Genomic DNA, 56,775 nt, shown 5'->3' with positions numbered 1-56,775 from the left:
TATCAGCGCGGCGTCCACGTCGGCCATGGCGTCGCCGGCGACTTCGGCTTTCAGCCCGGCCTCGTCGAGCATCGCGTCGTAGAAGTCGATCACGTCGCGCGCCTGCGCCGCGAGGCTGACGACGGCCCTCGAACGCGTCGAGGTGCCGCGGTCGGCCTTCGAGAGAAACAGCATGTCGGTGACGATGCCCGAGAGCCGGCCGATCTCTTCCAGGTTGGAGGTCAGCACACCCTGCAGTTCCTCGTTCGAACGCTGGCGCGTGAGGGCCAGCTCGGTGGAGCCGATCAGGTTGGCAAGCGGCGTGCGCAACTCGTGCGCCACGTCGGCATTGAAGGATTCGAGCTGCACGTAGGCACGCTGCACCCGCAGCAGCAGCGCGTTGAACTGCATGATCCAGGGGCGCAGCTCTTCGGCGAAGGCCATCGCATCGATGGGCTGGTTGGCCCTGTCGGGCGCCATCGCCGCGGTCTGGTCGGCCAGCGTCTTCAGCGGCCGCAGGCCGCGCCGCACCAACCACATGCCCGTGAGCGACACCAGCGCCGTGCCCAGCAGCACGGCGCCGAGCAGCGTCCAGGCGAGCCGTTCGAGCAGCCGGGCTTCCTGCGCCACGTTCACGCCGATCTGCACCTGCAGCTGCGTCGTCGCGTCGCCTTGCTGCCAGGGCACCACCAGGTCGCGCCGCATCCAGCGGCCGCCGGCCGCGGGCCGGGATTCAAAGAGCGGTTTGCCCGCATGCGAGATCGACAGGCTCACGTCGTCCTGCATCGAGAAGAAATCGTCGAGCTTGTGCCGCAGGAAGACGAGGTCGCCCCCTTTCTCGGCCTCTGCCAGCAGGTGCTGCACCAGCACCGACTTGTGGTCGAGCGCGTCCTCCTGTTTCTCGCCGAAGTTCCAGGCCGTCACGAGGTAGATGGCCAGGCAGATCACGCTGAGTCCGAACAGCGTCTGCGCGGCGAACCAGAGCGACAGCCGGCTCTGTAGCGAATGCGGCCTTGGGCTCATGCCCAGGACCGGTCTTCCAGCACGTAGCCCATGCCGCGAACGGTATGGAGCAGCTTTACCTCGAACGGATCGTCGATCTTGCTGCGCAGGCGCCGGATGGCCACTTCCACCACGTTGGTGTCGCTGTCGAAATTCATGTCCCACACCTGCTCGGCGAGCGTGGTGCGCGAGAGGATCTGGCCGCGCCGGCGCAGCAGCACCACGAGCAGGGTGAATTCCTTGGCCGTGAGGTCGAGCCGCACGCGGTTGCGAAAGACCTTGCGGCTCGCCATGTCGAGCTCGAGGTCGGCCAGCCGGAGCACGGTCGAATCCTGTGCCTGGCCGCGCCGCAACAGGGCCTGCACCCGCGCCAGCAACTCGGAGAAGGAGAAGGGCTTGACGAGGTAGTCGTCGGCGCCTTGCTGCAGGCCCTGCACGCGGTCTTCGACCTTGTCGCGTGCGGTGAGCACCAGCACGGGCATGTTCTTCGTGCGGCGGATGGCCTGCAGCACGGCAAAGCCGTCGACGCCGGGCAGCATCACGTCGAGCAGGATCAGCGCGTAGTCTCCCTCGGTGGCGAGGTAGCGTCCTTCGATGCCATCGCGGGCGATGTCGACGACGTAGCCGTTTTCCTCCAGCCCCTTTTTCAGGTAGTCGCCCAGCTTGGGTTCATCTTCAATGACAAGAATTCGCATTCGCAGATGGTACCCAAGCGCTTTCGAGGCGGTGGTTACGATTTAGTAATCCTATTGACAGACAATGCGCCGCCCTCGCGTCGTACAGTGCGCCGGGCCTTCGAAGCGCAGGGCCTTTACCGGGCGGCGTGCCACAGGCCGCCGATATACTTTTTGGACTCATGCGTCGCTGGCTTCTGATTTTTCTGCTGTTCCTGCTTCCGTTCCAGCTCAGCTGGGCGGCGTCGGCGGCGTACTGCGAGCATGAACGCGACACGCAGCCCGGGCACTGGGGCCACCACGAGGACGAGCCCCGCGGCACGGACCGCACGCACACCGGCGACGGCGCCAAGAAGAACACGACCACGCAGCCGAACGGCGCGGTCGGCCATTGCATCGTCAGCCATTCCGGCTGCGCGCAGCATGCGGACGTGGCGGCCGGCGACACCGCAGGCACGCCGCAGTTGTCCCAGGTTCTGCACACCCTCCCGGAGGCGCGTTTCATTTCGCACATCTCCGACGTTCCGGTGCGTCCCGCACGGTCTCTCGCCCTCTGATTCGGCGAGAGAACACCACCCACCACTGATCCCACCCATCAGCTGAGCTCTCGCCGAATTCGTCCGTCCGTTGTTTCGCAACCCAGGAGAATTCGATGCGCACGCTCTTCGTGCCGCTGGCCGTGTTGGCCTTGGCGGTACCTCCGGCCTATTCACAGCCACAGGCTGTTGCCGGCTCCCTGTCTTCCTCGTCCCGTCCGGCCGCCAGAACGCTGGAGGCCGCGGGTCCGCTGACCCTTCGCAGCGCCATCGCGCTGGTGCAGCAGTCCAACCCCAGTCTGTCCGCGGCCTCGCGCGAGCAGGAGGCCACCGAGGGCGCCATCGCCCAGGCCGGCGCCTGGCCGAACCCGGTGCTCGGCGCCCAGCTGGAAGACCTGCGCCGCGACAACCGCACCACCACGGTCCAGCTGAGCCAGCCGATCGAGCTGGGTGGCAAGCGTGCGGCGCGGGTCACGGCGGCGGAGCGCGCGCGCGACCAGGCCGCATCGGCGCTCGCCGCGCGCCGTTCCGAGCTTCGCGCATCGACCGTCACGCTGTTCTTCGAAGTGCTGACGGCGCAGGAGCGTTTGCGCCTTGCACAGGATGCCGTCGGGCTCGCGCAGGCCGCGACCCGGGCGGCCGCCAACCGCGTGGCGGCCGGCAAGGTTTCTCCGCTGGAGGAAACCCGCTCGCGCGTGGCCGAGGCGGGCGTCCGCGTGGAACTGCTGCAGGCCGAAGGCACGCTGCGTTCGGCGCGGCAACAGCTGGCCGCGTTGTGGGGCAACCCGAATCCGCGCTTCACGCAGGTGGACGGCGCGGTCGACCAGCTGCCGGTGGCCGCCCCGGCGCAGGACGTGGAGCGCCGGCTCTTCGCAGCGCCCGTGCTGCAGCAGGCCCGGCTCGAGGTCGAGCGGCGCGAGGCACTGTCCAGCCTGGAGCAGGCCAAGCGCATTCCCGACATCACCGTGTCGCTGGGCGCCAAGCGCGTGCCTGCGTCCACCGACGATGCAAGCGCGAGCCGCCGCAACCAGGTCGTCGTCGGCCTCTCGGTGCCGCTGCCGATCTTCGACACCAACCGCGGCAACGTCGCCGAGGCGCTGAGCCGCGAGGAGAAAGCGCGCGACGACCTCGCCGCCGCAGAACTGCAACTGGGCGCCGACGTCGCGCAGGCCACCGAGCGCCTGCGTTCGGCGCGCGCCACCGCCGAGACGCTGCAGCGCGATGCGCTGCCTGGCGCAGAGACCGCCTACAAGGCCGCGACCAAGGGCTTCGAGCTCGGCAAGTTCAGCTTTCTCGAGGCGCTCGATGCGCAGCGCACGCTGTTCCAGGTGCGCAACCAGTACCTGCTCTCGCTGGCCGATGCGCACCGCGCGGCCGGCGAGCTCGACCGGCTGCTCGGCACCGAAGGCGACGACAACCTGCACGCGACGCCCGTCGTGCGCTGACAAGGACTCCACAAGATCATGAACACAGAAGAACGCAAGACTTTCGCCGAGCGCGTCGGCAAGAAGCAGTGGATGGCCATCGCGGTCGTCCTGGTCGTGGGCTTTGCGGCCGGCGCGATGATCCTGCGCACCGCACCGGCCAAGCCCGGGGCGGCCGGCCATTCGGAAGCCGGAGGCCATGCCGATGGCGAGCACCACGAGGAAGGCAAGGAAGAGGGCAAGGACCACGGCCACGGTCATGTCGAAGCCAAGGGCCATGACGACAAGGAGCACCACGGCGAAGAGCCCAAGGAGAAGGGCGCTTCCGGCGAAGCGAAGGCCGGGTCAAAGGAACACAAGGAGGACGAGGAAACGATCGCCTTCACTGACGAACAGATCAAGGCCGCGGGCATGGCCATCGAAAGCGCCGGCCCCGCGCGCATCAAGACCTCGCTGCAACTGCCCGGCGAGATCAAGTTCAACGAAGACCGCACCGCCCACGTGGTGCCGCGCGTGGCGGGCGTGGTCGACAGCGTGTCGGCCAACCTCGGCCAGGAAGTGAAGCGCGGCCAGGTGCTCGCGGTGCTGTCGAGCCCGGGGCTCTCGGAGCAGCGCAGCGCCTTGCAGTCGGCGCAGCGCCGGCTGGAACTGGCCCGTTCCACCTACGAGCGCGAAAAGAAACTCTGGGAAGAAAAGATCTCGCCCCAGCAGGACTACCTGCAGGCCCAGCAGGCGATGCAGGAGGCGCAGATCGCCGTGGCCAACGCCAACCAGAAGCTGCTGGCCCTGGGCGCGACGCCGGGCTCCGCCGCGCTCGGCCGCTACGAGCTGCGCGCACCCTTCGACGGCATGGTGGTCGAGAAGCACATCTCGCTCGGCGAGTCGGTGGGCGAGAGCGTCAACGTCTTCACCATCTCCGACCTCTCGACCGTGTGGGCCGAGATCAGCGTGGCCGCCAGCAACCTCAACCTGGTGCGCATCGGCGAGCCGGTGACCATCCGCTCCGGCGCCTTCGACCAGGCGGCCAGCGGCACGGTGTCGTACGTGGGCTCGCTGATCGGCGCGCAGACGCGCACGGCCACGGCGCGCGTGACGCTGACCAATCCGCAGCGTGTCTGGCGGCCCGGGCTGTTCGTGAATGTCGAGCTGGTTTCCTCCGAGGCGGAGGCGCCCGTCACGGTGTCTGCCGATGCCGTACAGACCGTGGAAGAAAAGCCCACCGTCTTCCTCAAGGTGCCCGGCGGCTTCCTGCCGCAGCATGTGCAGACCGGCCGCAGCGACGGCCGGCGCATCGAGATCGTGAGCGGCCTGAAGCCCGGCACGGCCTACGCCGCGAGCGGCAGCTTCGTCGTGAAGTCGCAGCAGGGCAAGAGCGCTGCGACGCACACCCACTGAGGACCGCCGCATGTTCGAACGAGTCATTGGGTTCTCCATTGCGCAGCGCTGGCTGGTCCTGCTCGCCGTGCTCGGCATGGCCGCGCTCGGCGTCTTCAGCTACCAGAAGCTGCCGATCGACGCCGTGCCCGACATCACCAACGTGCAGGTGCAGATCAACACCGCCGCGCCCGGCTATTCGCCGCTCGAGGCCGAGCAGCGCGTGACCTATCCCATCGAGACGGTGATGGCCGGCCTGCCGGGCCTGCAGCAGACCCGCTCGCTCTCGCGCTACGGCCTCTCGCAAGTGACGGTGATCTTCGAGGACGGCACCGACATCTACTTCGCGCGGCAGCTGGTGAACGAGCGCATCCAGTCGGCGCGCGAAAGCATGCCCAGCGGCATCTCGCCGGTGATCGGGCCGATCTCGACCGGCCTCGGCGAGATCTACCTCTGGACCGTGGAAGCGGAAGAGGGCGCGAAGAAGGCCGACGGCAAGCCCTACACGCCGACCGACCTGCGCGAGATCCAGGACTGGATCATCAAGCCGCAGCTGCGCAACGTGGCGGGCGTGACCGAGATCAATTCCATCGGTGGCCATGCCAAGGAGTTCCAGATCGCACCCGACCCCGCCAAGCTGCTGGCCCACGGCCTCACGATGGCCGACCTGGTCACCGCGCTGGAGCGCAACAACGCCAACGTGGGCGCGGGCTACATCGAGAAGCGCGGCGAGCAGTACCTGATCCGCGCGCCGGGGCAGGTGAAGTCGGTGGAGGACATCGGCAATGTGATCCTCGGCAACACAGGCGGCATTCCGCTGCGCGTGCAGGACGTGGCCGAGGTCGGCATCGGCCAGGAGCTGCGCACCGGCGCGGCCACCGACAACGGCCGCGAGGTGGTGCTGGGCACCGTCTTCATGCTGATCGGCGAGAACAGCCGCACCGTCTCGCAGGCGGTCGACAAGAAGATGCAGGAGATCAACCGCACGCTGCCCGCAGGCGTGAAGGCCGTGACGGTGTATGACCGCACGGTGCTGGTCGACAAGGCCATCGCCACGGTGAAGAAGAACCTCTTCGAGGGCGCGGTGCTGGTGATTGCGGTGCTGTTCCTGTTCCTCGGGAACATCCGCGCAGCGCTGATCACCGCATTGGTGATTCCGCTGTCGATGCTCTTCACCTTCACCGGCATGGTGAACCAGAAGGTCAGCGCCAACCTCATGAGCCTGGGCGCGCTGGACTTCGGCATCATCATCGACGGGGCGGTGGTGATCGTGGAGAACTGCGTTCGGCGCCTCGCCCATGCACAGGCGAAGCACGGGCGGCCGCTCACGCGCAGCGAGCGCTTCCATGAAGTGTTCGCCGCCTCGCAGGAGGCGCGGCGCCCGCTGCTGTTCGGCCAGCTGATCATCATGATCGTGTACCTGCCGATCTTTGCGCTCACGGGTGTCGAGGGCAAGCTGTTCCACCCGATGGCCTTCACCGTGGTGATCGCGCTGCTGGGCGCGATGATCCTGTCGATCACCTTCATTCCCGCGGCCGTGGCACTGTTCATCGGCAACAAGGTCAGCGAGAAGGAAAACCGGTTGATGGTGTGGGCCAAGCGCGGCTATGCGCCGCTGCTGGCACGCGTCATGACGGCCAAGCCGCTGGTCATCACCACGGCCGTGGTGGCGGTGCTGCTCTCGGGCCTCTTGGCCACGCGGCTGGGCACGGAGTTCGTGCCCAGCCTGAGCGAGGGCGACTTCGCGATCCAGGCGCTGCGCATTCCGGGCACCAGCCTCACCCAGTCGGTCGAGATGCAGAAGCAGCTCGAGCGCACGCTGAAGGCGAAGTTCCCGGAGATCGAGCGCGTGTTCGCGCGCACCGGCACGGCCGAGATCGCATCGGACCCGATGCCGCCGAACATCTCCGACGGCTACATCATGCTGAAGCCCGAAGACCAGTGGCCCACACCGCGCCGCACGCGTGCCGAGATCCTCGCGGCGGTGCAGGAAGAGGTGGAGAAGCTGCCCGGCAACAACTACGAGTTCTCGCAGCCGATCCAGCTGCGCTTCAACGAGCTGATCTCGGGCGTGCGCAGCGACGTGGCGGTGAAGATCTTCGGCGACGACATGGACGTGCTCGACAAGACGGCGGCCGAAGTGTCGGGGGTGCTGGGCAAGATCGCCGGTGCGGCCGAAGTGAAGGTCGAGCAGACCACGGGCCTGCCGATGCTCACGGTGAACATCGACCGCGGCAAGACCGCGCGCTACGGCCTCAACGTGGGCGATGTGCAGGATGCGATCTCCATCGCGGTCGGTGGCCGCGAGGCGGGGACGCTGTTCGACGGCGACCGGCGCTTCGACATCATCGTGCGCCTGCCCGAGAGCCTGCGCACCGACCTGGAGGCGATCAGGCGCCTGCCGGTGGCCTTGCCCAAGGGGGCCGGCACAGAGGCGCAGCGCACCAGCTTCATCCCGCTCGGCGAAGTCGCCACGCTGGAGCTCGCGCCCGGCCCGAACCAGGTCAGCCGCGAGAACGGCAAGCGCCGCATCGTGGTGAGCGCCAATGTGCGCGGCCGCGACCTCGGCTCCTTCGTGGCCGAGGCCGAAGAGGCGATGCGCAAAGTCGCCATTCCTGCGGGCTACTGGACCGTCTGGGGCGGCCAGTACGAGAACCTCGCCTCGGCCACGCAGCGGCTGCAGGTGGTGGTGCCGGTGTCGTTGCTGCTGGTGTTCACGCTGCTGTTCGCGATGTTCGGCAACCTGAAGGACGGGCTGCTGGTGTTCACCGGCATTCCGTTCGCGCTCACCGGCGGCATTGTGGCGCTGTGGCTGCGCGGCATTCCGCTGTCGATCTCGGCGGCGGTGGGCTTCATCGCGCTCTCCGGCGTGGCGGTGCTCAACGGGCTGGTGATGATCTCGTTCATCCGCAACCTGCGCGAGGGCGGCCTGCCGCTCGATGCAGCGATCCGCGAGGGCGCGCTCACCCGGCTGCGGCCGGTGCTGATGACCGCGCTGGTGGCATCGCTGGGCTTCGTGCCGATGGCGATCGCCACCGGCACTGGCGCCGAGGTGCAGCGGCCGCTGGCCACGGTGGTGATCGGCGGCATCCTTTCCTCGACCGCGCTGACGCTGCTGGTGCTGCCGCTGCTCTACCGCATCGCCCATCGGCGCGACGAGGGCGAAGAGGAAGAAGTCCGCGAGCAGCGCCATGGCGCGCCGCTCGACCCTGCGCAAGGATCGATCCATGGCACGTGAACAGGCCCGCGCGGCGGGCGCGACGAGAAGGCGCTGCGCCGGGCTTTACTGACGGGCCGATTCCAAGTAGTTTTTGATCTTGGTGTCACAAACCATCCCCACCGGACGTCTTGGTTGCATGGGCGTCCACGGGGGGCGTTCTCTGGACTCCCTTTCACGAGGAAATCGACCATGAAGATCGTCATCATCGGAGGCTCCGGCCTCATCGGCTCGAAGCTCGCCGCGCGGCTGCGCCACGCCGGCCACGAGGTCATCGCCGCCTCGCCCTCCACGGGCGTCAATACGCTCACGGGCGAAGGCCTGAAGGAGGCCCTGGCGGGGGCCAGGGTCGTCGTCGACGTGGCGAACTCGCCGTCGTTCGAAGACGAGGCCGTGCTGCGCTTCTTCCAGACCTCGGGGCGCAACCTGCTCGCGGCCGAGGCCGAAGCCGGCGTGGCCCACCACATCGCGCTGTCGGTCGTCGGCACCGACCGGCTGCTGGCCAGCGGCTATTTCCGCGCCAAGCAGGCCCAGGAAGACCTGATCGAGGCCTCGCCCGTGCCCTACACGATCGTGCAGGCCACGCAGTTCTTCGAGTTCCTGGGCGGCATTGCCAACGCAGGTGCTGCCGGCGGTGCGATCCGCCTGTCGAACGCCCTGGTGCAGCCGATTGCGGCGGAGGACGTTGCCGCGGCGCTGGCCGAGATCGTGACCGAGCCGCCGTCAGGTGGCAGGGTGGAGATCGCCGGGCCGGAGGCGGTGCCGCTCGACGACCTGGTGCGCCGTTTTCTCGCTGCGACGGGCGACGCCCGGGAGGTCGTCACCGATGCCGAGGCGGCTTACTTCGGCGTGCGGCTCGATGATCGTTCGCTGACGCCAGCGGCCGGTGCGCGCCTGGCGCCGACCGGCTTCGAAGCCTGGGTCCGGCAGCGCGCGACCGCGTAGTTCCATCCCTTCCGATTGCCTTGAGCAATCCCTGGGCATTCCAGCGGGCCTTCAGACGCAGCCGCGTTCCTTGAGCAAGGCCCATCGCTCGGGCGCGATGCCGGCCTTCATGGCCCTGAGCGGATCGACCTCGCCGGTGTTGTCCGCATACGCGACCACGAAATCGTCGGTCGCAGGCAGCGATGCGTGCGCGGCCGGCGCGTTGAAATGCAATGCCAGGTTCTTCAGCACGCGCCTGGCCGATGCGGTGCTCTGCTGGATGTCCATGAACTGGCTGTGCAGCAAGCAGCTTTCCTGCAGGCTCGCGTTGTCGAACCATCGCTCGTGCGCGTCTCCCTGGACTTCGCGTATTTCGTCCGGTGCCCAGAGGTAGTAGGGCACTTCCTCGCCCTTCTGCAGCACCGAGCGGCGGTAGGACTCCCGGCCCCACACGAGGAACGGGGGCCAGGCGGCGGCGAAGTCTTCTTCCGTGTAGCAGATCAGCAGGCAGTAGATCTTTTCGTCCCTGGGAATCAGGGCGAGCGCTTCGGTGATCTGCGCGATGAGCAGGGCCTCGACCTTCGCGGCCACGGAGGCCAGCGTTTCGCCCTTGCGCGGCCGGCGGTACGTCAGGCGGCGCTGGCCGTCCGGCCGGCCGTCTTCGTCGAGGTATTCCAGCGTGATGGTGTCGAGCAGCGCCGCATCGTCGTAGCGGTACACGTCCTGGCAGAGCCAGGTCTTTTCGCCCTGGGCCCAGTTGGCGGTGACGGCGCGCTGGAGCTGGCCGTTCTCCCACAGGAAGCGCTGGTCGAAACCCTTGTGGCCGTGGCTGACGTGGTGCGACGCGAGCAGGCCACCGGCATCGCGGTACTGCGTCACGACGCCGATATGGGCTTCGTCTTCATGCAGGGAGAACTGCACGCCGGTGCGCCGGCCGGCCTCGTGGAGCCAGGCGGTTTCGCGGCCGCTGCTGTCGCGTTGAAGCACCAGCCGCCCGGCGGCATCGAAACCATGGTGAACATGGCGGGCTGCATCCGCCTTGTCGTCGGCGATCCACCGGGTCTTCGGCCCGCCGTATTTCTCCTGCAGGAACGGAACCTCCTCGGCCATCGATTCGGAGGCCCAGCGCCAGCTGACCGCTTGCGCCGCACTGTCGGCCAGCAGTTGCCTGGCGGCGGCGGGGTCCGAGTAGAGGCGGTAGATGTCTTTCAGCATCGTCCGGCCAGCCTTCAGCGGCTGGGCTGCCGGATCGCCGACTTGGGCCGGAACGCCTTGCAGACCGCGTCGTCGGTCTCGAGGTACGGCCCGCCGATCAGGTCGATGCAATAGGGCACCGCCGCAAAGATGCCCGGAACCAGTTGCGTGCCCTCGGCATCCTTCAGCCCTTCGAGCGTTTCCGCAATCGACTTCGGCTGCCCCGGCAGGTTGATGATCAGGCTCTTGTCGCGGATCACCGCCACCTGGCGCGAGAGGATCGCGGTCGGCACGAAGCGCAGGCTGATCTGGCGCATCTGCTCGCCGAAGCCAGGCATTTCCTTGTGGGCCACGGCGAGGGTGGCTTCGGGTGTTACGTCCCGCATGGCGGGGCCGGTGCCGCCCGTGGTCAGCACCAGCGAGCAGCCGGCGTCGACCAGCTCGATCAGCGTGGCGCTGATTTGCGCCGCCTCATCGGGAATCAGCCGTGCCTCGAACTCGATCGGGTTCTTCAACGCGCGGCCGAGCCATTCCTTCAGTGAGGGCAGCCCTTTGTCCTCGTAGGTGCCGCTGGAGGCGCGGTCGCTGACCGAGACGATGCCGATGCGGACAGCGTCAGGTGCGCTCATGGTGTTGCTCCTTCCCTCTTTGGGGGAAGGTTGGGATGGGGGCGGGCAGGGCGCTCGATGGAGACGCCGCGTGCCCCCACCCCGGCCCTCCCCCGGAAGGGGAGGGAGAAATACGGGGAGCTCATGCGTCCTCTTCCCGGTCCTGCGCGGCCGCCGCTGCGGCATGGTCCGCACCGCCGTGCACCGCCAGCTGCTCGCGCACCAGCTGGAAGATCTCGCGGTAGGCCTTGCCCTGGCGCGGCGCCTCGCCGGCCGGGCCGGTCTTCATGTCCTTGCGGGCCTGGCGCACCAGGGCGCGCAGCTGCTGGGAATCGGTCGCGGGGTGGGTTTCGATCCAGCCGCCGAGCGCGTCGTCGTCGGCAATCAGGCGGTCGCGCCAGCGTTCGGCCTCGTGCAGGGCGGCGGTTTCGGCCGCCGGCACGCTGTTCTGCTCGGTCAGGGCGAGCTTCACGGCCTCCAGCACCTCGGGGTCGAGCTTGCGCATCAGCTTGCCGATGAACTGCATCTGGCGGCGCTTGCCCTCGAAATTGGTGATGCGCTTGGCCTCGGCGACGGCGTCGACCAGCTTTTCGTCCAGCGGAAGCGCGTCGAACAAACCGGCGCGCAGGCCGAGCAACTCGGTACCGAGCTTTTGCAGTTCGTCGCTTTCGCGCTTGAGATCGGTGCGGCTGGCTTCGTCGGTGCCCTTGAGCTCGCGCTTGAGCTCCAGGTCGAGTTCGCTGCCTTCGGCGACGAACTGGCCACGGACGAAATAGCCTTTTTTGGGTTTGCGGGACATGAGGTGGATTCTGGGCCGCACCGTGCGGCGTTGCAACGCGTGCAATGCGCGGTGGGAAGCTGAAGGGAAAACGGGAAATAGGGGGCGCAAGTATCATAGCCACCACATGACGACATCCTCCTCGCGCGCCGATTCCGGCTTCGCCTACAGCCGCTCCTTCTTCGAAAACCTGGTCGACACGGCCTTGGCGCATGCCAGGAAGCTCGGGGCGACCGATGCCGGGGCCGAGGCCTCCGAGGGCTGCGGCCTCAGCGTCTCCGTCCGCAAGGGCGAACTCGAGAACGTCGAGCGCAACCGCGACAAGTCGCTGGGCATCACCGTCTACGTGGGCCACCGCCGCGGCAATGCCAGCACCTCCGACTTTTCCGAGGGCGCGATCCAGCAGACCGTGCAGGCCGCCTACGACATCGCCCGCTTCACGGCCGAAGACCCGGTCAGCGGCCTTCCCGACGAGGAAGACATCGTCAAGGAACAACCCGAACTCGACCTGTTCCACCCCTGGGACGTGACGAGCGAGCAGGCCGCCGAGCTGGCGCTGGCGTGCGAAGAAGCCGCCCTGTCGACCGACAAGCGCATCACCAACAGCGAAGGCGCCGGCGTCTCGGCCCAGCAGAGCCACTTCTTCAGCGCCCACACGCACGGTTTCCGCGGCGGCTATGCCAGCTCGCGGCACTCGATTTCGGTGGCGCCCATCGCCGGCAAGGGCGACGACATGCAGCGCGACGCCTGGTACAGCTCCATGCGCGCCGCCGACGAACTGGCCAGCCCGCAGGCCGTGGGCCGCTACGCCGCCGAACGGGCGCTGAGCCGCCTCAAGTCGCGCAAGATCAAGACCACCGAATGCCCGGTGCTGTTCGAGTCGCCGCTGGCCGTGGGCCTGCTGGGCGGGCTGGTGCAGGCCGTGAGCGGCGGGGCGCTCTACCGCAAGAGCACCTTCCTGCTCGATTCGCTCGGCAAGCCGGTGCTGCCCAAGCATGTCGACGTGGCCGAAGACCCGCACGTCCTGCGCGGCAAGGGCAGCTCGCCCTTCGACGACGAAGGCGTGACCACCCGGGCGCGCAAGGTGGTGGATGCCGGCCGGCTCGAAGGCTACTTTCTCTCCACCTACTCGGCGCGCAAGCTGGGCATGAAAACCACCGGCAACGCCGGCGGCTCGCACAACCTGACGCTGAGTTCGCGCCTGACAAAGCACGGCGACGACCTCGACGCCATGCTGGCCAAGCTCGGCACCGGCCTCTTCGTGATCGAGCTGATGGGGCAGGGCGTGAACTACGTCACCGGCGACTACTCGCGCGGTGCCAGCGGCTTCTGGGTCGAGAAGGGCCGAATCGCCTTCCCGGTGCAGGAGATCACCATCGCCGGCAACCTCAAGGACATGCTGATGGGCATCGAAGCCATCGGGGCGGATGCCTACACTTTCGGCGCCAAGACGACGGGGTCGGTTCTGGTCAACCGCATGAAGGTGGCCGGCGCCTGAGACAGCGCCACCGGCCGCAACCCGTGGCTGTGCGAATGCCAAGCTGCCGTTGATCTGCGGCCGCAGGCACTGACGAATCGAAAGTACCTCCGGGGCCGCCGGGATGTCGGTCCCTCCCATTGTGGTGTAAGTCCTAAGTCCTACATGCGCTCGCCGCGCGCAGACTCGCTCCTGCCAGCCTCGCGGCCGGCAATGCACAAGGAGCGGCATGACCACGCTGGATCGGATCGCTTGCCATCGCTGCGGCCGCGTTCGCCTGCACGCCGATGCGCCGTGTCCGGCCTGCGGTGCAACGCCGAGAGCGAGCGTGGCGGTGGCGGGCGCGACCGAACCCTTCGTCGGCCGTCGCGGCGAGCTGCAGCTGGCGCACGATGCCCTCAGCGGGGCGCTGGCGGGGCGCGGCCGCGCCGTCATGGTCAGCGGCGAGGCTGGCATCGGCAAGACGCGGCTGGCCCAGGAGGTGGCAACGCTGGCCCTGCGGCGCGGCATGCTGACCTTGTGGGGGCGTTGCCTCGAGGAGCCCGGCGCACCGCCCTTCCTGCCCTGGACGCGCGCGATGCAGGCCTGCCTGCAGGCCTGCCGCGACGAGCGCCTGCCTGCGCTGCTCGGGAGCGGGGCCGCCGCGGCGGTCGAGATCGTCCCCGAACTCGCCGAACGACTGCCCCCCGGCACCGTGGTGCCGGCGACCGGTGAAGGCGACCAGGCGCGCTTCCGGCTGTTCGCTGCGGTCGCGCATTTCTGGCGCCAGGTGGCGACACTGCGCCCGCTGCTGCTGATCCTCGACAACCTGCACTGGGCCGATGCGTCGTCGCTGCGGCTGCTGGCCTTCATCGTACAAGACCTCGGCGAGTGCCGCATCCTGCTGCTCGGCGCCTGCCGCGAGGCGGACCTGTCGCGCCAGCACCCGCTGGCGGCGACCCTCGCCGAGCTGTTGAACACGCGGCAGTTCTGCCGCCTGCCGCTGAAAGGCCTGAGCCTCGACGAAACCGAGCGGATGGTCGCCGCGGCCAGCGCCGTGACCCCGCCTCTCGCGGTCATCGCGACCATGCACCGTCGCACCGAGGGCAATCCGCTGTACCTCGTGGAGACGTTGCGCTTCCTGCGCCAGGGGCCGTACGGCGACGATCCGCACGCCGCCGCGGCGCTGGTCGAGACCGTGCCGAGCGGCATCCGCGCGGTGATCGGCCAGCGGCTCAACCAGCTCTCGGCGTCGTGCTGCGCGCTGCTCGCGATTGCCGCGTGCATCGGCCGCGACTTCGACCTGCCGCTGCTGGCCGAACTGGCCGGCGCCGGCAGCGAAGCCGCGTTGCTGGGCACGCTCGACGAGGCGCTGGCGCAGCGTGTCATCGAGGTACTGCCGCCCGGGCCGCAGTACCAGTTCAGCCACGCGCTGATCCGCGAGGTGCTCTACGACGAGCTGCCCGCGGCGCGTCGCGTCGCGCTGCACGGGCGCATCGCCGAGTCGCTCGAGGCGCACCACGCCGGCGACCTCGATGCGGTGTTGGCGCAGCTCGCCTACCACGCGGCCGCGGCGTTGCCCGCGGGCAGCCCGGCGCGCGCACTGGACATCGCGCAGCGCGCCGCCGCGCGGGCCGTCGCGCTGATGGCGTACGAAGAGGCATTGCGCTGCTACCGGCTCGCGCTGCAGCTCCAGGAGCGCTGGCTGCCGGCCGAGCGCGTGCGGCATGGCGCACTGCTGCTGGCGCTCGGCGCCGTGCAGACGCACGCCGGCGAGAACGACGCCAGCGCCACCACCTTTCTCGAGGCGGCGACGCTGGCTCGCACGCTCGGCGACGCGGACCTGTTCGCGCAGGCGGCGCTCGGCTTCGAGAACAACGGCTGGCGCATCAGCCGCCCGGGCGAGCAGGCGGCGGCATTGCTCGAAGAGGCGCTGGCGGCCCCGGATCGCTTCGATGCCGCGCTGCGGGTCGATCTGCTCGCCGCGCTGTGCCGCGCCTTCATCTTCTGTGGCCGCCAGCCGCAGGCCAACGCGGCGCAGCGCCGCGCGGTGGCGCTGGCGCGCGAGCTGGCGATGCCGCAGCCGCTGTTCAAGGCGCTGGCCGCGATCGTGCCGGCGCGCGACGACCCCGCCCGGCTCGACGAGCGCCTGCGCTGCGCGCGCGAGGCCTTCGAGGTGGCCGAGCGTGCCGGCCACATGGAATGGGTCGACGCGCTGACCGGCTGGTACTTCGGCGACCTGGTCGAGAAGGGAGAACTCGACGCGGCGCGCCCGCTGGCGCAGGTTCACGCGCGGGTGGCGGACGCGATCCGCCAGCCCTTCATGCAGGCGATGGGCCTGGCCAGCCTCACCCTGCTTGCCGCCTACGAGGGCCGCTTCGCCGATGCCGAACGGCTGGCCGGCGAGACCTTCACGATCGGGCAGCGCTTCCTGCCTGGCAACGCGCAGGGCGCGTACAGCCTGCAGATCTTCGTGCTGCGGCGCCAGCAGGGCCGCCTCGGCGAGGTGCTGCCGGTGCTGCGCGGCCTGGTCGGCAGCGTGCCGCGCGACAGCCTGTGGCAGCCCGGACTCGCGTTGATCTGCGCCGAGCTCGAGCTGCACGAACCGGCCCGCGAGGCCTACGAGGCGCTGGCGGCCGACGGCTTCGCGGGCATTGCGCGCGACGGCATGTGGCTCACCAACGTCGTTTTTGCCGCCGAGGTCTGCGCCCGCCTCGGCGACCGGCCGCGCGCAGCGACGCTGTACCGGCTGCTCGCTCCCTATGCCGGACGCAACGTGGTGACCGGCACCAACATCGCCTGTTTCGGTGCCGTGGACCGCTACCGGGGCATGCTGGCTGCGCTGGCCGGCGACGATGCGAGCGCCGCGGCGCATTTCGCGGCCGCGGTCGCGCTCGACGAGCGCGGCGGCGGCCGGCCCTGGCTGGCGCACAGCCGCTTCGAGTGGGCGCGCTGGTTGGCCAGGCGCGGCGACGCAGCCGGCGCGAGGGCGCAGCTCGAGGCGGCGCTCGCGCTCGGCCGCGCGCTGGGCATGGCCGGCCTGGCGCGACGCTGCGAGGCGCTGCAGCGCGAACTCGAGGGCGGCACGGCCGCACCACCTGCGGCACCCGACGGCCTGAGCCGGCGCGAGCTCGAGGTGCTGCGGCTGCTCAGTGCCGGCCACAGCAACCAGGCGATTGCCGAGAGCCTGTTCATCAGCCCGCACACGGTGGCACACCATGTGCGCCACATCCTGTCCAAGACCGACTGCCGCAGCCGCACCGAAGCCGCGGCCTGGGCGCACCGCCATCGCGCCGCGGCCGAAGGCTAGGGCCTGGTCTGTCGGCGCGCCCGGCCGAAATGGTCAATTCGGGCGATGCGCGGCCGCGCGGCGAGGCCTATGTTCGGGCACGGGACTGGCGCCGCCGGACCCCCGACCCAAAAGGAGTGCTCCACATGCCCGCAACCCTCTACGAGCGACTTGGTGGTGAGGAGCGCATCCAGCGGCTCGTCACCGACGTCATCGATAACCACTGCAACAACCCGCTCATCCGCAGCCGCTTCGCGAACAGCAACCGCGCCGAGTTCGAGCGCCACGTCGTCGAGTTCCTCTGTGCCGGCAGCGGCGGCCCGCAGTCCTACACCGGCAAGGACCTGGTGTCGGCGCACAAGGGCATGAACATCAGCGAGCAGGAACTGGTCGCTGCGATCGACGACATCCTCGCGGCGATGACCAAGAACGGCTACGACCAGGCCGAAAAGAACGAAGTGGTCGCGATTCTCTACTCGTTGAAGGGCGACGTGGTCCGGCTGTAGAGACAGCGGCCCTCTCGCACACGCCCCGGCGGCGTTTCGCCGGTGACTCGGAAAGGAACCTGACCATGACACGCCAACCATTCGTTGCCTGGGCGATCGGCGCAACCCTGATCGCGGGCATCGCGACGAGCTGGGCCCAGTCCGGCGACCATCGGATGATTTCGCCCGCCGACCTGAAATGGGCCGATGTTCCGTCGCTGCCGCCCGGCGCAAAGCTCGCGGTGATCGAAGGCCCCATGAGCGAAGCCGTGCCCTTCACGGTGCGCATCAAGGTGCCGGCCAACTACCGGATTCCGTCGCACTGGCATCCGGCCGTCGAGCGGGTGACCGTGCTCTCGGGCACCTTCCACATGGGCCTGGGCGACAAGCTCGACATGCAGAAATCGATGCCGGTGGTCGCGGGCGGCATGATGATCCTGCAGCCCAAGACGCCGCACTTCGCCTGGACACAGGAGGAAACCGTGGTGCAGCTTCACGGCACCGGGCCCTGGGGCGTCACCTACGTCAACCCGGCGGACGACCCGCGGGCGAAATAAACAGAGAGGAACGCCGCGCGCCGCTGGTTCAGGCCGCCACGGCGTCGGCCGGCAGCGCCGGCGGGCGAAGTTCGTCGACCTCGATCACGACATCGGCCGGCAGCCCGTTGCGCCGCGCCGCCTCGCGGATCAGCTCGACGCCGGGTGCCTCGTACAGGCAGTACGTCTTCTTCTTGTCGGCGCTGAGAAACGAATACAGCCAGCGGACGCCGACGTCGTCGTTGACGCGGATGATGCCGGCCGCAGCATCGGGCGAAACCTCGAGTTGATCTGCAAAACTGCGCTCGATCAGATAGAGAGGCATGGCAACTCCTTCATCGCGATGGTGTGCCATGGTAGTCCAGGCAGGTGCCAAACGGTCTCGTACTCGAGTTCCCGAGATATCGGCGACCTGACCCTGCTTCACTTCTTGGCCGCGGGCATCGCCTTGCGGATGACCTGTCCCCCGGTGAAGACCCATACGAAGCTCGGATCGGCCAGCGCAATGGTGCGTCCACTCAGGCTGGAGACAGCCTTGAAGAACGGGAAGCAATCGTCCGGGCACATCGGTCGCGTGACGCCGACGGTGGCCACCGCTTTCTTGGTCGCACCGTCGATCTCCTTCTCCAGCCGCGCCAGCGCCGCGATGAACGCCTGCTTCTCCGCATGCGACTTGAAGTAGGCGCCCTGCGCGTACTTGGGATCGAAGATGAAGGACTTGGTCGAGTATCCGAACTTCGCCAGGCCGGCACCGTACTTGACCACGTAGCTGTGCACTTCGGCGGTCTGCTGCGTCACGGTCAGCCCCTTGCCCTGTGCCAGCGCCGCGAGCGTGCCGTCGAGTGCACCCCAGCCGCTGATGGTGATTTCGTCGACCAGTGCCAACGTCTTGGTGGGCTTGACGATGCCGCCCGCAGTGGCCGTGTCGTAGATTTGTTGCACCGCCTTCTGTTTGTCGGCGGCCGCCTTGACCGCGGCTCTCACGTCGGACTTTGCGCCGGCCGGTATCTTGGCCAGCAGTTCGTCCAGGTTCGCTGCGGTGAAGATATCGCCGGTGTAGATCGGGTTGATCTCTCCGACCAGGTGGTGCTTGGGGCCGCTGTCGTCGGCAACGTCCAGCTTCACCAGCTTGTACTTGTTCTTGATCGCGCCCAGCTTCGAGCGGATGGCACCCAGATCGTCGCCATGGGCCTTGGCGATCGCGGTGCCTTCGGCTACCGCCGCCTTCAGGTCGCGCTTCTTCTGGTCGTCGGTGCGCGCATCGGGCTTGCCGTCCTTGCCCTTCTTGCCCAGCAGCGCATCCAGGAATTTCTTCGCCATCCGCTTGATCCACGCCACCATCGAATCCAACGCCTTGTCCACCGGCGCGCGGACCTTCTGCAGGATGCCGTTGATCTTGGCGGCGATCTTGCCCAGGCCCGCGAAGCCTGCAAGGAAGTTGATGGCGAGCGACAGCGCCCCGGCCAGCACCGCCTCCACCTTGCCCGCCGCCGCGCCGATGGCGCCGCCGGCAATGGCCGTGATCGAGCCCACGAAGGCGCTGACCACCGCGGCGATCTCGGAGATCTTGTTCACGAAGACCATCACCATGTCGTAGATCGAGACGATGGCCGAGATGAAGCCCGCGCCGGGGATGAACATCGCGACCAGCTTCGGAATCGCCTTGGTCACCACCGCCTCGATGATCATGCCCTTGATGCCTTCGATCACCTGGTCTTTGAGCGCGGCGAGCTCGGCCTTTACCTGCTCCCAGGCCGCGGCCGGCCCCTTGGTCACCAGCGTCTTGACGAGGCCGAAGCCTTTTTCCAGCGCCACCACCGCGGTCTCGCCGATGGCCTTGACCAGCTTGCCGCGCAGGTTGGCCCAGCTCAGGCCGAGCACCGAGAACGCGAACTTCACGATCTCGGGCAGCGACAGCGCGGTGGGAATGTAGACACCCGAGAGCGAACCGGTCAGCCACTTGATCAGCCCGTTCTGCAGGTGCGTGAGGAAGTTGCCCGAGAAGTTCTGGAAGCCGAGCTTGGCCGCCTTGCCCAGGTTGCTGACGAAGGGCAGGGGATTCTTGATGATGCTCTTGAGCGCGCTGCCGGTCTGCTGGATCGTTCCCCAGGCGCCGGGGCTCACCACCTCGAAGACGATCTCGGCGAGCTTCATCGCGGCATCCACGCCCCAGCTGATGAAGCTCGCGATGAAGTTGCCGAACACCGCGCCGACCTTGGCGAAGGCGCGGGTCAGCACCACGATGTCCATCAGCTCCAGCGACTTGAAGGCCGCCACGGCCAGCGCCGGAACCTGCTTGACGAAGCCGACGAGCGCCTTCTTCGAATCGTTGAACCAGGCCACCACGCGGCCGATGGCACCGGTCGATTGCACCCGGCCCCAGACCTCGCCCTGGCCGGCCAGCGTCATGATGCCGCCGAGGATCGCCTGCGCATCGCCCGGGGATTCCTCTCCGGTCACCGGGTCCTTGCCGAGCACCGCCTTCAGCAGCGGATAGGCCGGCGTGGTTGCTGCCAGCGCGGCCAGCGGCTTGAGCACGGCGTCCTTGATGAGATTCAGGATGTCGCTCGCCAGGCCGGCCACGAAGGTCTTGATCTGCTCCCACGGCGACGTGAAGATGCGCACGGCGCGGTCCCACGCGCCGCCCAGGTCGAGCAGGGCGCCGGGGCCGAGCGAGTCGGCGTAGTCGAACACCGCCTGCTTGAAGGTGGCGCCCACCATCCCCAGGCTGTCGACCTGCTGCGAGAACCAGTTGGCGATCTTGTCGAACACGCCGTAGGTGTCGAGCGCCTTCACGATCAGGTCGCCGCCGGGAACGAAGCGCACCAGCGCGCGAAACACGTTGGCCGGGGAACGGTCCACCGCGCGCCCGTTGATCGGGTTCATGCCCAGCACCAGCGCGAACATGCTGAAGCCGGGAATGCTGTCGGCCTTGCCCGCGAAATAGTCGAGCGCGTCCTGCACGCCCAGCCGCTGCACCTGCGGCGCGCTGCGCTCGCGCACGGTGGTGTCGACGCTGCGGTGTGCCGTGCCGGGCTGTGCGGCGCCGCCCTGCTGGATGGTGTGCGTGAGTTCGTGCGCGATCAGGCTGCGGCCTTCGACGCTGCCGGGCGCGAAACGGCCGCGGCCGAAGAACACCTCGTGGCCGACCGTGAAGGCGGCGGCATTGAGGCGCCGGCTGGCGCGCGCGGCCGAGTCGCCGGTGTGCACGCGCACGGCCGAGAAGTCGGCGCCGAAGCGCGGCTCCATGTCGTGTTTCAGGCCGCGCGGCAGCGGCTGGCCCACCGACGAGCCCACGCCCAGCGCCGAGGGCAGCAGGCTGCGGGCGGAGCCGCGCGCCGGCACGGCCTTCGCGAAGCGCCGCGCCTGCGGCGTCGCGGCGGCCGGCGCCATGGCCAGCACGCGTTGCGAGATGCGCACCGCCTCGCGTTCGGCCGGGTCCGAGGGYTGGGACACGCGCACCGGCGCGACAGGCGCAGCGGGCTTCGAGGTGGCCGGTGGCGCCCGCCGCGGCGGTGCCCTGCGCACATCGGGCACGCGCAGCGCGCTGCGCGTGGGGGAGGCCTGGGCGGTGTCGGACATGGCGGCCTGGCCTGTTCTCTTGCGCGCGGTGCCGCGCTACAGCGCGCGGCCTTCCTTCAGCAGCTCGCGCCGAACGCCTTCGTCGACGTCCTCAGCGCGCAGCACGCCGTCGCCGCGCGCCAGCGAGCGCAGGCAGGCGTAGCGCAGCACGTTGACGATGGTGCCGCCCGAGAGCTCGTGCTGCTGCGCCAGGCGCGTCAGGTCGAGCGCCGGGTCGGGGCGCACTGCGTCGGGAATGCCTTCGCGCCACAGGCGCAGCCGCTCGGGCGGGCGCGGCAGCGGGAACTGCACCACCGACTGGAAGCGGCGCAGGAAGGCGTCGTCGATGTTGTGGCGCAGGTTGGTGGCGAGGATCACCACGCCGTCGAAACCCTCGATGCGCTGCAGCAGGTAGCTCACCTCCTGGTTCGCGTAGCGGTCGTGCGCATCGCTCACGCTGGTGCGCTTGCCGAAGAGCGCGTCGGCCTCGTCGAAGAACAGGATCCAGCCCTCGCGCTCGGCGGCATCGAACAGGCGCGAGAGATTTTTCTCGGTTTCGCCGATGTACTTGGAGACCACCAGCGACAGGTCCACGCGGTGCACCTCGCGGCCGCAGCGCTCGCCGATGAGGCAGGCCGACAGGGTCTTGCCGGTGCCCGAGGGGCCGTGGAACAGGCTCACATGGCCGCGCCCGGTGCGGCGCCCGAAACCCCAGTCGTTCAGCAGGCGCTGGCCGTGGCTGAGCCAGAGGTGGATGTCCTCGAGCTGCGCGAGCGTGGTGGCGGGCAGCACGAGGTCTTCCCAGCGCAGGCCGGTCAGCACGCGCGAGGCGAGTGCGCTGCGTTCGACGGGGGCCGGCAGCGCGGGGCCGGGCAGCGCCTCCGCCAGGAACGCGGGCGAGGGGGCGAGCAGCGACTGCAGCAGGCCGGTGGCCGCGGTATCGGGCGCGGAAACCGTCTGGGCATGAAGCAGGTCGTCGCGCGCAAGGCGCTGCTGCGGGGACATGCGTTGCAGCGCCTCGAAGCGCCGCGCGAGGTCGTCGCCCGCGAGCAGGAAGCAACCGGTCTCGACCGTGGGCAGCATCGCGCCCCCCGGGCCCGCATGCGCGCCGAACTCGGTGTAGGGGCGCTGCGTGATGCCGTTCTGCGTCGCCAGCACATCGAGCAGCTGCGGGCGCAGCTGGGGTGCGAGCGCCAGGATCACCAGCAGCCGTTCGGCGGCATCGAGGCCGTGCCGCTGCAGCGCGGCTGCATACGGTCCTGCCGCGGGCTGCAGCCCGGGCGGCGGTGCCAGCGTGCCGGGCAGGGCCGGCGAGGCCGGCGTCTTCTCGTGGAAGTAGTGGTGCAGGCGCAGCTCGATCACATGCGCGAGCCATTCGAGCTCGGCCTCGAGCGTGCCGGCATCGACACGGGCGTTGACGGGCGGCATGTCGGTGGGCTTCATGGCGTGGGCCACTCCACGATCAGCAGCTTCGGCATCCAGGGCAGGCGCACCTGCTCGATGCGCCAGGGCAGCATGCCCATCAGCAGGTCGAAGGCCTCGGACTGCATGCGCAAGTGCCAGGCGTCGTCGCCGCGCGAGAGCAACCCGCGGCGCTGCAGGAAGCTCAGGCGCAGGCCGTCGATGCCCGTGCCGCGCAGTGCGCTCCAGTGCTCGCGCACGGCGGCGAGCAGGGCGTCGACTTCTTCGCGATCGCCGGGGGAGAGGGCGGGCAGTGCGGCCGTCAGCGGCTCGTCGGGCGGGCGGCCGAGCAGCAGCTTGACCAGCGGCAACTGGTGCTCGGCGATGGAGGTGTCGCCGCAGGCCAACGCATGCAGCAGCGAACAGGCGTGCGGCAGCTCGGCGGGAATGACCTGCTTGCCGCTCTCGTCGAGCACGCCGCGGGCGGCGAGCATGCGGGGCAGCCAGGGGTGGAGCAGGACCAGGCCGGCCAGCGGCACGAGCAGCGGCTCCGCGGTGGTGGCGTCGTCGGGCTCTGCCTGTCGTGCCGATGGCGCAAGGGGTTTTTGCGGCTCTCGGGTTGGTGTGGTTGCCGCTTTCTTGTTCTCCGCTGCCGGCGGGACCGGGCGGCCGGTTCTGCGGCCCTCTTTCCTTTCCTCGAGCGCTTCGCGAAGCGCGGGCAGGAAAGGCGGTGCGGCACCGACGGCGCAGTGCCGTGTCACGAGGTCGCGCAGTGTCGCGAGGTCGGCCGGTGCGGCCAGCCAGAGGGCTTGCCATTCGATGCGGTCGGAGGCGTCGTCGTCGATCCAGGCGCGCCATGCTTCCACGGGCTCGCGGCTCGGCGGCAGTGTTGGCCGATGCGCAGCCAGCAGGCGGCGGCGCAAGGTCGCCGGCAGCAAGGGCAGCCAGCGCAGCAGCGCGCCGATGGCCGCGCGCGTGCCGGACGCGTCGGGCAACAGCAGGTTCAGCGTCTCTGCACCACTCGTCACCGATTCGGCGGCCCGCATGGCCGCCTCGGCCAGCACACGCTGCGCCTGTTCGGGGGCGAGGCCGGCGAGCGTCCACGGCAGCAGACCGGTCGCCATGTAGTGTTTCAAGGCCTGCCGGCCTTCAGTGGCGGTCGAGCGGCGGGGCGATGCGGTCTGCGCCGATGGAAACACCGACGCGGCAGGGCGTGCTCCCGGCTCGCCCGTGGGCGCCTTCTCCGTTGCGCTTGCACCGGCCTGCGCCGGGTGCGCTGCCGCGGCCAGCGCCGCGAGAACCGCTGCCTCGATGCGCTCGGCAAGCTCGCCGGCCGACACGCCCTGAAGGTCCGAAAGCCGAAGCTCCAGCGCCAGCCGCGGCAGGTGCCACACCTCGTGCGGCGGCACTGCCTTGTCGAAGGCCCGGTCCAGCGCAGCCTCGCAAGCCTCGCCTTGTTCACGCAGCAGCGTGCGCAGCGCAAAGGCCTCGGCCGGGTTGGCCGCCGAAGCCCGCCAGCGCAGGCGCCGCACGCGGTGGGTGTCCATGGGGATCGCGCCTCTTCTTTCTTCAGCGGCCGATGGTGCGCAGGTTGCCGATCATCGCGGCCTGATTGCCCGCGGCCCGGCCCTGTGCGGTCGCGAGCCGGGTGTCGACCTGCGTCTTCGCAGCCGGGCTCTGGATCGACGCCATGCTGCTCGCCATCGATTGCGTGAGCTGCTTGCCGGCCGGGGTGCCCACATCGACGCCGGCCGTCACCAGCTGCGCTGCCACGCCGCCGAGCGTCTCGGCCAGGTCGAGCTGGGCACGGTCGAGGTCGCGTGCGACCTGGGTGCGCACGTCGTTCGGCAGGCCGGGCTGGATCAGCATCTCCTGCAGGTCTTTCACGCGTTCGCGCTGGTGCGCCATCTCGCCGGCCTGCAGGTCGAGGTAGGTGTCGCCGGTCAGGTCCAGCACGCCGCGCTGCTTCGGGTCCACCGCGTTGCTCGGCACGAAGGCGCCCTTGACCAGCCCTTCGATGCGGGCGCTCTGCAGCTCCAGGTCTTTCTGGAAGCCCTCGCGTTCGAAGGTGAAGCGGTCCTTCACCACCAGGTCCAGCGGCCGCACCGCGCGGATGCCGTTGCCCGCCACCAGCGGCGGCCGGTAGGGCGGGCGCGTGAGCGGCGGGTCGTCGGTCTCGGGTGCCTCGGCCTCGGCGGCCGGGTAGGGCAGCGTGAAGTCGCCCACCACGCGGCCCTGGTCGTCGTAGACCAGCACGAAGGTGCCGCCGCGCCACACGCCGCCCAGGTGGTCGAGCCCGGGGTGGTCCTGCACGAAGCGCGACAGCAGCAGCTTGTCGTCGGCCTTGTTGCCCTGGTCCACGATCAGGTCGTCGAGCCAGTCGATCCAGTGCGGCTGGTTGGTGTTGAGCAGCCCGTCGAAGGGCGAGACGAAGTCGGCGCGCGAGAGGTCGCTGAGGCTGGCGCGCGCCTCGCGCACCGACACCAGCGATGAGGTGTAGCTCGTCTTGAAGGCCGGCCCCTGGTCGCTCGCCACCGCGGCCCTGTAGCCGCTGTAGCTGGCCTTGGCCAGCACCGGCGCGGCGGCCTTGCTGGCGCTGCTGACGGCTTCGCCGGCCAGGCGCGCGCTGGCCACCACCGAGGTGCCGCTGTTCGTAGTGGCGGGAATCAGCCGCGCATTCACGGCCTCGGTCATGTCGGCGAGATGGCGTTGCCCGAACTGCTCGCTTTCCTCGAGCCGGAAGGCCACGTCCTGCCGCACCAGGTAGTGCAGGCTGTGCAGCGGCGTGTAGCGGAAGGGGGGGCGCACGCGCAGGCGGTCGCGGCCGGTGTGCACCAGCACGGCCTGCACCTGGAACGGCAGGTTGCGATCGGCGGTCAGCTGGCGCAGCTCGGCCGTCACCGTCTCGGCCGGGCGGCCCAGATGGCCTTCGATGCGGAAGAAGTCGTGGTGGCCGATGGCGAAGGCGAGCGGGTCGCGCGGGCGCCCGATCGTCCAGGCCTCTGCGCGGTAGCCGAGGTTCTGTCTCTCGTGGTGGCGCGACGAGAGGCGGAAGTTCCACGCCGCATGAATCGGCGTGTTCTCGAGCATGCGGTAGTACCAGGGGATCGCGCGCTCTTCCAGCGGGTGCATGTCCGACAGGCTGGGCGTGACGCGCACCACGGTATCGCCCGGCAATTGAAAGCTCGCGATCAGCGCATCGAGCTTCCACGCATGAAAGCGCGCATGCGCCGAGCGTTCGCGCGCGGTGGCGTCCAGCGGCGAAGGGTAGAGGCCGGTGCGCTGCTCGCGTGGCGCGGCTGTCGCGCCGAGCAGCAGGTGCTTCGGAAAGGCGGCCACGTTCGGCAGCGGCACGGCATCGTCGGCCAGCAGCGCCTCGCGCAGCGCGTTCCATTGGTCGACCAGGTCCTTGACGAAGCCGTAGCAGCTCTGCAGCCCGCTCGCGGCGCTGGCGAACTGGGTCGACAGCGATGCCAGCGCGCCGAGCCAGCGCGTCGTCGGGTCGGTGCCGAACATGTCCATCAGCACCTCGGGACAGTTGGCGTTCAGCGAAGGCAGCACGCGTTGCAGGTCGTCGAGCGACGAACGCGCGCTGTCGCGGTAGCGCGCGGCCAGCAGTGCGGTGTTGACGATGTCGCGCCCGAGCGCGGGCCGGCGCATCGCAGCGGCGGGCAGCGCCTGGGCGGCCTCGCTCGGGGAGCGCAGCGGCAGCCGGTCGAGCAGGGTCTGCGCATCGCTGCGGCGGATCAGCAGCAGCCGCACGCGGTGCAGCGCGTCGCGCCCGAGGTTGTCGCAGTCGGTGCCGCTGCACATGTCGGGGTCGTTGACCACGCTCTCCATCAGCATCAGCACCGCGCGATCGGTCAGCGGGCCGGGCAGCGCGGACAGCGGCTGTGCGAGCACATCGCTCTCGCCGACCGGAACCAGTTCCTGCAGCGCGATCATGTCGGTGGGCGTGCCGTCGGCGGCGGTGCCGCGGTAGAACGGCCGGTAGACCGGCGCGGTGGTGTCGTAGGGGCGGAAGCGGTCGTAGAGCGTGTCGGCCGCCAGCACCATCAGGTCGCCGTCGGTGCTGACGCCGAAGCCGCGCGTCACCCGCACGCCGCCGTCGGCGCGCGACACATGCAGGCCCGACACCAGCCCCACGCCCGAGAGCGCCACGCGCGACAGGCGCACCTGGTCGCCCCAGAAGTCGGACACGCTGTTGAGCTGCCCATGCGTGAGCACCTGGTCGGGCTCGAAGACGGTGTAGTGGTCGGCCAGCGTCTCGAGGCTGCTGAGCACTTGCAGTGGATCGGCCATGGTGGTGACTCCTTCTCTTTGCTTGACGTTCGCTTCAGTTGCCGCCCGCGGGCTCGGTGCCGAGGGAGGTTTGGCCCAGGATGAAGGGCGGTTTGGTTTCGTCGCCGGTGCAATCGAACAGCGCGCGGGCCGGGTAGATGTTCTTGGCGCGCTGCAGCACCGCGATCAACGCATCGAGCCGAGCCTGCCGCGTCGCTTCGGTGGTGCTGCCGAAGCCGGCATGCACCATCAGCCAGTTGCGCCATGCGCCTTCGAAGTCGGCCATGTCGTTGGTGCCGAGCCAGCACACCGTGGGCAGGATGTGGGCCGGCATCTCGGCGCGGATGAGCTGCTCGGCGAAGCGGCGGAAGCCCTCGTTCTGGAAGCGGCCGGCGTAGGCCGGCAGCAGGACGTGCACGCGGTACGAGTATGGGTCGAGGTCGCTGCAGTCGTCGCAGCCGGCGTCGGTGCAGATGTCGAACATGCGGTCGGTGGCGCTGCGCGGTCGCAGCAGCAGGTGCTCGACCAGGTACATGCCTTCGCCGCCGTAGTGGCCGGCCAGGTAGGTGATCAGCTCTGCGATGGCGGTTTCCATCGCCGCCGCGCTGTCGAAGTACTGGATGCGGCGCGCGATCACCTCGCCGGCGGCATCGACGATGTTGAAGTAGGGCTTGGGCTCGGCCCCCGCGGTCGTCAGGCGCTGGTAGCCCTCGGGCAGCTGGGCGCGCCCGATCGCGAGGATCATCGCCTCGCGCGCGGCTTCGGGCGTCGGGTAGCGCGTGCTCGAAGAGAGCAGGATCGCGTTCGTCACCGCATGCCGCACGCGAAAGCGGAACTCGTTGACGCTGTCGGGCACGGCGTCGATCTCGTTGTAGGTGTCGTAGCTTTGCAGGCCGAGGTTGCGGCGCGTGAAATCGGCCATGCCGAGCAGGCGCGCAACGCGGCGCTCCAGGCCCGAGACGTTGGGCGTGTTCCACACCTCGGCGGCGGTGGCCGGTCGCTGGAGGAAGGCGCCCGCACGGTCGCGCGAGAGCTCGGCCGCCTCCTGCAGGAAGCGGCAGCGGTCGCCGATCAGGCGGTCGCTGTCGTGGCCGAAGGCCGAGGCCATCGCACCGGCGTAGTCGGCGAAATCTTCCGCCAGCCGTGCCAGCAGGTGGTCGAGCAGCCGTTGCTGGCGCGCCGCGGCTTCGCTGGCGGACTCGATGGCATCGGCCAGCATGCGCGGCGTCGCGCTGTCGGGATAGAGCAGTTCCTGGTCGCCGATGCTCTTCACCACCTGTGCAGAGAGCACATGGCGGTCGTTGCCGAGGCCGCTGAAGCGCTGCGCCACGGCCTGCAGGTCGGCCGGCGCCACTGACAGCTGACGGCGTGCGCCCGCGAGCATCGAGAGCTGCCCGGCCATCGCATGGTCGAAGAACAGCAGCCAGCCCTTGAGCTGCAGCGCCTGCACCCGCCGCGCGTCGGTGGCGCGCAGGCCCAGGCCCTGCGCGCCGATGCCGTAGACGGCCGGGAAATCCTGCTGGAACGAGGTCCATGCGTCGAGCACGCGGGCGCGGCCCGATGCCGGCAAGGGAACGGCCGTGCCGGCTTGTTGCTCGACGCGGGCACGCGCCGCCTCGCGCAGTTCGGCCAGGCGCGTCGCGACGGAAGAAGGCATGTCGGCGATGTTCCAGCCCTGCACCGGCAGGCCGCGCTTGGCGAACACCAGCCGGCCCTGGTTGAGCGACAGGCGCGGCAGGCGGCCGGGGCGCACCGGGATGCGCCAGGCATTGGCGAGCGGCACGGCGTCGCCCTGCACCGCGGCGGGGTCGGCGTCGGGCGCGTCCTCGTCGCTCTCGTTCGTGCGCACGAGCGGGTTCAGCAGCATGCTGCGCACCGAACGGATGCCGGGCACGTCCATCGCCACGCCGACCAGGTCCGACAGGCGCAGCTCCGAAGGGAGGGCCGCGGCCTGCAATTCGGCGTCGTCGATGAAGCCGTGTTCGAGCAGCGGGCCGTCGAGGATCTCGGGCAGCGTCAGCCCGCGCGCGAGCAGGGTGGCGAGGTCGTGGTTGAGCACCGGCGGCGCAATGGCCTGGCCGATGTCGAACAGCAGGCGCGCCGCGGCTTCGACGGGGTCGGCATCGCCTTCGAGGTCGATCTCGGCGCAGAGCGCGAAGTACTCGGCGCGCACGGCACGCACCTCGATGAAATCTTCGCAGAGGTTGCGCGATGCCTCCAGCGTGTCGCGCACCGTGGCGAGCACGCGGGCGCGCTCGGCCTGCGTGCCGATCGCGTCCATGAACTCGATGCGCACGCGGTAGAGGCCGGCCAGCGGCACCGGCTCGAAGGCAGGGTGCGCGGGCGGCGTGGTGCGCAGTTCGCGGCGGCGCAGGTCGGCATAGAGCAGCGCGTCGGTCACCGGCTCGATCCAGGCGTTCTTCACGTCGGGCAGATCGATCAGCAGCTTGCGCCAGTCGAGTCCGGTCAGCGCGCGGTTGGGCAGCACGGCGTGCGGCAGGTGCAGGCGGGCCATCGTCTGCGCGGCGCCCTCGCCGGGGGCGGCCAGCAGGTCTTCGATGGGCAGCGAGTGGCGGTACGACAACTCGGTCAGCGCGTAGCACGCCACCTCGAGCATCGTGATGCCGGGGTCGTGCGTGTTGTGGTCGGTCCAGAGGCCGCGCGACAGGCGGCGCACCGCGGCCAGGCCTTCGTCGAACAGCGCGCGTGGGTCGAAGGCCGGGTCGGCTTCGGGCGCGGTGGAGATCGGCGGCAGCGCGGTGATGGCGTTGGAGGTGTCGAACATCGCTCAGAGCTCCACGATTCGGTGGGAAGGGGCGGAGACCAGGATCGCGTCCGGCGTATCCGGCACGATCTCGTCGCGGTCGCGCGTGTCGCCTTCGAGCGTGAGGCGGAAGTCGGTGACGAAGTCCACCCATGGCAGCGCCTCGACGAAGTCCAGCAGTTCGGACCGGACGACGCGGCCGCCGAAGCCGAGTTCCGTCGCGCTGTCGAAAGCCCAGGGCGACAGCGCTTGCACGATCGCCTGGTCGATCTGCGGGCCGTAGAAGTTGAAGCCGAAGCCAGGCCGCAGCCGCACCTTGAAATCGAGCTGCACGGGCCGGTAGCCGGGGTTGCGCACATGCACCCGCGTCTGCGGGCCGCAGCGCGCCGACAGGTGTTCGCGGATGCGCGCCAGCGTGTCGAGGTCGACGCGCGGCTGCAGCGGGTTCACCGTCGGCCGGTTGCGCAGGTCGGGCACCACCACCATCGTCAGGTGGCCGGCCGCGAGCCACGAGCTGTCGCTCGCATGCGGAATGCACTTGGCACGGTGTACCGAGGGAAAGGCCTGCAGCACCAGCCGCTCGCAGTCCCAGCGGTTCACGGCGCGGTTGCGGTGGCGCAGCCGCTCGGCCGCACGGCGCGACAGCGAGGCGTCGTCTTCCTGCAGCGCGCCGCCGAAGGAGGCGTACGGCTGCGCGATGGCCTTCACCGCCGCCAGCGGCGTGCGCGCCTTGGCGATGCTGCCGGGCGGCAGTGCGCGAGCGAGCCGTGCGGGGTCGTTGCCCTGGTCGGCGAACACCACCTCGACGGCGTTGGCATGCACGCCGACGATGTCGCAGGCGGCCTGCGGCGCGCCCGCCGTGGTGGCGCGCAGCCACACCGGGCCGGCCGGCAGGCGGGTGTTGGCGGTGGTGGTCTCGCGCGGCAGCACCAGGCCGACGAGGCCGCTGGCACGCAGGCCGCGCGTATCGTCCTGCACCAGCTCGCCGGTGCCGAGCGTGCGCCAGGCGTTGTCCGCGAGCACCGACCATTGAATGCCCTGCGCCTCGGCCAGCGGGTCGGCCGTGCCTTCGGCCACCTGCACCAGCAGGCTCTGCGAATCGCCGGGCTGGGCGCCGTCGAGTGCGACCAGGAACTCGGCCGAGGCCGGATGCGCCGGCAGCAGGCCGATGCCGCCCTGCAGCGCCCAGGGCCGGTTCGCGTTGAGCCAGGCGTGTTCCCGCGCGAGGCCCAGCGCATCGATCTGGAAGAACTGCACGGCGGTGTCGGTGAAGGCCGCCTGCGACGGGTCGGCCAGGCGGCTTTCGTCGCTCTCGGCCGCATAGTCGAGCGTGATCTCCTGCACCTTCGGCGTGTAGGGTGGGTTCAGCACCTTCGGCGGGGAGGCGGTGGCGGCCGTCGTGGCGTCGCGCATGAAGTCGCGGTGCAGCAGGTCTTCGATCAGCGAGACGGTGACGAAGCCGGCACGCGGTGCGGTGGGCGTGGCGGCGGCCATGGCCGTGTTCGCGCCCAGCCCGAGAAGGCCGGTGATGGCCGTGATGCCTGTGATGGCGGTGATCCCGCCGATCCCCGTGAACCCGGCGATCTGGCCTGACATGAAGGATGCCGAGCGCGCGACCGGCTGCGCCAGCTGCATCGAGCTCGCGACGTTCGCGGCCATCGCGCTGCCGCCTTGGAACAGCGACTGCATCTGCATCGCCGGTGCATAGGTCGCCACGCTGCTGGCCGATCCGGCGACCACGTCGAGCGTGGTAGGGGCCGGGTTGCGTGCGATCAGCGTCACGTTGGCGTCGCGGTGCTCGGTGCCCGATGCATCGCGCCAGCTCGTGGTGGCGCCGGCGCCGTTGCTCATGGTGCTGCGCCGCGCATAGCCCTCGTACCAGTCGTACAAGTCGGCCGGAGCGCCCTGCCAGGCCAGGTGGATCTTCAGCGAGATGACCGGCTTGGCCAGCGCCTCGGCGCATCCCACATGAAAGCGCGAACCGCCGCTCGGCTGCGCGCCGAAAGGCAGGAAGGCTTTTTTCGGATCGAGCGTGGCGTCGTCGTTCTCGAGCGTGAGCGCGCGCATGTCCTCGACGTTCACCGACACCTGGGCGCTGCGCACCGCCACGTTGTCGAGCGCACCGTAGGCGAGTTCGGCATTGGGCTTCAGCAGGCACTGGATGACGGGCAGCGCGGCGGGGAAGGCATGCAGGTGGATCGCAGGGGCGTGGTCGACCACGGCGGGCAGTGCGGGGCCGACGGCCACTTCGAGCGTCAGCAGGTCGCCACTCAGCACACCGTTCATCGGCAGCGGCCCGATCCAGCCGGCGGGGCCCGTGAGGTGGGCATCGAAGGCGGCGGCCAGTGTCGAGGCATCCACGCCCGATGGCAGGCCCGACAGCCGCAGCTTGAGCCTCACGGTGCGCTCGCCCTCGGCCAGGCGCAGCAGGGGCGAGGCGATCGCGAAGCCGACCGGTGCGGCCGGCAGTCCAACGCGGCCGAAGGGTGGCCAGTGCGGCGAGGCGGGAGCAAGCGGTGCACCGAGGCCGTTGGCCGAATTGGCCATGGGCGCGAACAGCAACCGCTGTCCGTCGCGCACGATGCTCGCAAGCCGGGACACGCGCGCGCGACCGACCACGGTGGGGCGCACCGGCGCGAACAGCTGCTCGACCTTGGTCGCATCCTTGCCCGCGGAGAACTGCTGCGGCAGGGCGATTTCCACGGCCGCGGCGCCTTTCTTGAGTTCGAAGACGAGGTGCGCGCGGTCGGACTGTGGGCCCCGGGGCGCAAAGCCCAGCACACGCTGCATCTGGTAGTTCAGGTGCTGCGCGGTGAAATCGTTGAGTCGGGCTTGCGGCCGGGCCAGCAGTTGCAGGAAGGCGATCAGCAGGCCGTGGTGCGGTGGCAGCTGGCCGTCGGTGCCTTGAACCAGCGCTTCGAGCGTGGCGATGTCGCCCGAGGGGAGGTAGGACTGCCAGTTGCCGGGCGTCGCCGACACGGGCCATTGCGCGTGGTACCGGATCAACCCGGCCAGCGCATGCAGCGATTGCAGCAACTGCGCCGTGCTGCGGTCGTCGATGGGCGTGGAAGCAGGGGACAGCCGCGGATCGTCGCGCTCGGGCTGTGCGGTGCCGGGGGCTGCGGCGAAGGCGTCGAGGAGGTCTTGTGCGGCCATCTCAGTTTTCCAGCAGTTCCGGGCGCGGGCGTTCGGGGCGCGTGCACAGGCCACCGGGTGCTCCCCTCCGCGAATGTCCCCCGCTTCGCTCCTCCTTTATTTCGCTGCGGGGAGCACCCGGTGCCCTGTGCACGGGGCACGCTGCTGGTTTGCAGCCGATCAACCAGTGCGCTGAGCGATCACGCCGATGGTGTGCTCTGCGCAGCGAAATAAAGGAGGAGGCCTGCGGCCCTAGGCCGCGCCGGGGGACATTCGCGGAGCAGAGCACACCGTCGGCGTGAGCGCGCCCTGAACAACGAACGTCAAACACAACAACGGCAGGAACGGAAAAACAAGGATTCATGTCAGCTTCTCCCCGGCGCCACGCGCTCGCGCAGTTCGTTCGCATCGCCCAGGTAATAGGGAAACACGAGGTTGAAGCGGGTGTTGGTGCTGCGCACCGTGTAGTCGAGGCGAATCTGCAGCAGCCCCTCGAACGCGCGCGAATCGTCCACCGCCAGCGTGAGCACCCGGATGCGCGGCTCGTGGATCAGCAGGGTGGTGGTGATGCGGTCTTCGAGCAGCGTGCGCAGCGTGGTGCTCAGCGGCTCGAACAGCAGCGGCGAGAGGTCGAGCCCGAACTTGGGGCTCAGCACGCGTTCGCCGGGCGCCGTGCCGAACAGGATGGTGAGGCTTTCGTGGATGTCCACCTCGTCCTCGACCATGCGCGCCTGGCCGTTCGAGAACGAAGGCGGAAAGCCGAAGCCGCGGCCGAGGAAGAGGGGCGTGTCGTTCATGGCCTTACCCCAGTTGCAGCGCGGAGCCCGCGACCTTGACCACGCCGATGCTCTTCACATCGGTGCTGACGATGCTCTCGAACTTCATCTCGGTGTTCGCCTTCACCGAGAACGCCTTCGCGCTCTCGATGGCGATGCCGTCGCTCGACAGCACGATCTTGTTGCCGTTGCCATCGCTGATGGTGATGCCGCCGCCGTCGTCGTCCAGCACCAGCGTGTTGCCGCCGGGCGTGGCGAGCGTGAGCGATTTTTTCTCGTCGTCGAAAGTCAGCGCGATGCCGCTGCGGCTGGTGTAGCCCTTGACGTGGTTGTCGTTGCTCGGCGCGAGCGGCGCGGCCTTGGCGCTGCTGTGGAGCATGCCGAGCACCACCGGATGGCGCGGATCGTCGTCGAGAAAGCCGACCAGCACCTCGTCGCCGATCTCGGGCCGGAAGCAGAGGCCGCGGTTGCTGCCTGCATCGGCCGCGGCAACGCGGGCCCAGACGCCGTCGTCGCCGCCGTTCACCAGCGGCAGCCGCAACCGCACGCGGAACTCGCCTTCGGGGTCTTCGTTGTCGGTCACCACGCCCAGCTGCAGGCCCGCCGCGGGCGCCAGCAGGTCGGCGGTGCGCTGGCGCTGCAGGCGCTCGCGCAGCGCGGGGTCGGGCTCGATGCTGCCGAACTGGAGATGCGTCTTCCAGCCCTTCTGCGTGTCGAAGGCCTGCCGCACGCCGGTGACGAGCACGTCGCCGCTGAAACGGTCGCCCACGCCGCCGAGCCTGACGGTGTCGCCGGGCTGGAGGGTGGCGATGCCGGCGCACATCGCGCGGCCGTTGGCCAGGTCGACTGCTGCGCGTTGCCGCACTGCGTTCGCGAGTGCCACACCCTCGGGCGCGTCGAGCGTCGTGTAGGGCAGCAGCATGGTGTCTGCGCCGGCGTCCGTGGCCAGCGTGTCGGCCTTGAAGTTGCCGGTGGACTTGAAGGCGGGTGCCTCGCCCTCCTGTTCGTCGATCGCCTGATCGGCTGCGCTCCAGCTCTGCGTCTTGACGGCCTGTGCCTGGATGCGCGCGTCGATGTGCCCGTCGAACTCGAGCAGCGTGGCGCCGAACTGCAGCTGGACGGCCGCGGCTTCGATCTTCGGCTCGCGCACAGCGAGCTTCTCGCCGCGCGTGAAGACCACCCGCCCGTTGGCCGCGGCCCGGGTGACGATGAAGTCCCAGTCGCTGCAGTCGTGCTGCACGAGCTGCTTGTGCGTGACCGTGGTGGCATCGACTTCGGCATCGACGCCGGCCGCACCCAGCAGCGCCTCGATGGTGTCGGCGTCGGTCTGGTCGAAGAAGTTCGCGCTGCGCCGCACCCGTGCGAGCCGCGACGCCGCATGGCGGCAGTCGATCACCAGCATCGACGATGACGCCTCGCGGATGCGCAGCCGCTGGCCGACGATGACGCCCTTGAACACGAGCGTCGGATCGGCGCCGCTGCCGGCCAGGATCTCGACCGTGCCACCCGGTTTCACGAGGTCGAGCTTGCTCAGCGGAAAGTCGCCCGAGCCCGCCGCGCCATCGACGTACGCGAGCCGGGCGGAGGCGATGCGGTTGGCCGTGGCCACCACGCTCACCGAATGCAGCGCATGCTCGCGCGGCACCGCCTCGCCGTTCACCTTGACGGTGAACTCGCGGTGCTCGGCCTTGATGGGCAGCGTGCGCTCCGCGGGCGGCGGGGGAGAGGTGGCGACGGCGTTGGGCATGTTGTTCGTCCTCGCCTACTTGCGCAGCGGCGGAAAGCGCACGCGCGTGCCGGGCGGCAGATGCCGCACGCCGTCGAGGTTGTTGGCGCGCGCCACCTTGAGGTAGAGCGCGGGGTCGCCGTAGATCTGGCCGCACAAGGCGGCCAGGGTGTCGCCGGCGCGCAGCACGCGCACATGGGTGAGGTCGGGCGAAGAATCCTGCGAGAGCGCGACGCGGGTCTGGTCCGGCACCGCATCGACGAAGGTGGCGGCGATGGTCGCGCGCAGCGGCGTGCCGTCGGCCTTGAAGAGCTTGTAGGCAATCGACGCGCTCTTGAGCACGCAGCGCTTCACCTGGATCGTGCCCCAGGCCACGAGCAGGTAGTTGGGGCGGTGGATGTCGCCGTTGTAGCCGGTGACGGTCTGGAATTTCTCGACCTGCTGCTGCACGTCGATCTTCACGCCGTTGGCGCCGGTGCCGTCGAGAAAGAAGTTCAGCGACATGTCGCCGGGCTTGACCTTCTTGAAGTCCATGCGGCTGCCGGTGGTGCCCGAGCCCTGTGCGGCGTCGTACTCCATCTCGTAGGCGAGCGTGATCTCGTTGGGGTTCACGTACGACTCGAAGGTGTCGATCTGGCTGCCGCTTGCGCAGTCCGGCTCCTTGAAGGCCTGCACCAGGAGTTTTTCGAGTTGTCCTGAAGGCATTTCAGTTACTCCCCCGCGGGGTGTGTTGCGGGTTGCTTGTGTTCGGGGCGCGTGCACAGGGCACGCTGCTGGTTTGCGGCCGATCAACCAGTGCTCTGAGCGATCACGCCGATGGTGTGCTCTGCGCAGCGAAATAAAGGAGGAGGCATGCGGCCCTAGGCCGCGCCGGGGGACATTCGCGGAGCAGAGCACACCGTCGGCGTGAGCGCGCCCTGAACAGCAGCACCCCAAACGCCCACAGCGACGAACAAAAAGACAAGCCTTCATCTCAGGGCTCCTCACGTTCGCGCAATATGTCGAGCACACGCTCGACACACTCCGCCACCAGCGCCTGCCGGTCGTCCGCCGGCGCGGGTGGGGTCGCGGTGCCGCCGCCGGCGGCGTTGCCGACCTCGACCGTGATCACCACTTCATCGACGACGATGGACATCGAAGCCTCCTTCAGCTCTTGTCGAGCCGGAAATACTTGCAGGCCAGCGTCAGCGTCTCGACCACGAAGGTGTTGGCCGCCGCATTGAGGTCGGCAATCGACCACTTGACCGGAAAGGCGCCGACCACGTGCCAGGTCATGAGCGGCTCGTGGTCGGGGTTCAGCAGCGTCACGTCCACGTCGTGCGGCGTCACGTCCAGGTCCTCGATGCACTGGCGCGCCCAGTTCCAGACCTCGCTGTCCTTCAGGAGTCCGCGCTTGAGCACCAGGTCACCGTACTTCGCCACGCCCGGGTAGCGCTGCACGAAGCGGTTCTCGCCGCCTTCGGGCATGTCCTCGGTGGCGATTTCGAGCGCGAGACCGCCGACCTCGGTGAAACGCAGATCGTCCGCGGCGGGCGTGAGTCCGAGCACTTCCACCTTGAAGTGGAAGCCGACAGGGGGCGTGTACATGGCGGTGGAGGGCGGTGAATGGCGGCACGCGGCCGTCAGTCGTTCTGCAGTTCCAGCCCTTCGTGCGCGATCTCGATCGACTCGATCGCGACCTCGTTGCCGGCCGCCTTCAGGCCCGGCCCCTCGACCTTCACCGGGAAGGCGTTGTGGATCTTCCAGGTCATCACCGGCGCATGCTCTTCATTGAGCAGCGAGATGACCACGTCGCGCCGCTCCACCTGGTTGAGCTTGACGGTCGACAGCCACTTGAAGAAGTCGTTGTCGGCCTTGATGATCCCGCGCTTGAGCGTGACGTTGCTGAACTTGCGCAGGCCCGGCATCTTGATCGACGAGTACTCGGGGAACGAGCCGTCGCGGTACTCGATGGCCTGGTTCTCCTGCGTGAGCCCGCTGACTTCGGAGAAGCCCAGTCGGGTGCCGCCCCACTGGACGGTGAAGTGGAAGACGGGAAGAGGGTATTGCTGCGGCATGGCGTCGGCTCCTTGAAGGTTTCAGTCGGTCAGCTGGTTTGCAGCTTGTGCGAGAACTTGAGAACGATGAACTCCGCCGGCCGCACCGCGGCCATGCCGATCTCGACGTTCATGCGGCCTTCGAGGATGTCCTGCGCGTTCATCGTGGTGCCAAGGCTGCAGCGCACGAAGAAGGCGTCCTTGGTGGTGGCGCCGGCGAGCGCGCCTTCGCGCCATTTCTGCGTCAGGTAGTTCTCGATCATTCCGCGCACCTTGACCCAGGTGTTGGCGTCGTTCGGCTCGAACACGGCCCAGTAGGTGCTCTTCTTGACCGATTCCTCGACCATGTTGAAGAAGCGCCGCACCGGCACGTAGCGCCATTCGTTGTCGTTGCCGGCCAGCGTGCGTGCGCCCCACACCAGCGTGCCCTTGCCGGCGAAGGCGCGGATCGCGTTGATCGACTTGCCGGTGGTGGCGTCGACGTTGAGCTCGTCCTGGTGCGCGTTGTCGAGACGCACCGTCGGTTCCACCACGTCGGCCAGGCCGACGTTGGCGGGCGCCTTCCAGACGCCGCGTGCGGTGTCGGTGGCGGCATACACGCCGGCCACCGCGCCGCTGGGCGGCACCACGATGTAGTGGTCGAGCAGCGCGGCCTTGGCGGCGTTGAAGGCGGCGGTGGCGGTGGTCTGCAGGGTGTCGAGCGCCGCCGCCGCGCCGCCGCCGATCGTGACGTTGACATTGGTGCCGATGCCGGCCACGGCATGGTTGAAACTGGAGCGCAGGAAGGGGTAGTACAGCGCGCCGTACTTCAGGTGGTTGTTGCCGACCCGTGCGCGGTTGGCGGTGAGTGCGGTGTTGTCCTGCGGCCCCTCGCCCGCGAACAGGTCGAGGATCGCAAAGCGGTCCTTCAGCGTGCCGCACTGGATCAGCATGTTCTGCGACATCGTGTCGTAGCCCGTGCCCGTGAGGTGGACGGCTTCGGGGCACACGAGCAGCGTGGGCTCGTCTTCGAGCGCGACGGCTTCGAGCCCTGCGGTGAAATCGGCGAGATCGATGGCGTCGGCATAGCCCCCCACCGACACGATGTAGCACTTGCCGCCGCCGTTGTCGAAGAACATCTTGACCGCGTAGTACAGCAGGTAGGTGATGCCGGGCGGCGTGACCGTGGCGATGAAGCCCGGGCCGTCGGCCACCAGCGCCACGCCGATGTCGGGCGTGTCGGGGCCGCCGAAGTACTGCTCGTACTCCGCGAAGTTGTAGATCTTGGTCGGCCGGTTGGCCAGGTCGCCAGCGCTCACCTTGCGGGCTTGCCCGGTGTAGCCGATGAAGGCCGGGATCGCGGTCTCGACCTCGGCCACCGAGGGTGGAAAGACCGAGATCTCTTCGACGTAGACGTCGGGCGTGCGGTAGGTCGGCATGGCGAAGGCTCCTTTGCTGCTGCTGCGGAAGTTCAGGATTGCGAGAGGTGGACGACGAATTGCGCGTCGGGGCGGTCGGCGCCGGGCTGCGGCAGGTTGCCGATCAGCAGGTCGCCGTTGCGGTGCAGTTCCAGCCCCGAAGGCCCGCGCGCGCGGCGCGCGACGCTGGCCTGGGCTTCGAACAGGGCAATGCGCGCGTTGCCCGAGGGATCGAGCAGGCCGGGCGCCAGGTGGCCGGCGCCGAAGGCGGCGGGCAGTACGCGGTTGAACTGGATCGCGGGGCGCGATTCGGCGGCGAAGCCGTTGTCGAGCACCTGGACCTGGTTGAACTCGGCTTCGCCGAAGCGGCTGGCCACGACGTAGTAGCGCAGCGTGTCGCTGCGTGCGGTGAAGGAGAGGGTGAAGGCGTGGCCGGCGGCGATATGGCCGGCGTCCACCGTGAGCTCCAGCAGGCCCCAGGCGCCGGCGAGTTCGGGTTCGACGTGCAGGCGCCAGCTCTGCGGCGGGCCATTGCCATCGTCCTCTTCGACGCGCCACGCGCCGCGGGTGAACAGGCCTGGCGGCGTCCAGGCCTCGTCGCCGGTGTCGAGGATGCTCTGTGCCCGCTGTGTATCGGTGGCGTCGAAGAGCCGCACGGTCAGCGGGCGTTGCAGCGAGTGCGGCTCGATGCGCAACTGTTCGCCGCTCGTGCGCACCGCGCCGGGGCCGGTGAGCGCATCGGCATCGGGCGCATTGCGCCAGAGCGCCGTGTCCCCGGACGCAATGCCAAGGGGCGCGGTGATGAGTTCGAACGAAGGCTCGCGCGGCTGCAGGCCGAACAGGAAGCGCCGGCCCGCGAGCGAGGAGCGCGGTTGTCCGTTTTCGCCGGCTTCGTACAGCACATGCAGGCGGCCGTCACGCGGCCTTGCGATCGCATGCGCACCCGCCAGCGCAAGCTGCGTGGACGGCGGCACCAGGAACTCGAGCGCATCGCAGGCGCCGCCGAAGAACGCGTGCCGCACTTCGAGGGTCCAGAGTGGGCGGAAGTCGATGCGGGCCATGTCAGTTTCCTATGCTGGGTTGCATCAACGGCGATGCGTGAAACTGCATGGGGCGCTTGTGTTCGGGGTGCTGTTGTTCGGGGCGCGTGCACAGGRCACCGGGTGCTCCCCTCCGCGAATGTCCCCCGCTTCGCTCCTCCTTTATTTCGCTGCGGGGAGCACCCGGTGCCCTGYGCACAAGGCACGCTGCTGGTTTGCGGCCGATCAACCAGTGCTCTGAGCGATCACGCCGATGGTGTGCTCTGCGCAGCGAAATAAAGGAGGAGGCMTGCGGCCYTAGGCCGCGCCGGGGGACATTCGCTTCGCTGCGCACACCGTCGGCGGGATCGCGCCCCGAACGACGCACGTCAAACACAACGCGACGAACAAAAATGCAAGGTTTCATCTCAGCGCCCATGCAAAGACGTCTCGATCGACATGACCGGCATGCCCGTGCCGATGGGCTCTATGTCCTGCAGCGCCACCAGCCGCAGCCGGTACACCACCGAGGGCAGGTGCTTCGCACCCAGGCAGGTCCACATCTGGTTCAACTGCTCCGGCCCGTAGCTCAGCAGGTCGAGCGCCACGCGCTCCAGGCCCACCGGCAATGCGGGGCTGTCGGCCGGCGTGAACAGCGGCCGCGCCTGGAAGAAACCCATGATGTGCGAAAGCGTGCGCAGGGCCTGCGCGTACTGCTGGAAGCGGCCCGAGAACAACAGCACGAGGTTCAGCTTGAGCGGCGGCGGCAGCATCACCTCGCGGCCGCCGACGATGGCGCGTTCGGGCATCTGCTCGCGCAGCACCCGCTCCTCGTCGATCTGGAACAGCGTGAGGCGCGTGGTGTCGATGAGCCCGAGCCAGTTGCCGCGATCGTCGACCACGGGCCCGATGTCGACTGCACCGAGCTCGCTGCCCGTGCGCTTGCGCAGATGGACATTGACCTCGTCGGCGATGAAATCAAGCGCTGTGTCGATCACCATGCGTCCTTCGAAAACTTCCCCTCGGTATCGGGGAGCGCAACCATATTCTTGGGGTATGGGAGCGTCAATCCAGCCATCGGCCTTAGACCTCAGGAGGTACGACGAATCTCCATCGGCCGTGTAGCCGAGCGCAGTCTTGCCGCTTGGCGCTTGCACTCCGCGCGTGCATCGCTAAGCTGGAACCGGTGCAAATCGTCCGTGGACGAAGGAGCGTGCGTATGCCGATGCAGGTGTGCAGTGGTGCCCAGATCTCGTGCTCGATGGGGCTCGCGCCTTCGGCTTTCAACGCGACGCCGAAGGTTGCCGCGATGCCTGCCGGACCGCCCGGCAATGTGCAGGACAGCGTGCCCTTCCTCAACATCGCGCCTTTCGGCCTGTGCCGCAGCCTTGCGAATCCCACGGTGGCATCGGCCACCGCTGCCGCGGCGGGTGTGCTGACGCCGATGCCGTGCATGCCGGCGACGCCCGTGCCCTGGGTGCCTGGTGCAACCATGGTGCAACTGGGCGGCCAGCCTGCATTGCACGATGGCTGCACGCTGCAATGCATGTGGGGCGGCGTGATCAGCGTCGTGACGCCAGGGCAGGTGGTGGTGGAGGTTCGCTGAAGCACCGGCCCTTCGCAAGGGAAAACGCCGGGGAGCGCGTTGGCGATGCACGGCTAAAGTGGCTGCGTTTTGCCACCCGACTCGCTACCTCATCGCCCATGCCCTTGCCGTTTCGCAACGTCGTCCTCACCGGAGCCTGTGGTGGCCTGGGCCAGGCGTTGGCTCGCGAACTGATCGGCAGTGGCGCGCAGGTGGCGCTGGTCGGACTCGACGTCGCGAAGCTCGAGGCGCTCGCTGCACTCGCGCCGGAGCGCTGCGCGGTCTACACGCCCGATGTGTCGAACGGCCCGGCCATGCAGGCCATGGCCGCCGATTGGATGGCCCGCGCCGGCGTACCCGACCTCGTGATCGCCAATGCGGGCGTGGCCGGTGGCTTCGACACGGCCGAGGCCGATGACCTGCCCGTGCTGCGCCGCATGCTAGAGATCAACCTGCTCGGCGCGGCTACCACCTTCCAGCCTTTCGTGAAGCCGATGCGTGCACAGCAGCGCGGCGCGCTGGTCGGCATCGCCAGCATCGCGGGCTGGCGCGGCATGCCGGGCAACGGCGCCTACTGCGCCAGCAAGGCGGGCCTGATCCGTTATCTTGAAAGCCTGCGCGCCGAGCTGCGCGGGACGGGCCTCACGGTGCACACCGTCAGCCCCGGCTACATCCGCACTGCGCTGACCGCGGGCAACCGCTTCGCGATGCCGGGCCTGCTCGAAGCTGACACGGCCGCGCATCGATTGCTGGCGGGTGTGGGCGCGGGGCGAGAGCAGATCGTGCTGCCGCGCCGCATCGGGTGGCTCTCGAAGCTGCTCGACCTCTTGCCCGGGAAGCTGCACGACCAGCTGCTGCGCGGGCAACCGCGCAAGCCGCGTGTGGGCGAGGCCGGCGCCACCGCCATTCCCGGTCTCTCCGAAAAACAGCCACCGACCTGATGCCCGACAACGTACCCACACACGAACAGATCGCCCTCATCGGCGCCGGCCCTTCCGGGCTCGCCGGGGCACGCAATCTGCAGAAGCACGGCGTTCCGTTCCAGGGCTTCGAGGCGCACAGCGATGTGGGCGGCCTGTGGGACATCGGCAACCCGCGCTCCACGGTCTACCACTCGGCACACCTGATATCGAGCAAGAAGACCACCGAGTTCACCGAGTTCCCGATGCCCGATGCGGTGGCCGACTACCCGAGCCATCGCGAGCTGCGCCGCTACTTCAGCGACTTCGCCGAGCATTTCGGGTTGAGGCCGCACTTTCGCTTCAACACGCGGGTGCTGCGCGTGGAGCCGGTCAGCGACGCGCCCGACACGCGTTGGCGCGTGAGCATCGACGCGGGCGATGGCCGCATCGAGACCGCCGAGTACAAGGGCGTGGTCATCGCCAACGGCACGCTCGCCGAGCCCAAGCGGCCGCAGTTCGAAGGCCACTTCGACGGCGAGCTGCTGCACACCAGCGACTACAAGCACCCCGAGCGCTTCAAGGGCAAGCGCGTGCTGATCGTCGGTGCGGGCAACTCGGGCTGCGACATCGCGGTCGATGCGGTGCACTACGCACGGAGCGTCGACATCTCGGTGCGGCGCGGCTACTACTTCGTGCCGAAGTACGTGTTCGGCAGGCCGGCCGACACGCTGGGCGGCAAGCGGCCGTTGCCGCCGTGGCTCAAGCAGAAAATCGATTCGACGGTGCTCAAGTGGTTCACCGGCGACCCGGTGCGCTTCGGTTTTCCGAAGCCCGACTACAAGATGTACGAGTCGCACCCGATCGTGAATTCGCTGGTGCTGCACCACGTCGGCCATGGCGACATCGGCGTGCGCGCAGACGTCGCGCGGCTCGACGGGCACACCGTGCATTTCAAGGACGGCAGCGCGCGCGACTACGACCTGATCCTCGCCGCCACCGGCTATGCCTTGCACTACCCCTTCATCGACCGCGAGCTGCTCAATTGGCAGGGCATGGCGCCGCGGCTTTACCTCAACATCTTCTCGCCGCGCTTCGAGAACATCGCGGTGCTCGGCATGATCGAGGCGAGCGGCATCGGCTGGCAGGGGCGCTACGAGCAGGCCGAGCTGCTGGCGCGCTACTTCCGTGCGAAGGCCGCGGGGTCGCCCAAGGCCGCCGCGCTGCGCGCGGCGGTGCAGGGGCCGCCACCGGACCTGTCGGGCGGCTTCAAGTACCTGAAGCTGGAGCGCATGGCGTACTACGTGCACAAGGACACCTACCGCGCGGCCGTCCGCCGCGCGGCCGCGGCGCTGGCCGACCCATCCTGAACAGAGGGCCACCTCGCCATGCTGCCCGTCGACGAAATCAGACTGCATTTCAATCCCGCCTCGCTGGTGGCGCTCAACGTAGTGCTGGGCTTCCTGATGTTCGGCATTGCGCTCGACACGCGCATCGACGACTTCAGGCGCGTGGCGCGCATGCCGGGCGCGATGGCGGTGGGCATCGGCGCGCAGTTCATCGTGCTGCCGGCCGTGACCTTCGTGCTGACGCTGATCCTGAAGCCCGGGCCGAGCATCGCGCTGGGCATGATCCTGGTGGCCTGCTGCCCGCCGGGGAACATCTCGCAGATCCTCACGCACCGTGCGGGCGGCAACGTGGCGCTGTCGGTGTCGATGACGGCGATCTCGAATGCGCTCTCCATCGTGGTCATGCCGCTGAACTTCGCGTTCTGGGGCGGGCTGCATCCGACGGCGTCCGCGCTGCTCAAGACCATCGCGCTCGACCCGTTCGACATGCTGGGCCACATCGTGATGATCATCGGCATTCCCTTCGTGCTGGGCGTGGCCTGCGCGCACAGGCTGCCGCGGTTCACGGCGCGCATCAAGAAGCCGGCGCGGATCCTGAGCTTCCTGGCGCTGATCGCGTTCATCGTGGGTGCGATCGCGGGCAACTGGCGCTACTTCCTCGACTACGTGGGGCTGGTGCTGATGGCCGTGGTGGTCCACGACGCGCTGGCCTTCGGCACGGGCTACCTGTGCGCACGCCTGTCGGGCCTGGCCGACTACGACCGGCGTGCGGTGTCGATCGAGGTCGGCATCCGCAACGCGGGACTCGGGCTGGTGCTGATCTTCAGCTTCTTCGGGGGGCTGGGCGGCATGGCGGTGGTGGCCGGCGTGTGGGGCTTCTGGGACATCATCGCGGGCCTCGCGCTGGCGAGCTGGTGGGGGCGCAAGCCCGCCGTCCCATGAGCGCGGGACAGGCCATGCCCGCGGCAAGGCGGGTGCTCGTGACGGGCGGCGACGGGTTTCTCGGGCGTGGCGTGTTGTCGGCGCTGGCGGGGCATTCGCTCGAAGTCGTCGTGGCGCTCGATGTGCGCGAGGTGCCCGCGCAGCGGCAACTGCCGGGCGTGATCTATCGCCAGCAGGACGTGCGCGATGCCGGCATTGCGCAAACCCTCGCCGAACACGCCATCGACACGGTCGTGCACTTGGCCTCGATCGTCACGCCGGGCAAGGATTCGAACCGCGCCTTCGAGCACTCGGTCGACGTGGGCGGCATGCGCAACGTGCTCGAGGCCTGCGTGGCGCAGGGCGTGCGGCACATCGTGGTGTCGTCGAGCGGTGCGGCCTATGGCTACCACGCGGACAACCCGCCATGGATCACCGAGTCGCAGCCGCTGCGCGGCAACCCGGTGTTCGCGTATGCCGACCACAAGCGGCAGGTCGAAGAGATGCTCGCGGCGTGGCGCGTGAAGCATCCCGCGCTCGCGCAGACCGTGCTGCGCATCGGCACCATCCTCGGCGAGCGGGTCGACAACCAGATCACCGCGCTGTTCGAGAAGAAGCGACTGATCGCCATTCGCGGCAGCGCGAGCCCCTTCGTGTTCGTGTGGGACGAGGATGTGACCGGCGCCATCGCGCATGCGCTCGGCGGCGCGCCGGCCGGTTGCTACAACCTGGCGGGCGACGGCGTGCTCACCATCCACGAGATCGCATCGCGCCTCGGCAAGCAGGCGACCGGCTGGCCGGCCGGCGTGCTCAAGGCGGCGCTCTCCGTGGGATCGGCGCTTGGCGTAAGCCGCTACGGCCCTGAGCAGCTCGACTTCCTGCGCTACCGGCCGGTGCTGCTCAACACGGCGCTGAAGGAGCGCTTCGGCTACGTGCCGCGCAAGACCAGCAGCGAGGCCTTCGATGCCTTCGTCGCGGCGCGTGCGCGCCAGGGGCGGCCGGTCACTTCGTCGTAGCGGCGTCGAGAGGCGCCAGCAGGTGCTCGAGCATCCGCCGCGCATTGAGCGGCAGGTCTTCCGACGAGCGCACGCAGGCCATCAGCGTGCGCTCGGCCCAGGCATCGGCGAGCGCGGCGCGAGCGATCTTCATCGAGCGGGCGCAGCGCACGGCCGCGGTCTGCGGCACGATGCCCACGCCGATGCCGTGCTCGACCATCCCGCACACGGCCTCGAAGTTGCGCACGCGCACGCGGTAGGCCAGGTGCTTGCCGAGCGCGCGGGCATGCTGGGTCACCAGTTGCTGCAGCGCGCTGTCCTCGGTCAGGCCAACGAATTCGCTGTCGGCCACCTCGGCCAGGTGCACGCGCCGGCGTCCGGCCAGCGCATGGCCGCGCGGCATCACGAGCACGAGGTCGTCGCGGCGGAAGGGGTGGCATTCGAGACCTTCGGTGCCGACCGCGTCGGAGACGATGCCGATGTCGCACAGGCCGGCGCGCAGCGCGTCGACGGAGTCCGGGCTCGGGCGTTCCTCGAGGTCGACCGAGATGCGCGGATGCTGCGCGAGAAAGCGGCTCAGCACCTCGGGCAGGTGCTCGTTCAGCGCCGAGGTGCCGCACATGAACCGCACGTGGCCCTTGAGGCCCTGGCCGTATTCGCCGAGCTCGCCGCGCAGCCGCTCCATCTGCTGCAGCACGACGCGCGCATGGTGCAGCAGCGTGCGGCCGGCCTCGGTGGGGCGCACGCCCTGCGCGTGGCGCGTGAGCAGCGGGCTGCCGAGGGCCTCTTCCATGCCGCGCACGCGTTGGCTGGCCGAGGCCAGCGTCATGTGCGAGCGCTCGGCGCCGGCGGTGAGGCTGCCGGCCTCGACGACGTTGAGAAAGAGCCGCAGGTCGGTGAGATCGAATCGCATGGTGGGCTGCAAGGTAGCACGGGAGCCTCAGCCTGTGCCTGAGGCCGGCTGCGCGAATGCCGCATTTTCAGGGGCGGCCCCGGCCGGCAGACTTGCCCGGCAATGACGATATCGAACGAACTGGCAACGGGCCACTGGGCCGCGGCCGCCGCTGTGTTTCTTTTGGCCGGTGTGATCAAGGGCGTGATCGGGCTCGGGCTGCCGACCGTGTCGATGGCGCTGCTCGCGCTCTGGATGGCGCCGGTGCGGGCGGCCGCGCTGCTGATCGCGCCTTCGCTGATCACCAACTTCTGGCAGACCGGGCCGCGCGCGACCTTCCGGCCGGTGCTGCGCCGCATCGGCGGCATGCAGGCGGGGATCGTGGTGGGCACGCTGGGCGGCGCGCTGTGGCTTGGCGCGCCCGGGGGCGCCTGGGCCTCGGTCGCGCTCGGGGTGGCGCTGCTGGCCTATGCACTCTGGGGGCTCACGGGGCGGCAACTGCATGTGCCCGCGCCGCACGAGCGCTGGCTGGGGCCGCTGGTGGGCGCCGCGACCGGATTGGTGACGGCCGTGACCGGTGTGTTCGTGGTGCCGGCCGTGCCTTATTTGCAGGCCCTGGGGTTCCAGCGCGATGCGCTGATCCAGGCCATGGGGATTTCGTTCACCACCTCCACCGTGGTGCTCGCCATAGGGCTGGCGGGCAACGGCGGCTATCCGATGTCGGCGGTGGGCGGGTCGGTCGCGATGCTGGTGCCGGCCATCGGCGGCATGGCGATCGGGACCTGGCTGCGGCAGCGGCTGCCGGTGGCGGTGTTCCGGCGCTGCTTCCTGAGCGGGCTGGCGCTGCTGGGGCTGTACATGGCCGTGCGCGCCGCGGCGTGAGGCAGGGCAGGCTCAGGCGGCAAGCAGCAGGGCCGTGCGGACGCGTTCGATGGTCTGGCGGTAGGGCAGGGCGAAGTCGCCGGTGAGGTCGCCGGCCTCGAGCCAGCTGAACAGGAACACCAGGCCTTCTTCTTCGGGGCTGCCGGTGGCGGTGTGCGCGAAGGTCTCCGGCAGAGCGCCCTCGGCGCGCATCAGGAACAGGTGCCAGTGCTGCGGATGGCGGTGGGTGTTGCCCTCGACACCTGCCTCGCATTCGCGGTCCAGCGTGCCGAGCGACTGCAGCTCGCCGGTGAAGTCGATGCCCGACTCTTCGAGCAGCTCGCGGCGCACCGCCACCTCGGGCGATTCGCCGGGCTCGATGGTGCCCTTGGGCAACTGCATGTTGCCGTCTTCGGGATGGCGGAACACCAGCAGCCGGCCCCTTGCGTCGACCAGGCAGGCACAGGCCTTGAGGATCGGGTCGGAGGGGCGGCTGCCGTCGCTCATCAGGCGCCCGTCAACGCGGATTTGACGGCGGCGCTGACCTGGCCCATGTCGGCCTTGCCGGCGAGGCGGGTCTTGACCACGCCCATCACCTTGCCCATGTCGCCGGGGCCGCTGGCGCCGAGTTCGGCCACGATGGCCTTCACTGCGGTTGCCACTTCGTCGGCGCTCATGCGCTGCGGCAGGTAGACCTCGAGCACCTTGATCTCGGCGCTTTCCTTGTCGGCGAGGTCGGCGCGGCCGCCGGTCGTGAACGCGGCGATCGAGTCCTTGCGCTGCTTGACCATCTTGTCGACGATGGCGACGACCATGGCGTCGTCGAGTTCGATGCGCTCGTCGACTTCCTTCTGCTTCAGGGCGGCCAGCAGCAGGCGGATGGTGCCGAGGCGCTCGGAGTCCTTGGCGCGCATCGCCGTCTTCATGTCTTCGGTGATCTGTTCTTTGAGTGTCATTCGCAACCTTTCGGAAAAAACAAAAGCCGCGGCAGGTTTCCCTGGCGCGGCTGAGGCAACGGGGCGCTGGCGGTGACTTTCGTCGAAGGCCAGCTGCCCTGGGCGTTGCTTAGTACAGCTTCTTGGGGAGCTGCATGCTGCGCACGCGCTTGTAGTGGCGCTTGACGGCGGCTGCCTTCTTGCGCTTGCGCTCGGCGGTCGGCTTTTCGTAGAACTCGCGGGCACGCAGGTCGGTCAGCAGGCCGAGCTTTTCGATGGTGCGCTTGAAGCGGCGCAGGGCGACGTCGAAGGGCTCGTTTTCTTTAACGCGGATGGTGGTCATTGATGAATCGTTGAACTGAAGTTGGCTCGGGGAGATCGAGGCCCAAAGCCGGGGTTCCTCAACTGAAAAATTTTGTGGCCGTTGAGGGAAGGCCAAAAGTTAGCCCGCGATTATAGCGCGGTTGCGCACGCATGGGCGCTTGCCCAGGCCCATTGGAAGTTGTATCCGCCCAACCAGCCCGTCACATCGACCACTTCGCCGATGAAATACAGGCCCGGCTGCTTCGATTCCATGGTCTGGGAGGACAGGTCCCGGGTGTCGACGCCGCCGGCCGTGACTTCGGCCTTCTTGTAGCCCTCGGTACCGCTGGGGGTGATCTGCCAGCGGGCGATGCGCTCGGACAGGGCGGCCAGCGCCTTGTCGGCGGCTTCGTTGACGGGGCGCTGCAGGGCCGGGTCCTGCCCGACCCAGGCGTCGGCCAGCCGGGAGGGCACCAGCGTGGCCAGCTCGTTGGCGATGCGCTTTTTCGAGCGGAGCTTGGCTTCGCCCAGGGCTTCGGCCACGTCCACGCCCGGCGCGAAATCGAGCGTCAGCGGCGTTCCGGGCTTCCAGTAGCTCGAGATCTGCAGCACGGCCGGGCCCGAGAGTCCGCGGTGGGTGAACAGCAGGTCTTCGAGGAAAGTCGTCTTTTCCTTCCTGGCCCCGGTTTCGATCCGCACCGGCAGCGCCAGCCCGGCCAGTTCGGCATAGGGCGCCCAGGCTTCGCCGCCGAAAGTCAGCGGCACGAGGGCCGGGCGGGGCGTGATGACGCGCAGGCCGAACTGCGCGGCGAGGCGGTAGCCGAAGTCGGAGGCCCCGATCTGGGGGATCGACAGGCCGCCCGTCGCCACCACGAGCTTCGGCGTCTCGATGGGGCCTCGATCGCTATCAATTTGATAGCTCCCGGCGCCCGTTCCATCGGATGTGGCTGCTGAAAAGGCAATGTTCCCGAGTTTGCACGGCTGCCAGCGCGTGACGCCGCCCGCCGCGCATTCGGCCAGCAGCATGTCGACGATCTGCTGCGACGAGCCATCGCAGAACAGCTGCCCCTTGTGCTTCTCGTGGTACGCGATGCCGTGCTTCTGCACCAGGTCGATGAACTGCTGCGGCGCATAGCGCGACAGCGCCGAGCGGCAGAAGTTCGGGTTGTCGCCGATGAAATGGCGCTGCGGCGCGCGCACGTCGAGGTCGCGGTTGGTGAAGTTGGCCCGGCCGCCGCCCGAGATGCGAATCTTCTCGCCGACTTTTTCGCTGTGGTCGACCAGCAGCACCTTGAGCCCGCGCTGGCCGGCCAGCGCTGCGCAGAACAGGCCGGCGGCACCGGCGCCGACCACGACGACGTCGAATTGGAAAGCAGCGCTCAAGACAGTCAGGGCCCATCCGCCGCCAGCAGCGGCGGCGCGTTGTACTTCAGGTGCCCGATGTAGCGCAGCGGCTGCGTGGCGGCGATCGAGGGCACGTCGCCCTCGCGCATGTGCAGCAGGTCGGCCGGGCTCACCCAGCGCGGATCGGCCGCGGTGATCGGCAGGCCGGACTGCCGGTAAGCCTCGAGCACGAACTGCGAGCAGAAGAACTGGTCGTCGCGGCTCGCGCCCAGCTGCACCATCGCCATGCCGCTGATGCAGTAGTTGCTGACGGAGGCCGGGATCAGCGGCAACTCGCACAGGCGCCGGTTCAGCACGAAGGGCGCGTTCAGCAGCACGCCCGTGGTGTTGTAGCGGGCGCCGACCTGCGAGTTGGCCCAGGTGCGGATCTTCTCGACGCCTGTTGCGTCGAGGCCGGGCACGCGGAAAGCTACGACCATCTGCTCTTCGTCCACCACGTCGGCCAGCGGCCGCGCGCGCACGCCGGTGCCCACGGCTTCGGCGATCTGCCCGTCACCCAGGTAGAGCACCGCGTGGCTCACCGGCGAGAAGGTGCCCAGGCGGATGCCGAAGGAATTGACCGTGGCGATCGAGGTCAGCAGGATGTCGCCGGGCGCCAGCGCGTCGGCCGCGATGAGCTCGCCGCCGTTGCCCGGCGCGATGACGGAACTTTGCACGCGCAGGCGCAGGCCGGCATCCTTGGTGGGCAGGTCGACCCGGGTGGCGCAGGCCGAAAGCAGCAGCGCGGCACCCGCCGCAGCCACGAGCGCGGCGGCGCGAACAAGAGCGGCGCGCATCATCCTTTCCAGACGAACGGGAACTTCAACTGCTTGAGGAAGCCATTGGGCACGTAGTCGCCCAGCACGCCGTATTTCTCGGGCCAGAGCTTGGTGCTCTTCACCGCGGTGCCGAAGATGTAGTCGAGGAAGGCGTAGTGCGCCGCGTAGTTCTTGTCGAGCGCCTCGATATCCTGGCTGTGGTGCCAGTGGTGGAAGTTGGGCGTGACGATGATGTAGCGCAGCGGCCCGAGGCGCACGCTCACGTTGCAATGGTTGAACACCGCCTGGAAGCCGACCACCACGATGTAGGCGTCGATCACTTCCTTGCTGAAACCGAAGACATAGATCGGCGCCAGCACCAGCGTGCGCGTGATCAGCAGCTCCAGGATGTGCTGGCGCGAGCCCGCCATCCAGTCCATGCTCTTGACGCTGTGGTGCACCGCGTGCAGGCGCCACAGCACGGGCACCTCGTGGTAGGCGCGGTGCGTCCAGTACTGCACGAGGTCGGCCACCAGCACGATCAACAGCAGGCCGGCCCAGAACGGCAGGCCGCCGACCCAGCCGCGGATGCCGTCGTTGGCGGCCCAGCCGAAGAGCTTGTGCACCATCAGGTTGGTGGCCAGCAGCACGAAGCCCACGATCATGTGGTTCACCACGAAGTGGTGGAAGTCGGTCTGCCACTCTGCACGGAACACGGGCTGGTCTTTTCGCAGCGCGAACAGCTTCTCGATGAAGATGAAGATCAGCGACGAGCCCAGGAGGTCGAGGATGAACCAGTCCAGCCCGATGTAGGGCGTGTTGTCGGCGAAGTCGTGCACCGGCACCTTGTGCCCGCCGAGCAGGGCCGAGGCCACCACCAGCAGGAACGCGGCCGACGACAGCCAGCGCGAGCGGTTGAAGATGATGTTGACCAGCGAAAGCCCGCCCGACACCACCAGCGCCGCCAGCAGGATGAAGCGCATCACGTCGACGTTGTAGCTCTTGCGCAGCTCGGGCGTGGTGAGGTACTGCGGAAAGTGGAAAGCCAGCACGCCCAGGAAGCACAGGATGCCCAGGCTCAGTGCGATGGTTCCGGTGACGAGGCCTTGGCCACGGCGCAACTCGCCGTGGCTTTCCGTGAATTCATTGAGTTTCTCGAGCACTTTTTCCCTCTGTCTGTTTGTTTGCAAATGTAAGAATCCACACGCAACGAGGTGGAATTATCGGCGGCATGGACCGATAGGTGCTAGCCGCAGGTCCGAAGAGCAACGATTTATGCGAGGAAGAGGGAGAAACATGGTCGATCAACTTTATCCAGCGGGCCCCGCTGGCGCAGGGAGTCAACTCGCGAAGGCGTCGCCCGCCTACAGGCGACAGGCGTGGCTTGCAATGGTGGCGCTGCTGGCGTTCGTGGCGGCCTATCTTCTGTTCTCGGGCTGGCTCGCGTGGAAGGCCTACTTCTCCTTCCGAGCTTCGATATATGGGTCGCGCGACGGAATGCTGCTGACGCTGGTGGGCTTCGGCGCTGCGTTCCTCGCGGTGTTCATGCTGAAGGCGCTGGTATTCGTGCGGCGCGGCGAAATGGGCGGCCTGACCGAGATCACTGCGGCTGAGCAGCCCCGGCTCTTCGCCTTTCTCCACCGGCTCGCGGATGAAGCCCGGGCGCCGCGGCCGGCCAAGGTCTACGTGTCGTCGCGGGTCAATGCGGCGGTGTTCTACGACCTCTCGCTGCTCAATTTCTTTCTTCCCTCGAAGAAAAACTTGGAGATCGGGCTGCCGCTGGTCAACGTGCTGACTGTTTCCGAGTTCAAGGCGGTGCTCGCGCACGAGTTCGGGCACTTTGCACAGCGCAGCATGGCGGTCGGCCGCTGGGTTTACTTGGCGCAGCAGATCGCGGCGCACATCGTGGCCAAGCGCGACGGGCTTGACCGCTTTCTCGAAGGCCTCTCGCGCACCGACATCCGCATCGCCTGGATCGGTTGGTTGTTTTCGCTGTTGGTGTGGTCCATCCGCTCGGTGGTGGACAGCCTGTTCCGCCTCGTGGTGCTGGCCGACCGCGCCTTGTCGCGGGAGATGGAGTTCCAGGCCGACCGCGTGTCGGTGAGCCTGGCGGGCAGCGACGCGTTGATCAATGCGCTCTACAAGATGCAGGCGGCCGACGCGGCCTGGGACCGGACCCTCGAGTTCGCCAACCAGCAACTGCACAAGGGCAGCGCCGCGCTCGACCTCTACGACATCCAGTCCCTGATCATCCAGAAGCTGCGCGTGATCTATGACGACCCGGCCTACGGCGTCCCGCCTCCCGTGCCTGCGGGCGGCCCCGCGGCACATCGCATCTTCAAGCGCAACAGGGTGTCGGTGTCACGCATGTGGGCCACGCACCCCGCCAGCCATGAGCGCGAGGAAAATGCGAAGAAGGTCTACCTCCCGGCCGAAACCCGTGAAAGCTCCGCATGGGAGCTTTTCGACGAAGCGTCTGCCTTCCGCGAGCGCATTTGCGGCGCCATGATCAGCCACGTCGTCCCTCCGCCGGAGGCCTTCACGCGCGAAGCCGCGGCGCAGGCGCTCGACGCGGAGTACGACCGGGAGTCGTACAAGCGGCGTTACCTCGGCGTGTACCTGGGGCGGGCCGTCACGCGTTCGCAGCACACGGCCGAGCAACTGTTCGAGCGAATCAGCGCCTCGGACGTGGCCGCTGCGTTGCCGGGGCTTTACCCGGAATCGCTGTCGGACGCGCTCGAGCGGCTCGAGGCGCTGCGGCACGAACGGGCCGCGCTGGTAGCCGTGCAGGACGGCATCGCCAAGAGCGAAGGCCCACGCCTGGAGCATCGCGGCAAGGCGATCAGGAAGCGCGACCTGGCAGGGGCCATCGACGAAGTCGCACGCGATATCGCCGCGGTCGAGCACGACCTCGAGGCGCACGACCGTCGCTGTCGCTCCACGCTGCACGCGCTGGCCGCTGTGCGGGGCCTCGAGTGGGAGGCGGGGTGGCTGGCCCAGTTGCGACTTCTGCACTACGCCGAGCACGTCGAGGCGGACCTGATCGACTTGCAGTTGGCCATGCTCAACACCCTGGTCATGGTCACGGCCAAGCGCAAGACCAACGAAGCCGAGGCCCAGCGTGTGCTGGCGAACGCCAGCGCACTTTTCAGCGGCATGGCCGAGATCGCAAAGGATGCACCCGGCATCGAGGCTGGACCCGTGGCACTGGCGCTGATGGGCCGTGAGAGCTGGGCGGCGATGGTGGGCGAATTCAGCTTCGGCTACCCGACGCGCGAAAACATCAACGAATGGATCCGGGCCTCGGACAGCTGGGTGCGGCCCATGGTGCGTGCCCTGGGCAGCCTGCGCAGGGCGGCACTCGACCAGTTGCTGGGCACCGAGGCCCGCCTGGCCGACGTCGCCCTGTCGCAGATCCCCGCTGGCGACACGCCGGCAGCGCCCGTGGTGCCAACGACCTACGCTACGCTGACGAACGGAAACGAACGCCCGCGCCAGACGAAGCTCGATGCCTGGTCGCGGTTCCAGACCGCGGATGGCTGGTGGGCCGGCGCGGCGCGTCTCACCGTGGCCGGCGGTGTGATCGCGAGCCTGATGGGCATCAGCACCACGCTCGGCAGCGCCAGCGTGATTGCCTACAACGGGCTCGATCGCGAGGTGAAGGTTCGCGTGGGCGGCAGCAGCGGGACGATCCCGCCGGGCGGCACGCGGCACTTCGAGGTTGAGGCGGACAAGCCGGTCGAGGTGAGCGCGCGCACGGCTGAGGGGCAGGAGATCGAATCGTTCTCCGCCAGCTCCGAGCTGATCGGAGTGCGCTACGTCTACAACGTGGCCGCGGCGGCGCCGCTGGTGGCGTGGACGGCGGTGTACGGGCAGGGAACTCCGCCGCCCGAAAGAAAGCTCGGCGCGCCGCGCTGGTCGACGCAGTCCGCCGACGCGCTGTTCGAACCGCCGCCCCGGCAGATCACCACCAGCAAGGGCAGCAGCGGCGGCATGCGCTCGGTCGTCAGCGGCCCGGAAACCCGCTCGGCGAACAACGTCCTGAACATGGTCGACAGCGAGAGCGACCGCAAGGCGCTCATTGAGACGCACGGCAAGTGGGACTCGGGCCAGTCGGCCTACCTGCTCGAATGGCTGGCTGCGGCCGATCAGTTTGCCCCCGAAAGTCGCGCACAGATCATTGCCGCGCGGCTGGCGCGCGCGCCGCTCGAAGTCGCTTCGCTGCGCGAACAGCAGAACCAGGCCGAGACGCCCGAAGAGCGCGAGCGCGTCTGCAGCCAGCATCGCGCGCTGGCCCGATCCCACCCCGAGGCGGAAGACCTGGGCTACTTGGTAGTGCGCTGCATGAGCGACGGCGCTGCCAAGGACGCGGCGTTCAAGAAGGGCGCGGCGGAGCACCCGGACAGCGCTTGGTACGCCTTTGCCGCGGGGCATGCCTGGGCCGGTGAGCAGGCCTGGCCCGAAGCGCGCCGCGCCTACGAAAGAGCAGGGGCCAAGGCGCTCTTCCTCAGCAACATCACGACCGACGACCTGGCGCGCATCCGGCGTATCGAGCAGGGCGAGACCGTGTCGATCGACGACCTTGCGGCCAAGTCGAGTTTCCTTCAGATGCAGCAGCTTCTTCGCACCGGCAAGGACATTCCACCGGACAGCGCGACGTTCGGCTACATCGAGATGAGCCGCGGCAATCTGGACAAGGCCTTCGACATTGCAACTGCGAACGCGCAGCCGTCCGTGTCCCTGCTGGTACTCATCGGCGCGTCGGAAGGCGCGAGCCAGAAGCAGGTGGCAAAGGCGCTCGATGCCGGCCAAGCGATGACGGTCGGCAACTTCGAGTCGCTGCTGCCTGGCGTCGGCCTCGCCATCAAGCATGGGCGGTCGACAGACAGGCAGATGGCGTTGCTCAAGTACCTGTCGCCCGAGGACGCGCAGCGAATGCGCGCATTTGTGAATGTCCTGAAGACCAGCAAGGACCCGCGCCAGGCCGAACAGGCTCTCGCGGGCTTGACGCCGCAGTACCGGGCGCAGGCCTACAGCGCGGGTCTGATCGTGCTGGGCTCGCGCGCGCCGGCGCAATGGCGCACTTTCGTCAAACGGGCGCTGTTCCCCGTGGAGCACCCCTACTTCGGTTGAGGCGCGCGGCGGCCGTGTAGGTCAGTGCGGCTGCACGGCCCTGCGACGCAGAAGCGCAGCCGTGCCCAGCGCCGCGGCCATGACGAGCAGCGAAACGACGGTGGTCACCGTCCCCAGCGCATAGATCGAAGGCGTCGTGACCGTCGACGTCAGCCCCTGCAGCTCGAGGGGCAGCGTGTTGACGTCGCCGATGGCCTGCGAGGTGCGGGCGATCTCGTCCCACGACAGCGTGAAGCCGAACATGCCGATGCCGACGATCGACGGGCCGATCAACGGCAGCACCACGAAGCGGAAGGTCTGCCACGGCGTGGCGCCCAGGTCGCGCGCGGCTTCCTCGTAGGCCGGGTTGAAGCGGTTGAACACCGCGAACATGATGAGCAGGCCGAAGGGCAGCGTCCATGTCAGGTGAGCACCCAGGGCGGAACTGAACAGGCCGAGCGCGGTGCCGTAGCCTTCGAGCAGCGTGGTGGCGTCCATCGCCGCAAGCACGCCCTTGATGCCGGTGTCGAGCAGGCGGAACTGCAGGCCGATGCCGAGCGAAATGATGATCGACGGCATGATGAGGCTCGCGACCGTGACGAAGAACAGGGCGTTGCCGCCCTTGAGTTTCTTGCGGAACGCGAGCCCGGCCAGCACCGACAGCACGACGGTGAAGGCCATCACCACCGCGCCCAGTGCCAGCGAGCGCCTGAAGGCTGCGCCGATGTCGACGGTGCCCAAACCCTCGGCCAGCTTGTAGAACCAGTGCAGCGACAACCCGCGCAGCGGGAAGGTCAGGCCGCCCTCGGGGCCCTGGAAGCTCAGGATGAAGATCGTGATCATCGGGCCGTAGAGGAACAGCACGAAGAGGGCGAACACGATCGCCAAAGGCCAGAAGCCGGGGGCGCGTTGTTCTCGGATGTGTTGGGTCATTGGTGTGTGGGGCCTTCAGGGCGTGTGCACAGGCCACCGGGTGCTCCCCTCCGCGAATGTCCCCCGCTTCGCTCCTCCTTTATTTCGCTGCGGGGAGCACCCGGTGCCCTGTGCACGGGGCACGCTGCTGGTTTGCGGCCGATCAACCRCTGCGCTGAGCGATCACGCCGATGGTGTGCTCTGCGCAGCGAAATAAAGGAGGAGGCCTGCGGCCYTAGGCCGCGCCGGGGGACATTCGCGGAGCAGAGCACACCGTCGGCGTGAGCGCGCCCTGAAC

At 68.8% G+C, this 56,775-nt stretch carries 45 protein-coding genes (1 of these 45 only partly in view); 16 read left to right on the top strand and 29 right to left on the bottom strand.

Features of this window, described 5'->3' with window-relative positions:
• Positions 1-1,002, bottom strand: partial view of a heavy metal sensor histidine kinase gene (locus tag AC1DXX_RS14320; protein ID WP_478134867.1) — the 5' portion only. The gene continues 321 nt to the left of window position 1, outside the view; 1,002 of the gene's 1,323 nt are visible here — the first part of the coding sequence; it begins with the start codon at positions 1,000-1,002; its stop codon lies off the left edge, out of view.
• Positions 999-1,676, bottom strand: coding sequence for a heavy metal response regulator transcription factor (locus AC1DXX_RS14315; RefSeq protein ID WP_478134866.1), 678 nt, complete (start codon positions 1,674-1,676; stop codon positions 999-1,001). The genes AC1DXX_RS14320 and AC1DXX_RS14315 overlap by 4 nt, the downstream gene beginning before the upstream one ends.
• 161 nt (positions 1,677-1,837) lie before the next feature.
• Here AC1DXX_RS14315 and AC1DXX_RS14310 point away from each other — a divergent pair, with 161 nt between their 5' ends.
• The 5 genes from AC1DXX_RS14310 (at position 1,838) to AC1DXX_RS14290 (ending at position 9,151) form a co-directional block, all read left to right on the top strand.
• Positions 1,838-2,212, top strand: a complete 375-nt coding sequence (locus tag AC1DXX_RS14310; protein ID WP_478134865.1) for a hypothetical protein — start codon at positions 1,838-1,840, stop codon at positions 2,210-2,212.
• Positions 2,213-2,307: 95 nt separating this feature from the next.
• Positions 2,308-3,636 carry a TolC family protein gene (locus AC1DXX_RS14305; protein ID WP_478134864.1) on the top strand — a complete coding sequence of 443 codons (1,329 nt, stop codon included), beginning with the start codon at positions 2,308-2,310 and terminating at the stop codon, positions 3,634-3,636.
• An 18-nt stretch (positions 3,637-3,654) separates the two neighbouring features.
• Positions 3,655-5,010 carry an efflux RND transporter periplasmic adaptor subunit gene (locus tag AC1DXX_RS14300; protein ID WP_478134863.1) on the top strand — a complete coding sequence of 452 codons (1,356 nt, stop codon included), beginning with the start codon at positions 3,655-3,657 and terminating at the stop codon, positions 5,008-5,010.
• A 10-nt stretch (positions 5,011-5,020) separates the two neighbouring features.
• Positions 5,021-8,227 carry a CusA/CzcA family heavy metal efflux RND transporter gene (locus tag AC1DXX_RS14295; protein WP_478134862.1) on the top strand — a complete coding sequence of 1,069 codons (3,207 nt, stop codon included), beginning with the start codon at positions 5,021-5,023 and terminating at the stop codon, positions 8,225-8,227.
• A gap of 171 nt (positions 8,228-8,398) precedes the next feature.
• Positions 8,399-9,151: an SDR family oxidoreductase gene (locus tag AC1DXX_RS14290; RefSeq protein WP_478134861.1), complete on the top strand. Its 753-nt coding sequence runs from the start codon at positions 8,399-8,401 to the stop codon at positions 9,149-9,151.
• Between the two features lie 51 nt (positions 9,152-9,202).
• Here the strand turns inward: AC1DXX_RS14290 and AC1DXX_RS14285 are convergent, their stop codons facing one another.
• The 3 genes from AC1DXX_RS14285 to yjgA form a co-directional block, all read right to left on the bottom strand.
• On the bottom strand, positions 9,203-10,345 hold the full coding sequence (locus AC1DXX_RS14285) for a hypothetical protein (RefSeq protein WP_478134860.1): 1,143 nt from the start codon (positions 10,343-10,345) through the stop codon (positions 9,203-9,205).
• Between the two features lie 14 nt (positions 10,346-10,359).
• Entirely contained in the window at positions 10,360-10,953 is a 594-nt protein-coding gene (mog, locus tag AC1DXX_RS14280; protein WP_478134859.1) for a molybdopterin adenylyltransferase, read from the bottom strand.
• A 121-nt stretch (positions 10,954-11,074) separates the two neighbouring features.
• Positions 11,075-11,731, bottom strand: a complete 657-nt coding sequence (gene yjgA, locus AC1DXX_RS14275) for a ribosome biogenesis factor YjgA (protein WP_478134858.1) — start codon at positions 11,729-11,731, stop codon at positions 11,075-11,077.
• A 106-nt stretch (positions 11,732-11,837) separates the two neighbouring features.
• Here yjgA and pmbA point away from each other — a divergent pair, with 106 nt between their 5' ends.
• The 4 genes from pmbA (at position 11,838) to AC1DXX_RS14255 (ending at position 17,497) form a co-directional block, all read left to right on the top strand.
• The gene (gene pmbA, locus AC1DXX_RS14270) at positions 11,838-13,208 is read left to right on the top strand and encodes a metalloprotease PmbA (RefSeq protein WP_478134857.1); all 1,371 of its coding nucleotides are present in this window, start codon (positions 11,838-11,840) and stop codon (positions 13,206-13,208) included.
• Positions 13,209-13,416: 208 nt separating this feature from the next.
• Positions 13,417-16,476, top strand: coding sequence for an ATP-binding protein (locus AC1DXX_RS14265; protein WP_478134856.1), 3,060 nt, complete (start codon positions 13,417-13,419; stop codon positions 16,474-16,476).
• A 125-nt stretch (positions 16,477-16,601) separates the two neighbouring features.
• Positions 16,602-16,961, top strand: coding sequence for a group I truncated hemoglobin (locus AC1DXX_RS14260; protein ID WP_478134855.1), 360 nt, complete (start codon positions 16,602-16,604; stop codon positions 16,959-16,961).
• A 65-nt stretch (positions 16,962-17,026) separates the two neighbouring features.
• Positions 17,027-17,497 (top strand): cupin domain-containing protein, encoded by a 471-nt coding sequence (locus AC1DXX_RS14255; protein WP_478134854.1) that lies wholly within the window; start codon positions 17,027-17,029, stop codon positions 17,495-17,497.
• Between the two features lie 28 nt (positions 17,498-17,525).
• On the opposite strand, the gene AC1DXX_RS14250 is transcribed toward AC1DXX_RS14255, so the two are convergent.
• The 16 genes from AC1DXX_RS14250 to AC1DXX_RS14175 all read right to left on the bottom strand — a co-directional run bounded on the left by AC1DXX_RS14250 (position 17,526) and on the right by AC1DXX_RS14175 (position 40,573).
• On the bottom strand, positions 17,526-17,801 hold the full coding sequence (locus AC1DXX_RS14250) for a DUF4242 domain-containing protein (RefSeq protein ID WP_478134853.1): 276 nt from the start codon (positions 17,799-17,801) through the stop codon (positions 17,526-17,528).
• A 98-nt stretch (positions 17,802-17,899) separates the two neighbouring features.
• Positions 17,900-21,058 carry an eCIS core domain-containing protein gene (locus AC1DXX_RS14245; protein ID WP_478134852.1) on the bottom strand — a complete coding sequence of 1,053 codons (3,159 nt, stop codon included), beginning with the start codon at positions 21,056-21,058 and terminating at the stop codon, positions 17,900-17,902.
• 36 nt (positions 21,059-21,094) lie between these two features.
• On the bottom strand, positions 21,095-22,480 hold the full coding sequence (locus AC1DXX_RS14240; RefSeq protein WP_478134851.1) for an ATP-binding protein: 1,386 nt from the start codon (positions 22,478-22,480) through the stop codon (positions 21,095-21,097).
• A complete protein-coding gene (locus AC1DXX_RS14235; protein WP_478134850.1) occupies positions 22,477-23,985 on the bottom strand; it encodes a contractile injection system tape measure protein in 1,509 nt (502 codons plus the stop codon). The genes AC1DXX_RS14240 and AC1DXX_RS14235 overlap by 4 nt, the downstream gene beginning before the upstream one ends.
• 22 nt (positions 23,986-24,007) lie before the next feature.
• Entirely contained in the window at positions 24,008-26,740 is a 2,733-nt protein-coding gene (locus AC1DXX_RS14230) for a hypothetical protein (protein WP_478134849.1), read from the bottom strand.
• Positions 26,741-26,774: 34 nt separating this feature from the next.
• Entirely contained in the window at positions 26,775-29,504 is a 2,730-nt protein-coding gene (locus AC1DXX_RS14225; RefSeq protein WP_478134848.1) for a hypothetical protein, read from the bottom strand.
• A 3-nt stretch (positions 29,505-29,507) separates the two neighbouring features.
• Complete coding sequence (locus tag AC1DXX_RS14220) at positions 29,508-32,639, bottom strand: hypothetical protein (RefSeq protein WP_478134847.1); 3,132 nt, start codon at positions 32,637-32,639, stop codon at positions 29,508-29,510.
• A gap of 344 nt (positions 32,640-32,983) precedes the next feature.
• Positions 32,984-33,415, bottom strand: coding sequence for a GPW/gp25 family protein (locus tag AC1DXX_RS14215; protein WP_478134846.1), 432 nt, complete (start codon positions 33,413-33,415; stop codon positions 32,984-32,986).
• 4 nt (positions 33,416-33,419) lie between these two features.
• The gene (vgrG, locus tag AC1DXX_RS14210) at positions 33,420-35,141 is read right to left on the bottom strand and encodes a type VI secretion system tip protein VgrG (RefSeq protein ID WP_478134845.1); all 1,722 of its coding nucleotides are present in this window, start codon (positions 35,139-35,141) and stop codon (positions 33,420-33,422) included.
• A 15-nt stretch (positions 35,142-35,156) separates the two neighbouring features.
• Positions 35,157-35,825 (bottom strand): CIS tube protein, encoded by a 669-nt coding sequence (locus AC1DXX_RS14205; RefSeq protein WP_478134844.1) that lies wholly within the window; start codon positions 35,823-35,825, stop codon positions 35,157-35,159.
• 268 nt (positions 35,826-36,093) lie between these two features.
• A complete protein-coding gene (locus AC1DXX_RS14200) occupies positions 36,094-36,255 on the bottom strand; it encodes a DUF5908 family protein (RefSeq protein ID WP_478134843.1) in 162 nt (53 codons plus the stop codon).
• A gap of 11 nt (positions 36,256-36,266) precedes the next feature.
• Positions 36,267-36,707 (bottom strand): phage tail protein, encoded by a 441-nt coding sequence (locus AC1DXX_RS14195; RefSeq protein WP_478134842.1) that lies wholly within the window; start codon positions 36,705-36,707, stop codon positions 36,267-36,269.
• A gap of 35 nt (positions 36,708-36,742) precedes the next feature.
• A complete protein-coding gene (locus AC1DXX_RS14190) occupies positions 36,743-37,177 on the bottom strand; it encodes a phage tail protein (protein ID WP_093431235.1) in 435 nt (144 codons plus the stop codon).
• Between the two features lie 29 nt (positions 37,178-37,206).
• The gene (locus AC1DXX_RS14185) at positions 37,207-38,574 is read right to left on the bottom strand and encodes a phage tail sheath family protein (protein ID WP_478134841.1); all 1,368 of its coding nucleotides are present in this window, start codon (positions 38,572-38,574) and stop codon (positions 37,207-37,209) included.
• A 32-nt stretch (positions 38,575-38,606) separates the two neighbouring features.
• On the bottom strand, positions 38,607-39,614 hold the full coding sequence (locus AC1DXX_RS14180; protein ID WP_478134840.1) for a hypothetical protein: 1,008 nt from the start codon (positions 39,612-39,614) through the stop codon (positions 38,607-38,609).
• A gap of 386 nt (positions 39,615-40,000) precedes the next feature.
• On the bottom strand, positions 40,001-40,573 hold the full coding sequence (locus AC1DXX_RS14175) for a Pvc16 family protein (RefSeq protein ID WP_478134839.1): 573 nt from the start codon (positions 40,571-40,573) through the stop codon (positions 40,001-40,003).
• A 218-nt stretch (positions 40,574-40,791) separates the two neighbouring features.
• On the opposite strand from AC1DXX_RS14175, the gene AC1DXX_RS14170 reads away from it, so the two are divergent.
• The 5 genes from AC1DXX_RS14170 to AC1DXX_RS14150 all read left to right on the top strand — a co-directional run bounded on the left by AC1DXX_RS14170 (position 40,792) and on the right by AC1DXX_RS14150 (position 45,342).
• On the top strand, positions 40,792-41,178 hold the full coding sequence (locus AC1DXX_RS14170; protein ID WP_478134838.1) for a DUF4280 domain-containing protein: 387 nt from the start codon (positions 40,792-40,794) through the stop codon (positions 41,176-41,178).
• A 98-nt stretch (positions 41,179-41,276) separates the two neighbouring features.
• A complete protein-coding gene (locus AC1DXX_RS14165) occupies positions 41,277-42,098 on the top strand; it encodes an SDR family oxidoreductase (RefSeq protein WP_478134837.1) in 822 nt (273 codons plus the stop codon).
• Entirely contained in the window at positions 42,098-43,426 is a 1,329-nt protein-coding gene (locus AC1DXX_RS14160; RefSeq protein WP_478134836.1) for a flavin-containing monooxygenase, read from the top strand. Before AC1DXX_RS14165 ends, AC1DXX_RS14160 begins: the two co-directional genes overlap by 1 nt.
• A gap of 18 nt (positions 43,427-43,444) precedes the next feature.
• Complete coding sequence (locus tag AC1DXX_RS14155) at positions 43,445-44,347, top strand: bile acid:sodium symporter family protein (protein WP_478134835.1); 903 nt, start codon at positions 43,445-43,447, stop codon at positions 44,345-44,347.
• Positions 44,344-45,342: an SDR family oxidoreductase gene (locus AC1DXX_RS14150; RefSeq protein ID WP_478134834.1), complete on the top strand. Its 999-nt coding sequence runs from the start codon at positions 44,344-44,346 to the stop codon at positions 45,340-45,342. Before AC1DXX_RS14155 ends, AC1DXX_RS14150 begins: the two co-directional genes overlap by 4 nt.
• Here AC1DXX_RS14150 and AC1DXX_RS14145 read toward each other — a convergent pair.
• The gene (locus tag AC1DXX_RS14145; RefSeq protein ID WP_478134833.1) at positions 45,329-46,234 is read right to left on the bottom strand and encodes a LysR family transcriptional regulator; all 906 of its coding nucleotides are present in this window, start codon (positions 46,232-46,234) and stop codon (positions 45,329-45,331) included. The two genes, AC1DXX_RS14150 and AC1DXX_RS14145, sit on opposite strands and share 14 nt — an antisense overlap.
• Positions 46,235-46,336: 102 nt before the next feature.
• Between AC1DXX_RS14145 and AC1DXX_RS14140 the strand changes: the two genes are divergently transcribed.
• Positions 46,337-47,095 (top strand): sulfite exporter TauE/SafE family protein, encoded by a 759-nt coding sequence (locus tag AC1DXX_RS14140; protein ID WP_478134832.1) that lies wholly within the window; start codon positions 46,337-46,339, stop codon positions 47,093-47,095.
• Positions 47,096-47,107: 12 nt separating this feature from the next.
• On the opposite strand, the gene AC1DXX_RS14135 is transcribed toward AC1DXX_RS14140, so the two are convergent.
• The 6 genes from AC1DXX_RS14135 to AC1DXX_RS14110 all read right to left on the bottom strand — a co-directional run bounded on the left by AC1DXX_RS14135 (position 47,108) and on the right by AC1DXX_RS14110 (position 51,616).
• A complete protein-coding gene (locus tag AC1DXX_RS14135) occupies positions 47,108-47,581 on the bottom strand; it encodes an NUDIX domain-containing protein (RefSeq protein WP_478134831.1) in 474 nt (157 codons plus the stop codon).
• Positions 47,581-48,030 (bottom strand): GatB/YqeY domain-containing protein, encoded by a 450-nt coding sequence (locus tag AC1DXX_RS14130; RefSeq protein ID WP_478134830.1) that lies wholly within the window; start codon positions 48,028-48,030, stop codon positions 47,581-47,583. Before AC1DXX_RS14130 ends, AC1DXX_RS14135 begins: the two co-directional genes overlap by 1 nt.
• A 109-nt stretch (positions 48,031-48,139) precedes the next feature.
• Complete coding sequence (gene rpsU, locus AC1DXX_RS14125; protein WP_007833691.1) at positions 48,140-48,352, bottom strand: 30S ribosomal protein S21; 213 nt, start codon at positions 48,350-48,352, stop codon at positions 48,140-48,142.
• 110 nt (positions 48,353-48,462) lie between these two features.
• Complete coding sequence (locus AC1DXX_RS14120; RefSeq protein WP_478134829.1) at positions 48,463-49,695, bottom strand: BaiN/RdsA family NAD(P)/FAD-dependent oxidoreductase; 1,233 nt, start codon at positions 49,693-49,695, stop codon at positions 48,463-48,465.
• 5 nt (positions 49,696-49,700) lie between these two features.
• Complete coding sequence (locus AC1DXX_RS14115; protein WP_478134828.1) at positions 49,701-50,492, bottom strand: YaeF family permuted papain-like enzyme; 792 nt, start codon at positions 50,490-50,492, stop codon at positions 49,701-49,703.
• Complete coding sequence (locus AC1DXX_RS14110) at positions 50,492-51,616, bottom strand: sterol desaturase family protein (RefSeq protein WP_478134827.1); 1,125 nt, start codon at positions 51,614-51,616, stop codon at positions 50,492-50,494. Before AC1DXX_RS14110 ends, AC1DXX_RS14115 begins: the two co-directional genes overlap by 1 nt.
• A 133-nt stretch (positions 51,617-51,749) precedes the next feature.
• Here AC1DXX_RS14110 and AC1DXX_RS14105 point away from each other — a divergent pair, with 133 nt between their 5' ends.
• Entirely contained in the window at positions 51,750-55,586 is a 3,837-nt protein-coding gene (locus tag AC1DXX_RS14105; RefSeq protein ID WP_478134826.1) for a M48 family metallopeptidase, read from the top strand.
• Positions 55,587-55,607: 21 nt separating this feature from the next.
• On the opposite strand, the gene AC1DXX_RS14100 is transcribed toward AC1DXX_RS14105, so the two are convergent.
• Positions 55,608-56,498 (bottom strand): ABC transporter permease, encoded by an 891-nt coding sequence (locus tag AC1DXX_RS14100; protein WP_478134825.1) that lies wholly within the window; start codon positions 56,496-56,498, stop codon positions 55,608-55,610.
• Positions 56,499-56,775: the final 277 nt, after the last annotated feature.

It is taken from the genome of Variovorax sp. P4_B10, assembly GCF_056402375.1.
Note: the sequence above shows the minus strand (reverse complement) of the source record. Positions and strands in the feature narration are given on the sequence as shown.

Bases quoted from the DNA above. Each gene is read 5' to 3' on its own strand.
- AC1DXX_RS14200 (WP_478134843.1), bottom strand. From the start codon at position 36,255: ATGTCCATCGTCGTCGATGAAGTGGTGATCACGGTCGAGGTCGGCAAC.
- mog (WP_478134859.1), bottom strand. From the start codon at position 10,953: ATGAGCGCACCTGACGCTGTCCGCATCGGCATCGTCTCGGTCAGCGAC.
- AC1DXX_RS14170 (WP_478134838.1), top strand. From the start codon at position 40,792: ATGCCGATGCAGGTGTGCAGTGGTGCCCAGATCTCGTGCTCGATGGGG.
- vgrG (WP_478134845.1), bottom strand. From the start codon at position 35,141: ATGCCCAACGCCGTCGCCACCTCTCCCCCGCCGCCCGCGGAGCGCACG.
- AC1DXX_RS14290 (WP_478134861.1), top strand. From the start codon at position 8,399: ATGAAGATCGTCATCATCGGAGGCTCCGGCCTCATCGGCTCGAAGCTC.
- AC1DXX_RS14135 (WP_478134831.1), bottom strand. From the start codon at position 47,581: ATGAGCGACGGCAGCCGCCCCTCCGACCCGATCCTCAAGGCCTGTGCC.
- AC1DXX_RS14185 (WP_478134841.1), bottom strand. From the start codon at position 38,574: ATGCCGACCTACCGCACGCCCGACGTCTACGTCGAAGAGATCTCGGTC.
- AC1DXX_RS14155 (WP_478134835.1), top strand. From the start codon at position 43,445: ATGCTGCCCGTCGACGAAATCAGACTGCATTTCAATCCCGCCTCGCTG.
- AC1DXX_RS14160 (WP_478134836.1), top strand. From the start codon at position 42,098: ATGCCCGACAACGTACCCACACACGAACAGATCGCCCTCATCGGCGCC.
- AC1DXX_RS14285 (WP_478134860.1), bottom strand. From the start codon at position 10,345: ATGCTGAAAGACATCTACCGCCTCTACTCGGACCCCGCCGCCGCCAGG.
- AC1DXX_RS14145 (WP_478134833.1), bottom strand. From the start codon at position 46,234: ATGCGATTCGATCTCACCGACCTGCGGCTCTTTCTCAACGTCGTCGAG.
- AC1DXX_RS14205 (WP_478134844.1), bottom strand. From the start codon at position 35,825: ATGCCTTCAGGACAACTCGAAAAACTCCTGGTGCAGGCCTTCAAGGAG.
- AC1DXX_RS14300 (WP_478134863.1), top strand. From the start codon at position 3,655: ATGAACACAGAAGAACGCAAGACTTTCGCCGAGCGCGTCGGCAAGAAG.
- pmbA (WP_478134857.1), top strand. From the start codon at position 11,838: ATGACGACATCCTCCTCGCGCGCCGATTCCGGCTTCGCCTACAGCCGC.
- AC1DXX_RS14230 (WP_478134849.1), bottom strand. From the start codon at position 26,740: ATGGCCGATCCACTGCAAGTGCTCAGCAGCCTCGAGACGCTGGCCGAC.
- AC1DXX_RS14250 (WP_478134853.1), bottom strand. From the start codon at position 17,801: ATGCCTCTCTATCTGATCGAGCGCAGTTTTGCAGATCAACTCGAGGTT.
- AC1DXX_RS14315 (WP_478134866.1), bottom strand. From the start codon at position 1,676: ATGCGAATTCTTGTCATTGAAGATGAACCCAAGCTGGGCGACTACCTG.
- AC1DXX_RS14235 (WP_478134850.1), bottom strand. From the start codon at position 23,985: ATGGACACCCACCGCGTGCGGCGCCTGCGCTGGCGGGCTTCGGCGGCC.
- AC1DXX_RS14265 (WP_478134856.1), top strand. From the start codon at position 13,417: ATGACCACGCTGGATCGGATCGCTTGCCATCGCTGCGGCCGCGTTCGC.
- AC1DXX_RS14130 (WP_478134830.1), bottom strand. From the start codon at position 48,030: ATGACACTCAAAGAACAGATCACCGAAGACATGAAGACGGCGATGCGC.
- AC1DXX_RS14220 (WP_478134847.1), bottom strand. From the start codon at position 32,639: ATGGCCGCACAAGACCTCCTCGACGCCTTCGCCGCAGCCCCCGGCACC.
- AC1DXX_RS14310 (WP_478134865.1), top strand. From the start codon at position 1,838: ATGCGTCGCTGGCTTCTGATTTTTCTGCTGTTCCTGCTTCCGTTCCAG.
- AC1DXX_RS14180 (WP_478134840.1), bottom strand. From the start codon at position 39,614: ATGGCCCGCATCGACTTCCGCCCACTCTGGACCCTCGAAGTGCGGCAC.
- AC1DXX_RS14140 (WP_478134832.1), top strand. From the start codon at position 46,337: ATGACGATATCGAACGAACTGGCAACGGGCCACTGGGCCGCGGCCGCC.
- AC1DXX_RS14225 (WP_478134848.1), bottom strand. From the start codon at position 29,504: ATGTTCGACACCTCCAACGCCATCACCGCGCTGCCGCCGATCTCCACC.
- AC1DXX_RS14240 (WP_478134851.1), bottom strand. From the start codon at position 22,480: ATGAAGCCCACCGACATGCCGCCCGTCAACGCCCGTGTCGATGCCGGC.
- rpsU (WP_007833691.1), bottom strand. From the start codon at position 48,352: ATGACCACCATCCGCGTTAAAGAAAACGAGCCCTTCGACGTCGCCCTG.
- AC1DXX_RS14305 (WP_478134864.1), top strand. From the start codon at position 2,308: ATGCGCACGCTCTTCGTGCCGCTGGCCGTGTTGGCCTTGGCGGTACCT.
- AC1DXX_RS14255 (WP_478134854.1), top strand. From the start codon at position 17,027: ATGACACGCCAACCATTCGTTGCCTGGGCGATCGGCGCAACCCTGATC.
- yjgA (WP_478134858.1), bottom strand. From the start codon at position 11,731: ATGTCCCGCAAACCCAAAAAAGGCTATTTCGTCCGTGGCCAGTTCGTC.
- AC1DXX_RS14215 (WP_478134846.1), bottom strand. From the start codon at position 33,415: ATGAACGACACGCCCCTCTTCCTCGGCCGCGGCTTCGGCTTTCCGCCT.
- AC1DXX_RS14150 (WP_478134834.1), top strand. From the start codon at position 44,344: ATGAGCGCGGGACAGGCCATGCCCGCGGCAAGGCGGGTGCTCGTGACG.
- AC1DXX_RS14165 (WP_478134837.1), top strand. From the start codon at position 41,277: ATGCCCTTGCCGTTTCGCAACGTCGTCCTCACCGGAGCCTGTGGTGGC.
- AC1DXX_RS14260 (WP_478134855.1), top strand. From the start codon at position 16,602: ATGCCCGCAACCCTCTACGAGCGACTTGGTGGTGAGGAGCGCATCCAG.
- AC1DXX_RS14295 (WP_478134862.1), top strand. From the start codon at position 5,021: ATGTTCGAACGAGTCATTGGGTTCTCCATTGCGCAGCGCTGGCTGGTC.
- AC1DXX_RS14175 (WP_478134839.1), bottom strand. From the start codon at position 40,573: ATGGTGATCGACACAGCGCTTGATTTCATCGCCGACGAGGTCAATGTC.
- AC1DXX_RS14190 (WP_093431235.1), bottom strand. From the start codon at position 37,177: ATGCCGCAGCAATACCCTCTTCCCGTCTTCCACTTCACCGTCCAGTGG.
- AC1DXX_RS14105 (WP_478134826.1), top strand. From the start codon at position 51,750: ATGGTCGATCAACTTTATCCAGCGGGCCCCGCTGGCGCAGGGAGTCAA.
- AC1DXX_RS14100 (WP_478134825.1), bottom strand. From the start codon at position 56,498: ATGACCCAACACATCCGAGAACAACGCGCCCCCGGCTTCTGGCCTTTG.
- AC1DXX_RS14195 (WP_478134842.1), bottom strand. From the start codon at position 36,707: ATGTACACGCCCCCTGTCGGCTTCCACTTCAAGGTGGAAGTGCTCGGA.
- AC1DXX_RS14115 (WP_478134828.1), bottom strand. From the start codon at position 50,492: ATGCGCGCCGCTCTTGTTCGCGCCGCCGCGCTCGTGGCTGCGGCGGGT.